This is a genomic window from Deltaproteobacteria bacterium (assembly GCA_016183235.1).
In the GTDB taxonomy this organism is placed as follows: Bacteria; UBA10199; UBA10199; order DSSB01; family JACPFA01; genus JACPFA01.
This window is the reverse complement of the sequence record JACPFA010000014.1, coordinates 1-57,671: the sequence shown is the minus strand read 5'-3', so window position 1 is coordinate 57,671 and position 57,671 is coordinate 1. Positions and strand designations below refer to the sequence as shown.

The window sequence follows — 57,671 nt, the reverse complement described above, 5'->3', positions numbered from 1 at the left end:
GGGTGGTGTGGCAGAAAAAGTTGTGAGGCATTCACCTTTTCCGATTTTAATTCCGAGAAAAGATTTTCATTGGCCGCCAGCTAAAGTCTTGGTGCCAGTTGATGTTTTAGATTATTCAACGGAAATTTTTGAGATTTTAACTCGTATGAGCAGCCAGCATTCTATTGAAATTCATTTGCTTCATGTGATGCCACTCTTTATTCCCGCCAATCCAACTTTTTTGGGTGATGATGGTTTGTTTTACGACCCCAAAGAACTTGAACATCAATCGTTAAGTCAAATGGATCAATTGCGAGCCTCTTATCCTAACTTAGAAATGAAAACTCATGTGGTCTTGGGGTCGCCGGCCCAAGAAATTTGTCGCTTTGCAGAAGAAAACCAAATCGATTTGGTAATCCTTTCAACTCACGGGCATGAAGGCTTAAGTCATTTATTGATTGGAAGTGTTGCCGAACAAGTGGTGCGTTATATTCCTTGTACGACATTGGTCTATCATCTCCCCTCAACGGTTGAAGCTCGTCAAAGGGTGCTATCCCGTTTAACCGAAACCGATGCCGAAACGGGTGTGGGCGATTGATTGGTTATATGGCTACTCATAAAAACAAAAACTATCTAACAACCTTGCAAAAAGGGTCGTTGGCCTTATGTATCCTTCTTTTACTGTTGGGTTTATGGCTTCTCTTAAGTGCTTATACCCACAGATATTTACAGCCCAATCCTTGGTTCCTAGGCGTGGTTCTTTTACTCAGTGGTTCTTTGTTTATGATGTTGATCGTGCTTCATCAACGATTGCTGAGCAAAGTCGACCGAGTTTACCTCGATATTATTCAAGAGCTGCAAGAACATGAAGAACAACTTAATTTAGCTCTTAAGTCGGCTGAACAGGCAAATCTTACCAAGAGTGAATTTTTGGCAACTATGTCCCATGAATTGCGCACGCCACTCAATGCCATCATTGGGTTTTCCGAAGTGTTGCTCAATATGAATTTTGGCCCATTGAATGAAAAGCAACGGGAATATGTTCACGATGTTTGGGAAAGCGGTAAACATTTGTTGCTACTGATTAATGATATTTTAGATCTTTCTAAAGTAGAAGCCGGCAAAATGGATCTTTACTTAAGCAAAATTGATTTAAATTGGGTGGTTAAGAATAGTTTACTCATGATTAAAGAGCGGGCCCTTAATCATAATTTAAAAATAGAAGTTCATATTGAAGAAGCGGCGAGCGAAATTCGAGGTGATGAGCGTAAAATTAAACAAATACTTTTTAATCTCTTGTCGAATGCTGCCAAATTTACCCCCGATGGTGGTTGTGTGGGTCTCACCGTAAAGCCTTATGATGGAGAGGCGGTATTATTAACGGTGTGGGATACAGGCATTGGGATCGACCCAAGAGACCAAGCCAAAGTTTTTCAAGAATTTGTTCGCATTGACAATGCCTATACCCGCAAAACCACAGGCACTGGGCTAGGGCTAGCCCTAACCAAAAAATTGGTAGAACTGCATGGGGGTAAGATCTGGTTTGATAGCCCAGGGGTTGATCAGGGGACGAGTTTTAATTTTACGTTGCTTCGTGATCCAGCCAAGCACCGTTTGAAAGTGAGTGTATGACAGAAGCTTCAGCTACCATCTTAGTTGTTGATGATGAGCCCAAGAATGTTAAATTATTGGAAGCTCATTTAATTCCACAAGGCTATCAGGTGGTTCGTGCATATTCAGGAAAAGAAGCCTTAGAGCAATTAGCCAAACAACCCATTGATCTAGTCTTGTTAGACGTGATGATGCCCGAGATGGATGGGTTTGCTGTCACCAAACAAATTCGCAAGCATCGAGGCACACGCCTCATTCCTATCATCTTGGTGACGGCATTGAGTAGCACTGAGGATAGAGTGCGAGGTATCGAAGCCGGTTGTGATGATTTTATTTCTAAACCTTTTGAAGCAAGTGAAGTTTTAGCTCGGGTCAAGACATTGTTGCGGATGAATTACTTTCGTAGCCTCTTAGATGAAAAAGAAAAATTCGAATATGTCATGGATCGTGCCCCCTTGGGGATTGTTTTGCTTTCTCCCAAGTTCCAACTCGAAAATTGTAATAAAAAAGCCATGGAGTTGTTAGGGCTCAACAAGCAAAACTTACCCAAAAATTTTACCGATTTTTTAACAAGCCAATTTCAAATTCCATCTGGGCAGAACTTACGCGGCATTCTTTTGTATGATTCGACTTTTGAATTAGAAAGGCCTGAGACAAAAGAGTTTAGGCCATTAATTCTTTCGCTCCATAGTTCGCCCATCCGAAACCCAGTGGGAGAATTGACAACCATTATTTTATTGTTGACCGATATTACTGAAAGTCGGCGTAAAGAATTTACTGAATTAAAATTTTTGGATCTTATCTCTCACAAATTAAGAACCCCCATGATGGTGATTGATGGCTATGCCAATTTATTAAAAGATGGTGTGTTAGGCCCACTATCAGAGAAACAACAAGAAGCCGTGCATTCCGTGTGGGATAAATCGAGCGAATTGATTCATACCTTTGAAAAACAATTAGGGATTTTGGGGATTCATGCGGGTAAAGCCCGTCAGCATGAGGCTACCTTAGGATTGAGCGCTTTTTTCCAGGAAAAAATAGGCATCCTAAAAAAATTATTCGAAAGGCAATTTCCTGATAAAAAGATTGAACTTAGCTATCCTTCCAACGAGGTATCCCTTACTCTAAGAGTGAATTCAGAATATTTTGAATTAATAATTAAAAGTCTTTTAGAAAATGCCCTGAAATTTAATGCTAATGTTCAAGCTCAGGTTCAAATAACGATGGAAAAGCGTGAAGGGGAATTAATCTTAGCCGTAACCGACAATGGCATGGGCATTCCACCTGAAGAACAAGAAAAGATTTTTGAATTATTTTATCAGATCGACAAATTCCGCACCGGTAATGTTAAAGGGCATGGGCTAGGTTTAACACTGGTTAGCGATTTTATGACAGCTTTGGGGGGTAAAACAGAAGTTAAATCTCAAATAGGGAAGGGGTCTACTTTTTCTTTACATTTTCCCATTTCAAGCCAATAAGTGGTCAAAGTCAGATTAGTTATGAAGAAATTTAGCTTGATCGTTTGGATCTTTGTTTTTCAGAGTGCTTGTTATCACCCTCATCCGGTTCATCAGCTGCCTAACATTGGTAAAGTTGAACCACGCACTTTATTTTTAGCCCTTGATGGGGTAGATTATTTTCTCATCGCAGAGCTCAAAAAAGAAGGGTATTTCAAAGATTTTTTTAACCCCGCTCCTTTCATTTCAACTTTTCCTTCGGTCACCGGCATTGGTTTTACAGGGATCTTTAAACCCCTCGGGGTAAAAAAGGTGCCAGGTTATGAACTAAAGTTTTATTCCCTAAAAGATAATAAAATGGAAGGCGGCAAATTAAGCGAGGTTTACAAAATAATTTTTGATTTTAAGTTATTTTTTGATCGATACCGTCATAAGGTAGAAGAGAAGGGCCTTATGTACGCCTTCCCCGGGCTGGCTGGCAAACAAGATCTCAAAAAAACAGAAGAATTACTCTATGAAAATGGTAAAAACGTGCTGCTCAGCTATGTAGGGGGGACTGATGGTTCTAGTCATTTGTTAGGTAGAGAACGTACTAAACGGTTTTTGATTTATCTCGATGGTTATTTGCATGAAATAAAACAGCGATACCATGAGCGTACGGGCAGAGACCTTCGAGTGGTGCTATTTTCCGACCACGGTTTTCTCCACAAAAAGGCCAAAAATATTAGGCTCGGCCTATTAAAACAACGTTTGAAAGAAAATGGGTTTCGTATCGCCAAATCGATTCAATCGCCTTACGATGTTGTGACAACCCGTTTTGGGCAACTTAACTCTGGGGTTTTTTTCACAACTCAGAGCGCCCAACGTGAGAAGGTAGCCAGAATACTCGCTCAAACAAAAGGGGTGGATTTAGTTTTTTGGTATAATGAGGATCCCAAAAAGATTTTTGTCTTAAATTCTAAAGGCGAAGAAGCAGGGTTTGAATTTAAGTCGGAGCAAATGTATCGTTATCAAATCATCACAGGCGATCCTTTGAATTATATTCCAGTACTCGAAAAAAATAATTTAAAGGTGGGGCAATGGATAGACGAAGATACATGGTTTCGAATGACCTATGATCATGAATACCCTGATGCAGGGTATCGCCTTTATGATGGCTTAACAAATTTAATTGAAAATCCGGGTTCTATTTTAATTAGTACTGAAAAGGAATATGAATATGGTTCATTGGCAGCCCTAGTTGGTACATGGACTCATTTCGGTCATCAAGGTACTCATGGGGGATTATTTAAAGAAAGCACTTGGGGTTTTATGATGACCGATTGGGGTACTAAAAGGGTGTTGCCCATTGCTTTACGCTATGATCAACTTTTTCCGTTCTTTATTCCAGAGGTGACAGGAGGGCTGTAGTATTGTAAATACTACAGCCCTCCTGTCATCCTGAGCCGTAGGCGAAGGATCTCATCCTGAAGCGAAGCTGAAGGATCTTATATGCAATGCCATCATTGCCAAAAGAATAGTGAAGTCGGCGACCGAGTAGGGCGGCGAGAAACTTGCGCCCATTGTGGATGGGACCTTCATGTTTGTTATAATTGCCAGCATTATGATAAATCTTCTTATAATGAATGCCGGGAAACTCAAGCTGATCGGGTATTAGAAAAAGAAAAATCTAATTTTTGCGATTATTTTTCGCCATCCCAAGGTGATAAAAAGCCAGGCAAAGATTCAACCCTTGATGCCAAAGCTAAATTAGCTGCATTGTTTAAGAAATAACTAAATTATTCTGAACCATGTCATCCCCGCGAAGGCGGGGACCCATGATGGTGAAGAATCTTCCATTTAATTTCTTTTTATTTTCCCATTGGCTGTTTTAGCTAAGCTTCCTACAAAAGCAATCTCATGCGGAATTTTGTATTTTGCAAGTCGTTCACCGCAAAAATCTAGAATAGATTTTTTTAATTGCAAATAATCATCCACCGATTTTTTATACACCACATAAGCCATCGTGATGGTTTTGCCGGGCTGCAGTTCTTTTCCTATCACCGCACTTTCTTGAACTTCAGGGTACTGATTCAGCACATTTTCAATTTCCAAGGGCGAAATTTTAAATCCACCGCTGTTAAAAATGTCGTCGCTTCTTCCCTGGTAAAAGATGTAACCCTCTTCGTCTTGATAAGCCAGGTCTCTGGTTAAAAACCAATCCCCCTGAAAAGGGTTTTCTAATTCGCCCTTTGGGTTCAAATAACCCAACATAAGCCCTGGATGATTGCGGTGAATAGCAATCTCTCCGTCTAAGATCTTGACCCATTCTGGAAAATAGGGCTTTCCACAACTACCGGGTCTGCTGATTTCACCATAACGTTCTGTAATATACACCGAGTTTTCGGTCATTCCCAGCCCTTCTAAAATCAGAATCCCTGTGAGGAGTAAAAACTTTTCTTTCAGTTCTGGGTTAAGACTTTCGCCGGCACTATTGGCCACTTTAAGATGAGGCAGCGAGATAGGCTTTTGCTCTAAATGGTTAATGAGTCGGCGAAAAATCCCCGGGACCGACATGAAAGTATGAACATGATAGCGCTTAATGAGCTCAATGATTTTTTCTGCTGTCAAGTTGCCATCACAGGTGAGGGTTGTGATGCCGTGGCGCCAAGCATCTAAGAAATTGCTGGTTAGGGCATAAGACCAATTGAGCGGGCTGGTGTTAAAAATGACTTGGCGTGATTTTAGACTGTGCCATTTTTCAATGCGTTCATCATGGGCAGGAATGCTGCGATGAGCATGCAAAACTCCCTTTGACTTTCCAGAAGCCCCCGAAGTGTAAAGAATAAATGCCGGGTCATTGGGGTGAGTAGGGGAGATATTAAAATTTTGGGAAGAATTTTTTAGTAAATCTTCGATACGATGGTATTGGGCAGAAGGAAAATCGGTATGGGGGGATTCTAGAACCAAGATGTGATCAAGATAGGGTTGTAGGGGAATAAATTTTTTTATTTGAGTTGCGTGGGTCAAAACAACTCTAGCTTTACTATCTTGAAGAATGGCCTCTAATTCAGGCTCGGTTAATTGAGTGCTTGTAGGGATAGGAAGAATTCTAGATTTTAAACAACCTAAGAATGCGATTTGAAAAAAGGGGATATTAGGCAAATGAAAAAGAATTCGAGTTTCTTTTTCTAACGTTAACGATGCTAACAAGTTGGCAAAGCGATTGCTGAGCCTAGCCACTTGTTCGAATTTTAATTGGATTTTTTTGCCGGCTTCATTTTCCCAATAAAGGGCAGCCCAATTTTTATGGTGATGGTGGTGGGCATGACGATCACAAATGTCGTAGGCAAGATTATACACAAGATTTAAAGGACTACGTTTTCCTGATAAAGCCCAAAGGTTTTGCGAAGTACGTCGCTGATTTCTCCTAAAGTTCCGTAACAACGCACGGCATTAAGGATCAACGGCATTAAATTTTCGCTAGCTCGGGCAGCCTTTTCTAATTGTAATAAAGCCTCATTAACTTTTTTCTGATCACGGTTTTGCTTCAACGATTTTAATCTGGCAATTTGCGAAGATTCTAATTTTGGATCAACTTTTAAAATCTCGGGTTGCGATTCTTCGTGATTTTGGAATTTATTTACCCCTACGATGATAATCTTTTCTTCTTCGATACCTTTTTGGTATTGGTATGCCGATTCTTGAATCTCTCTTTGTTGAAACCCTTGCTCAATAGCTGCAACCGCACCCCCTAGTGCATCAATTTTTTCGATATACTCATGCGCCTTTTTTTCGATTTCGTCGGTTAAGTGTTCAATGAAATAAGAGCCGCCCAAGGGATCGATGGTTTCAGTGATTCCGGTTTCATAGGCTAAGATTTGTTGGGTTCGCAAAGCGAGCATGGCTGAGGCTTCGGTGGGGAGGGCCAAAGCTTCATCACGTGAATTGGTATGTAAACTTTGCGTGCCACCCAATACAGCGGCCATAGCCTGATAGGCAACCCGTACAACATTGTTGTCAATTTGTTGGGCCTGTAGGGTAGAACCACCGGTTTGAGTATGAAAACGTAAGGCACAGCTACGCTCATTGGCATGAAAACGTTCTTTCATGAGTCTGGCCCATAGCCTTCGTGCGGCGCGGAATTTAGCAATTTCTTCTAAAAAATTATTATGGGCATTAAAAAAGAAAGAAAGCCGTTTAGCAAAGTCGTCGACTTTCAGGCCCGAATCGAGGGCGGCTTGAACATAGGCTAGGCCATTAGCTAAGGTAAAGGCCACTTCTTGTACCGCCGTCGAGCCAGCTTCACGAATATGATAACCCGAAATAGAAATGGTATTCCAATTGGGCACATGGTCTTTGCAATAGGCAAATACATCCGTAATGATACGCATTGAATGTTTGGGTGGGTAAATATAGGTGCCACGAGCGATGTATTCTTTCAGCAAATCATTTTGAATCGTGCCCGATAACTTTTCGCAAGGGACCCCTTGTTTTTCGGCCACTGCAATGTAGAGGGCAAGGAGAATGGCCGCTGTTGCGTTGATGGTCATTGAGGTGGAGACTTTATCAAGGGGAATATTTTTAAAAAGTACTTCCATGTCGGCCAGCGAATCAATGGCGACACCTGATTTACCCACTTCGCCACGCGAACGAGGGTGATCGGAATCGTAGCCCATCTGAGTTGGCAGATCAAAGGCCACCGAAAGCCCCGTGCCACCCTTTTCGATCAGGTAACGATAGCGTTGGTTAGATTCTTCGGCCGTGCCAAACCCAGCATACATGCGCATCGTCCAATGGCGCCCACGGTACATGGTGGGTTGTACCCCACGCGTGAAGGGGTAAGCGCCAGGAAAGCCAAGTTGCTCTAAATATTCATGGTCGGGGTCTTTGGGCAAATAGAGGTGATCATGGGCTTTTTTAAATTTTTCATCATGAGACATGAGGTTTTATATAGCGGGTTTTCCGATAAGCGCAATGCAAAAAAGTCTAGATTTAATGGTAAGATTCATGGCATGAGTGGATCCCGGATCGGGGTCCGGGATGACGTAATGCCGTCATGCCGGACTTGATCCGGCATCCATTCATTTTTAACCTTATGGCACACCAAATACGTAATTTTTATGTGGTAGGAGGGGGTTGCTTTGCCACCCAATATACCCAATGGTTGCTTCGTTCGGTAAAATTAAATTGGCTAACTTTTGAAAAAATTATTTGTGTGGATAAAAACCCCCAGTGCAAAGTTACAAAAGAAATTCAAGACCCTCGTGTGCAGTTAGAATGTGCAGAATGGTATGATTTTTTTCCACAGTTAATTATTAATCATTATCAAGATGCTAATGCCCAACAAGATCATTGGATCCCTTCGCACATGGCACCTCACATCCTCTTTCATAGTTTTATTAAGGCGATCAAACTTTTAGAAGCCATTGGTTCTCATCAAGATATCGTTTCGATTTCATTTCAAGAACCGTTCCATACACCGGTGCGCCTAGAACTGGCGAGTGGTGATATGGCGGTGAGTTTTGCAGAGTGGCGTTGCCCCATGAATTGCATTGAACCTACGCGGTGCCCCGCTATTCAAGATGCTCGCACTTGGGAAATGCGCGATACCATGCAAGCTCATTTGCAAAAAACCAGCTTTGATTCCTTTCATTATTTACAATGCCAACATCTCTGTCATGCCGTGGGTACAATTCCGATGATGCAGATTTATCAAGAGTTCGAAAAATTATTAAATAAAATTAAAAATCAAAAGATTGAATCTTTTGCCATTGCAACCATCTCCAGTTGCCACGGTTTAATTTCAGGTGCTAAAATTTTATAGTTGTCATATATGGATCCCGGGTCTAGCCCGGGATGACGCAATACCGTCATGCCGGACCTGATCCGGCATCCATTCATTCATTCATTCATTCATTCATTCATTCATTCATTCTGAGCCTTGGGCGAAGAATCTCTTACCTGATCCGAAGTGAAAAATTGGTAATCAAAATAATTCCAAGAATTAACGTAAGGCCGTTTAAAATCACAGCTTGTCGATGTAAACGGCGGAAGATGGCTTGTTTAGTTTGGGCTAACTCTGAAGGTTGTTCAGACATGGTCTTCAGTTCTTGTTTTATTTGATGGGTTTGGGGCAAAATTTTGACTCCCGCATAAAAAGAGCATCCCAACATAATGACAATAGCAATCATTCTAAACCAATGGGCCTCTCGATCGATCATGGTTTCGAGAACTGTGGCAATGAGCATGACCCCACCTAGGCCATACCCAATATGATAATAGGTTGGAAATAATACCCCAACAAATTCACCCGCAATTTCTTTAGCCAAATGGCGAAAGGCCATGGGGGCTAAAAAGGCACTGAAATAAACCATGCCCCCGGTCCATAAACTCAGAGCCAACAAATAAATAATCTGTAGAAATTTTATCATTTCACTATTTATAACGATTTGAAAGAGTAAGAACAACCTTTATTCGCACCAAAACCAATTTGCGCTTGACAGGTTGTGCTAGTTGTATTATTTTAGATAGGACTCTAAAAAAGTTCGATGTATTTTAGACCTCAAGCTAAAATAATGTGATTAACTTTTATGCTACCTCGCCAATTAGAACCCATTATTATTAATGATCTCAAAAAAAAGATGGTTTTTATTGCGGGTCCACGGCAATGTGGCAAGACTACCTTGGCTAAGGCCATCACAAAAAAGGTCAAAATTCCTTTTAGCTATTACAGCTGGGATATTGATGAACAAAGATTAGACCTGTTAAAAAATCGTCTGGATGTCCATTCGCAATTATGGATTTTTGATGAGTTGCACAAATATTCCAGGTGGCGAAATTGGCTTAAAGGGAAATACGATCAATTTCATGACGATCATCGTATTTTAGTGACGGGTAGTGCCAAATTAGATGCCTATAGTCGAGGCGGTGATTCTCTACAGGGCAGGTACTATTTTCACCGGCTTCATCCTTTTACTTTATCAGAACTTCATCAAAAAAAACTTCTCCCATTAGAAGAAATAGTTAAGTTTGAAATGAAAATTCCAACCTCCCTGCATCGGCAACTTAAGGATCTTTTGGTGCTAGGAGGGTTTCCAGAACCTTTATTTTCTGGGTCTGAGAAAGAAGCAGGTCGTTGGAGGCTGGCCTATGGAGCTAGATTAATTCGAGATGAAATTCGAACCCTCGAAAAGGTTGTGGATTTAGATAAAATGGAGCTACTTTTAGATCGATTGCCGGTTACAGTAGGTTCTGTTTTATCCATCAATAGTCTCAAAGAGGATCTAGAAGTTGCTTTCGAAACCGTTCGTCATTGGGTCGCCATTTTTGAAAAATTATATGCTATTTTTCGAGTCGCTCCTTTTGGAGCCCCTCGAATCAAGGCTGTTAAGAAAGAACAAAAACTTTATTTTTGGGACTGGAGCAAAGTAGAGAATGAAGCCAGTCGTTTTGAAAACCTGGTTGCTCTCCATTTGTTGCGATTTGTTCACTGGCGACAGGATGTAGAAGGCGAAAAATGGGAATTGCGATATTTTAGGGATGTGGTGGGGCATGAAGTAGACTTTATTTTGCTTAAACAAGGCAAACCATGGGCAGCTATTGAGGTGAAATTAAACGAACAAAACTTAGATTCTAATCTAAAATATTTATTAGAGAGAGTCTCATTTCCCTATGCCTTTCAAGTTAGTTTAATGGGAAATAAAGATTGGATGACTTCTCCTATCAACGGATGCACCGCGCGAATCATGCCCGCAACTCGATTTCTCGCCCATTTTTAATAAAGGTGACCTCTAAAAACGACCCATCTGCAGAGCCTGTCCAGAGCGCAAGCGAAGGATTGCCCGCAAAGCCGCGATCCTCACGTATTTCCATATATGCTCCGGTCGCGTCTTTGCGGGCGCCTTGCATCTGGGCCCTTTTTAGAGGTCCCCCCAAATCCAAGTTATTAGAGGTGCCCTAAAGACAAATAACCTGTAGAAATTTTATCATTTCATTGTCTATAACGACTTGGAAGAGTAAAAATAACCTTTATTCGCACTAAACAGTGAGGTGATTTATGAAAAAAATAGCTGTGGTTTTATCGGGTTGTGGAGTGATGGATGGTTCTGAGATTCATGAAGCGGTGATAACTTTATTAGCCTTAGATCGTGCGGGTGCTCAGGCTATTAAGATCGCTCCCAATATAGAATTAGAGGAGATTAACCACTTAACCAATCAACCCACAGGTAAAAAACGTAATGTGCTGCAAGAGTCGGCGCGCATAGCCCGTGGTGATATTAAAGACATCGCAGTGGTGAAAGCCAGTGATGTTGATGGATTAATTTTCCCGGGTGGCTATGGTGCAGCTAAAAACCTCTGTGACTTTGCAACAAAAGGGGCTGAAGCAAAACCTCACCCCGAGGTGGCTCGTTTGGTTAAAGAAGTCTATGCTGCTAAGAAACCCATTGGAGCTCTTTGCATTGCCCCAGCCTTGATGGCCTGCATCTTAGGTCGAGAACTTCATCCCGAACTAACGATTGGCAATGATGCCGGCACTGCTGCGGCTTTAGAAAAAATGGGGGCAAGACATGTTGCAGTGACGGCAAGTGAAATTGTGATTGATAAACAAAATAAAATTGTTTCAACCCCCGCTTACATGTGTGCCCGTAGCATCAAAGAAGCTGCCGATGGGATTGAGAAATTAGTTACCGCAGTTTTGAAGCTGGCTTAATAAGTGCCGTATACTATCTGTATACTCTTTGTGCATGATTAGAGAACTCAAATCTCCTTTTTGCCGAGAAAGAAAAAGAGCAGGCACCTAACTTACGGTTGAAAAGGAGATTGCCATGGGGGGAGTTGCTAGCGTCATTGCCAAATATCTAGGGCTGCCAGAGGGGAATGCAGAATTAGGTCGTGAAACTGGTTTGCCCGTGGGTGAGCATACTGACACCCCCCTCGAGTTAAGTAAATTAACTGTTGATCAAGAGCCGGTCTCTACATTTAAAGTGTTGCAATACTTCCTGGGTCCTTTGCCGAAGCTAGCTTCTCAAGGCCTGACTTTATTTGGAAAACTATCCGAAAAAGTTTCTTCGCTGAACTTGGAGGGCTTGGATAAAATGCTAGCAGAGGTTCCTCGAGCTGCTGGTGAAATGATACCGGAGTACGGATCGCTGGCCCAGATTCAAGAAGATCTGATTCGCTTGGCGGATGGAAGCCCTGATCCCATTGTTTTAGTGGAACCTAAAAGTAATACCATTTATCTCCTTGTGGATCCTCAAGCCAAGGGCTCGCGCCGGATGATTGTAGGCAAGCTAAGAGACTCAGATTCTAAAGACCGCTCGACTGAATTTCGGAGTGCCTTGGCTGAAGGAAAACCCTTTGCCTTTAGCATCCCCCGTGAAGAGTTTGCTCAAATGGAGATTATCGAAGAAGGCGCGATTACCCGGGTTGGAAGTCGAGAAAGCAGTATCGTAATGAAACTCCTGCTTGAAGATGGAATTCGCTTGGAAAGCTCTTTTGTCTGGCCCCAAGTAGAAGCTACTACCGACCTGGATTGGTGGAACGCTGGCTCGGCCTTGGGAGACGTTGCCTTGGCTGCGGGAGCTGCCAGAGTGGGGAAAATCAATGGAGCTAAGAAAGGTACCTTACCGGATGTGCCGGATGCCAGGATAAGCCCTAACCCTCGGGATAGAACATCCACAGAAGAGCGGCGAGATTACCGAGCTCAGAAACCAGAGCCCTCAGGAAGAGAGCCGAAGCCGGATTCGAAGTTTTCCAAAAAAGCCCGGCCGAAGACATCTCGCACACCACGGGCTTCCAGCCAGCTGGGTTACATTAGAAATCCACGAACTTCTATAGAAGAGCGCATCAACAGTATTTATTTCCAGCTTGGGCGAGGCAATTCTTCACGAAGATATCGGGCATACGCGGATGCCAAGCCATTTTCGTCTGGAATTCCTTGGAAGCGATCTCTAATTTCTCTGAATCAACCGACAGCCCCAACACCAGAACCGGCTAGGCCGGCACCTGTTGTGCCGCCCTCTGCTCCAGCGGCGCCTTGGGTTATCAATCAGGCAAGCGGGCCTAAGCCAACAAACCAAGCAGCTTATTTTCTAATTCAAACTAACCAAACTAACCCAGCTCCCGTAGGCATGACCTATTTGAACCCCCAAGCAAAGACTAGCTCAAGACCGGAAGCATCATCATCAAAGCCTGGGATTCCTACGCTTTGGAGAGGAAATGCTTTAACTGACAGTGAGCGCTTAGCTCAAGAACGCTTGACACAACGTCAAGCAGAAGACGCTAAAAGCAAAGAAGAGGAACGCCGACGGATGATTGGGTGGCTAGAAAGTGAGATCCAAAGGCACAAGTCTAATGGAAATGAAGATCTAGCAAGATTGCTGGGGTTTAGGTTGGGGCAATTGCGGGAGGATTCATCTTCACCCGATAACACGGAACCTTCGCTTAAAGGTCTTAAAATTGTTAATTCGGCTGACTCTGGAAGTCCAGCCAGTGCACCAGCGGATGGGGCGGATGGGGAAGCGAAGACAAACAAACCAGTGGCAACTTTGCCCAGGGACTATGCTTTTGATGGGAAGTTCTACATAGGTAGAAACCCAGGCGAAAATGGAATCATTGTCCATGATGCGAGGGCAAGAAGTTATCATGCTGTAGTCAAGATTGATACCGATGGCTCTTATTGGATAGCAAATAATTACCCTGATAGATCCACTATTGTAACTCGAGATAACAAGAGCTGGAGAATTGAAGAAGATGTTTGTACGGCCTTAGAACCGGGGGACATTATCTCGATTTATGATACCCATTTCAGGTTTGAAATAGAGGGGGGCAAAGGTCATTTTGAAACTACAACAGCGCCAAGAGAGATGAAGTCTCTAATAGGAGCAGCGAAGCTTCCTCCCCAAGTTAAAGTGGAGACTGATTTAAGTGGGGCATGGATTAGTCTAGGTGAGGTGGTCTTCGGGTATCCCAGAGCGCTTGTTGTTGAAAGAGATGGAGCTGAACTGCGTATTAGATCTTGGGGACAACTACTACAGGATGGTGATGTGATTAAAGACCATCTTAGTAAATTAGAAATTTTAGTAACCATTGATGAAACGAGCATACGATTTACCTCAACAGAGCAAAGTTCGCCGGAGATTGCGCCTTCCCCAAAATATCAAGCTCTAGTTGCAAGGAAAACTGCGGTATCAGTTGAAGAGATCGCCAAGAATATCTTAGCCCTTCCTCGAGAGGAAGCACTTGCAGCATTAGAAAGGGCCTATGCATCCGGTAATTTAGCTGATTTGGTTATTGCATGGGAAGAATTGCATCTCGATCGTGCTCATCAAGGTAATTTTTCTGAGGCCAGGGGCAGGCTTGCAGCGCTTGAAAGGGAGTTTTTTCATTATTATAAAGATCCATCCACCGTTACTATGCATGAAAAACTGACCCTTGTAGCGGATTACTTAAAACAAGAGGGCCTCGTTGGCGAATACATGCCTGAAGAATTTAAAGTTCTTTTAGAGACGGCTCAAACAAACTCAAGCTTACTCGACAACTTATTTGGTCTATACCAAGTGTCTAGATTTCTCAATTCTCGAAAATTAAACCGATATGTGGAGTCTGATGTTTCGTTTACAAATCTTATTTTGTCAGGCGAGGGAGTATGTGAAAACTTGACCATTTTATTTGCACATTTTGCATCACTCGCACATTTAGACATTGCCGTTAGAACTTATCAATCGCATGTTTTTCTCTACTACCAAGCCGCTGACCTTGTCGTTGAAACAACAAGATCTTATGCAGCTGCTTCAAGTGCTGAGCCTAACCTCCGTGTTTCTGGAGAAGAATGTCAAGCAAGGCCGGCTTATTTCTCCTTTGTGGGGAGGATAAATAATTTAGCAGCTTCTTTACTGCAGGGAAATCGCACAAGGGCCCGTGAATTATTTGAGAAAGCAATCGAGCTATTACCCTCTACTGCCGGTCTTTATGTAATTCTTGGAAAAATGTATGAAGGAGAACAGGATTTTACAAAAGCCGTTGAATACTATCAATACGCGCTCACAATCAATCCACGTAATAAAAAAGCTAGAGAAAAACTTGGAGCAATAGCCGAAAAGATTTCACCAGCTCAAGCTGGGGCGATAAAATCATTTTTAGATGGGATTTCCGATCCATCATTAGAAGGCGATATTCGCAGAGCAAAAAGCATTAAACTGGAGGCTCTTGGGTCTGGGGCTGAAGGCTTTGACCCATTTGACACCGATGATGACCTACTTGACACCGATGATATTGAGGAGGAGGACATTGTTAAAGGGCCTGAAGTCCGTGTGCTCGATGAGCTTTCAAAATTAATTCAAAGAGCTAAGACTGATCGAAGCGCTCGGATTACTGTTCTCGAGCACGTAAGATACCACGCCGATCAGGTAAAACCGGCACATATTTTAGCGTTAGCCGAACTTGCAAAGACAAGCGTCAAGGCAGCAAGAGCCTTGGTAGACCTTGCAGAAAGACGTTCTGATTTGCGAGAAGCTATAATTGTGGCATCCCGAGGCCTTGGTTTTGTCAGAAGTATTCGAGAGGCCCATCATAATTTTTCAAGATTGATTGAAACTGCCAAAACTAATCGAGGTGTCAGAGCTTCTGTGCGTCAGCACGTGATGGAGCACCCTGAAGAAATAACACAAAGACATGTCCGTGAACTTGCCGCGCTTTGCCATGCAAGTGCTAAGGCAGCAAATGCACTAGCATACCTTGTTGTGGCGCGCCCTGATTTAAGGAGCCTCATCATCGATCAACTGATTAGCCAAGAAACAGGTTTTTCCCTAAGAAGCTTAACTTCTATTTTAAAAGCCCACCCCGACTATTTTACCACCGGTCATATTGTGAGAATATTTTCAGAGCTACCCAAAAATAAACGGTGCAGTCAGGAACATGGCGATAAAGTACTAACTCTGCAACGCTGGGTAGCCTTGTACCTTCCAGAAAAACTAGTGGAATTAGGGGGTCGGTTAACAGATTTGGTCATCGGTAACTATTTTCACTTAGGTGAAAGAGCTTTGTTACCTCTAAGAAACCCTGATATGGCTGTGGCTAGACTCCTGCCTGAGCGTGCGCAGGATGGTCTTCGGAGGGTGGGCGAATGGATGGAACCTTTGCTGCGATCTTTGCAAGAGAGGGGACGTATAAGAAGAGCCCAGCCGGCACCAGCTCCCCAAGCTGCGCTTAGAAATCCCCAGCCTCAGAGAGAAGCAGCTTCCCCTCGTAAAGGTATTCGTCATGAAGATGGAGCCCCGGCTGGACGATTTACCATGTTGGCACATGAAGAAGGGTGGGTAGAAGACGGTGGTGCAGGCGTGGTGGCGCCAAAGGCCGACAAAAAAGTGGCCTCTCCGACTCCCAATCCCAATGAAGGAAAAGGAAAAGATCGTTTTGAATTGATTGATATTGATTGATAGGAAATAGGATATCATCAATTTTTTAGACTGATCAGGCAGGGCACAAAAATAGCACATGTATACTATCTGTATACTCTTTGTGCATGATTAGAGAACTCAAATCTCCTTTTTGCCGAGAACAAGAGCAGGAGCTTAACTTACGATTGAAAAGGAGATTGCTATGGGGGGAGTTGCTAGCGTCATTGCCAAATATCTAGGGCTGCCAGAGGGGAATTCAGAATTATATTATGACAGGGGCCGATTATCTTTAAGGGTTGATACTGAATTGCCCAAAATGAACCCTGAGGGGAAAAGCCATGACAAAATTAACGTGGCTGAAAATCCTAACTGTTTTGTTGAGGTCACGCTTGATTTGCAAGAGGAAGCAATTAAAGGAACCAGCACACAATCCGTTACTCATTGGGCCTTTGATCGTGAAGGGCAGCTTTATCCACGCTCTGATGCAGGGGTAGCTTGTGTGCCATCAGAATATTCAGATTCAGGTGAGTATGTAGGAAAATTTGAGGCAAGGCCGGTCCCTTCATTTGGTGCTCCTATACAGAACTATTATGGGGCTTATGAGTTTGCTCAACCCTTGGAGCCTGCCAAAATAGCTGCTGTTCGAGGCGCTTTGCAAACCTTAGGTTATCTCAGTTCATCTCATTCAGATTCACCGGTTGTTGATGATACATTGATCGTTGCATTAAAAGAAGCTGATCGCAAAACCCCGGAGGTTGGCGATCAAGTAAGCCTTAAACTAAATGATGAAGCGTTTGTTGGAACAATTATATGGACAGGGACTTTAAGTTTAATCATTCGCAACGAGCAAAATGAACTGTTGATCCTTCGGAAAAGGGGGGATGAATATCAAGCTATTTCAAAGGAGTCTGTTGCTTACAATTATGACAGGTCTGAATTCGTAAGAATTTTTGCTTCCGCAAAAAAAATCATTAATGATGAAGCCGCAACAACTCTCCTAATCGTGGAAGATTTCCAAGAAATTCCTAAAAAATAAATATGAAACCCATTCGTTCATTATCTCCAAATGAAGATGTGCAGAAACTCCTCGTTCAGCTAGATGCTAATGGGGATGGAAGCCTCGAGGTAAAAGAAATTGATCACAATGAAGATGGCTATATCGATGCTCAGTTGTTTCCGAAAGGCTGGGACGATCAACAACGAATTTCTGTAGAACACGCCTTATTTTCCCACCATCTTATTCAAAAAATCAGAGATTCATCCCAAACCGAAAGATTTTATCAGGATTTACTTCAAGATAAAGAATTAAACAATCCCACAAACTTTTTGGAAGATGGTAATTTTAACCGAATAGATCATGGCAAAAAAAGGTTAGATTTATTTTATAAGGGCGATGCAGCCATTTTGTTATCTAGAGATGTTAAGATCATAGATGGTCAGCCTTGTGTCTTAGTTCGAATTTTGGACCATGATCATCACCAATATCGCTCTGATTTAAATGCCAATATAGAAACCATGGAAGGATGGGTTCCTTATTGGGCATTGTTTGGTAACATTTTTCCAGTGCCTGATTCTAGTTCTGGGCGTCATTTATCTTTTGAAGATAAATTTGAAATTCAGAAAAATCGTTCTGAAGAAGTAGATCCAAGAATACCCCCTTTTCGAAAAGGCGACCGAATTCAAGGGATTTTTTTCATAGACTTTCGCAGGGAAGATCCCACTCAAATTATGGTCCGTCCCAATGATATTGATGGAAGACTTACGGATGAGTATTTAATTTCTGTGACCAAGGAAGAATATCAACGTTGGGGTGCCCTTCAAGGCATTCCTTTAAAGGGGGGGATTGAAATTACGGGTGATGGAAAATATGGTTATTCAAATGTGTTTATCTACCCGGCAAAAGTAATAACACTCACCCCAGCCTATGACACCAATCCCATGGGTATAGAAGCCCCTGGGGTTGTGGCCAATCTCCCCTATGGGAGCAAAATGGTTTTAGAGGGGACTATCCTTGATGAAACGACCGTGACTTGGTGGGATGGTGAAACACATAAGCCTAGAGACAAGAAAATTACTCTTCAATTATCCGATGGTCGAAAAATTTTCATCTATGTTCATGCTGACCAAACTTATGTTCCTTCTCCCTTGTCAGACAACGTCGATGATAAAAAGCCTGAGGTGGGAGATGTGATACGTCTTGAAACTTTGGTGACTGGGGCAAGCAAAATATTTGGGGATGCCCATGATTATTTTGACCCTCCACAAGGAGAAAAGATTTTACAAGGGGATTATGAAATTTATCTTTTGCAACGTGGCCCAACCCGCCAAAGAGCTTACGATCAGCTTCGACAGCAAGTTAAGGAGCAACAAACGGGCCTTGCCCATGCGATTGTTGATGGAAAGCCCGCAGAGGCTCGAAAGAGTTATGCCAAATTATTTGTGCAAGAATTAACCCCTGAAGAACGAACTCAACTTATCCATACAATCAATCAACTTTCTCCTGCCGAACGGCCGATTATAATTCCCAAAGAGGAACTTTTTATTGCCGATGATGTTAATAAACGGTTTGATGTTGATATTCATTCAATGACGCACCCAGAATTTTTAGATTTTGTTGATAGAGTAACACGACAAGCTTTTAGGGACAGCCAAAAGTTGCAAAACAAAAATAACTTAGATGAGTCTTATATTTTTAGGATTTTAAAAGGCATCCATGCGCCTAATGAAACCATTGAAAAATATTTAACTCAGGCGATTGATGCCCGTTTGAACCATTTTTTAAAGGGAGAGGGGCGTAATAACTATGACCATGATCGAGATTGGGATGACGCTTATATGATTATAAGCTCGTTGAGTCACCTTGCTTACCTGGGAACCCCAACAGCGGCGACTCAGCTCATCGATTATGCGAATGTAATCACCCTTTCAGAGCAGGAAAACCAAGAGGGGCAAGGAGAACTACTTTTTGAATCAATATCTAGGCTTACAAATTGCCTTGACCGTGCTTTTTACGAAAATAATCAAGCGGTCATTCAAGTCTTTAAGGAAAGAGCTCCTCATTTATGGACCATGGATTTACATCTTACAAAATTACAGATTAATAATCCCCGTACCCGCGGTTCTCATGTGACCTTTTTTAATACAAACACGGCGAACCCCTTAGCAGGTTTGACCACTGCTTTTCAATCTCCTGGCAGTGGAGGGGTGAGACATCTTTATTCATCTGAGCTTGAACAATTAAGGGGTGTATTAGAAGTGGTGGACCCTCAACTCCAACGTTATCAAGGGGAAGATCTACATAAAACCCTCTTGGCCGATCTCCAAAAACTAGCCAAAAAATACCCTGTGGTTCAAAAAATAATTAAAGCTGTCGAGGGAAAAGGATATCAGTTTATAACCTACGATGAAGATGATCCTCAAATTCCTCTCAGTGTTAGGTGGATTATGAATGGGCGGGTGGGTGCTGCAACCTATAAGGGTTCCCGTGTGGTTTATTTTAATATGAATGCCCTGGTTCGACATGCTCGCATGGAGGGCATTGATCCGGATATATTTGTTTTAGGAGTTCTTGTTCATGAAGGCATTCATATTTTGTCGGATGTATCCTATGACTCATTATCGGCGGAACAATCACAGTTGGAACTTGAAAAAATGGAGGTGCAGGAAGAGGCTACAGAAGTTGAAAAGAAAATGCAGATGGTTATTTTAGAAGAGATTTTTGGTAATGTAGTGCAAGATATTGTCATGGAACGTGAAGGGGGGAACCCTTACCAACTTTTAGCAGAAGATTTTAAGCCTCCATCCGGGAAATATGTTCGTCAACTGAACGAACTGAAGATAGAACAGACAACACTTGTATTAATAAATTTTTATAGACCATACCCAACGAATCAACTCAATGAAGCGGACTTTGCCTTAATTACTCGGCGGCTTACTAACTTTCTTAATTCTGGCAAGGTAGAAGCCTACTTGGTGAGTGAATTAAAGAAGCACGAGATATAAGGGTTACAAAAAAGGCCCCGATAAAAAATAATCAACCATGCTTGCCGAAGTATTGTTTGGAGTCTTTCACGTTAGGCTTAATCGTGTCAGCCCCGGGTTTCCAATTGGCTGGGCAAACTTCACCATGTTTTTCCACAAATTGTAAGGCATCTACCAGGCGCAAGGTTTCTTCGACGTTGCGGCCCAAAGGCAAATCGTTTACCGTTTGTTGGCGTAAAATGCCTTCTTTATCGATTAGGAAAAGACCGCGTAAGGCAATACCTGCGTCTTCTAATAGCACGCCGTATTTGCGGGAAATTTCCTTGTTGGTGTCGGCAATTAAGGGATAATTAATGGAACCAAGACCGCCGTCTTTACGAGCAGTATTTTTCCAGGCCAAGTGAGAAAAATGACTATCGATTGAAGCGCCCAGCACTTGTACGTTGCGCTTTTTGAATTCTTCAATGGCTTCACTAAAGGCGATAATTTCGGTTGGGCAAACAAAGGTGAAATCTAACGGATAAAAGAAAAGCACCACGTGTTTTCCGCGGTAATCGGCTAAGCTGATTTGTTTGAACTCGTTATTTTCCATGACCGCCGTGGCTTTAAAGTCAGGGGCCTTTTGTTGAACTTGTAACATAATTATTTTCCTTCCTTAAATGAGGTTCCTCTTTAGGATGGAAAATAAATCAAGCTTTTGAGGAGGCGTCAAGTCTTAATCTGTCGATTCGGCAATGTAGCGCAAGATATCCCAGATTGTCACGACGTAAACCGGTTTTTCGCCTTCTAACACGGGCACATTGCGAAACCCTCCCACCGACATAATATGCAGGGCGCAGGCGATAGAATCATCGCTGCAAATAGTTTCGGGGTCTTGAGTCATGATTTGTTTGACGGGAGTTTTGTCCATATCGAGGCCCTCACTCATGGCCTTGTAAAGGATATCGCGTTCGGTAACAATCCCAAGCAGTTTTTGGGCTTCAACCACCAAAACGCTGCTCTTATTAATGGTGATAGTGTGAGCCACATCGTAAATACTCGTTTCAGGAGTAGCCACTAACGCAGAACGAGGTTTTAATTTTGTAACCGGTTCTTGGATCAACGTTGCTTCGAGTTCTGATTTGGGCAAATAGATGTTAACCGAAGTTAATTCTTGCCCGCATTTTTCACAAGTATCAGCGCCAGCTAAATTGGTATGACGGCAAGAAGGACATTTCATCATGTTATTTAATCTCCCAAACATCACCACTATGGATGAGTTTTTTTAAGTCACCGCGGCCTAATTTTACACTTGCTTCTATTTGTTGTTGTAAGAGTTCATCATAAGTAGGGCGGTTCACCGATCGCAAAACACCAAAAGCTACTGGAAAGTTGGGCAAGGCAAAACGGGCCAGCATGTCGGCATAAGAAACCCCGGTTGCGTGTTGATCATGGGCAATCAAATCTTGGGGTGGATTTGCGGGGTCAAATTCTACCACCTCGGGTTGTACCCCATTCATGCGGATGCCTTTATTGACCGTTTTACCAAAAATGAGGGGTTTGCCATGTTCGAGTTTAAGAAAATGGTCGTCTTTTTTCTCTCGGTCTGAAACCTCAGCATGGGCACCATCGTTAAAAATAACACAATTTTGTAAAACCTCTACAAAGGCTGTGCCTTTATGCCGGCCAGCGGCCTCAAAAACTTGGCCCATATGTTTCACATCGGTATCAACCGTTCTAGCCACAAAGCTAGCCTCAGCCGCCAAGGCAATCGAGATGGGATTCATCGGATAATCAATAGAACCGTGTGGGGTAGATTTAGTTTTTAACCCAAACTCAGAAGTTGGGCTGTATTGCCCTTTGGTAAGGCCATAAATTTTGTTGTTAAACAAAATAATTTTAACATCTACGTTACGTCGCAAAATATGAATCAGGTGATTGCCGCCAATGCTTAATCCATCACCATCTCCTGTGATGACCCAAACCGACAGGTCAGGGTTTAAACATTTTAGCCCGGTGGCAACGGTTGGGGCACGCCCGTGGATACTATGAAAACCATAAGTGTTCATGTAGTAGGGGAAACGGCTCGAGCAGCCAATCCCCGAGACGAACACAAATTTTTCTTTAGGTATTCCTAAATTGGGCAGTGTGCTTTGCATCATGGCTAAGATGGCGTAATCACCACAGCCAGGGCACCAGCGCACATCATTGCTAGAAATAAAATCTTTACGAGTTAATTTTACGGCGGTTTCAGACATTGGCTACCTTCTTTTTTTTTGACAAATATTGGGCTACTCCATCGAGGATATCTTGAACCTTAAAAGGTTGACCTTGGACTTTATTAATGCCGATGGCATCGATTAAATATTTTGCCCGAAGCAATAAAGCTAATTGGCCTAAGTTAAGCTCAGCAACGATGACTTTGTTAAAATTATTTAAAATAGTACCGAGATTTTTCGGAAAAGGGTTGAGGTAATTTAAATGCAGGCTTGAAACCGCATGGCCTTCTTGTTGCAATTTTTCCACTGCGGTGAGGATGGCGCCATGGGTTCCACCCCATCCTACGATTAGCACATCACCTTTTTCTTCACCAAAGACTTTGGCATCGGGGATATAGTCGGCAACTTTGGCAACCTTTTCAGCTCGCATTTTTATCATGAATTCGTGATTCATGGAGTCATAACTTACATTGCCGGTGCGATGGGCCTTTTCTAAACCACCAATGCGATGTTCATAACCTGCGGTTCCAGGCAGAGCCCAGGGCCTTGCCAAGGTTTCAGCATTGCGTTCATAAGGCATAAAAGTTCCGTTAAGCGGGCCTTGGGGATGACTAATGTTAATTTTGGACAAGGATGCAATATCGGGCAAAAGCCACGGTTCTGAGCTATTGGCAATGTAACCATCCGAGAGTAAAATCACAGGGGTCATGTGGGTAATAGCAATGCGAACCGCTTCAATGGCCATGTAAAAACAATCGGCTGGCCCTGAGCAAGAAAGTACGACGAGTGGGCTTTCGCCATTTCGCCCATAAATAGCCTGTAATAGATCGGCCTGTTCGGTCTTGGTAGGTAAGCCGGTCGAGGGGCCGCCGCGTTGCACATTTAAAATAACCACGGGTAATTCGGTCATGATAGCCAAACCAATGGCTTCCGATTTTAAACATAAACCAGGGCCACTGGTGCCGGTGACACCGATTCCACCTCCAAAGGCAACCCCAATAGCAGCGCCCATGGCGGCAATTTCATCTTCACATTGAATGGTCTTAACCCCAAAATTTTTCAGTTTTGATAATTCGTGCAAAACATCAGAAGCGGGTGTGATGGGATAAGAACAATAAATTAAATTGTCGTTAGCAAGTTCTTTAGCCGCCGTGAGCCCACAAGCCAAAGCCTCATTCCCTGTGATATTGCGATAAATCCCCGGCGGAAGATCAGCCTTTTTTACCCTAAAGTGGGTAGGAATTTCTTCGGTGGTTTCTCCATAATAAAAGCCGGCTTTTAGGGCCTTGATGTTCGATTCTACAATAAGCGGATTTTTTTTAAATTTTTTCTCGATCCAATCGACCGTAAGCTCAAGCGGTCGGGAATACATCCAATACAATAGTCCCAATGCAAAGAAATTTTTACAACGGTCCTTATCCTTGCTAGATAAATCAATATCTTTGAGGCCGTTCATGTTGAGCGTGCTGATGGGAATTTGAATAACTTTAAAATCTTTTATACTTTCTTGGGTCAAGGGGTCTTGGGTAATGCCGGCGCGTTGAAAATTGCGCTCGTTAAAAGCGTCTTTGTTAACAATGATGGTGCCACCTTTAAGCACATCTTTTTGGTGAACGAGTAAAGCGGCTGGATTCATCGCCACTAACACATGAGGTTGATCGCCCGGGGTGCGAATGTTTCGTCTTGAAAAATTGAGTTGAAAGGAACTAACCCCAGCCAGCGAGCCAGCGGGTGCGCGTATTTCGGCAGGAAAGTCAGGCAAGGTGCTAACATCGTTTCCGATGTAAGCCGAGGTGGTGGTGAATTGGCTGCCTGTGAGTTGCATGCCATCACCGGAGTCGCCCGCAAAACGTATAATGACATCGGCTAATTCTTGAATGGTTTTGTTTTTATTAGGCGAAGAGTTAGGTTCCATTTTAAATTAGGCTCCTTCTTGGCTTGTGTTCACTTGTCGAAAGATAGGTGGCAAATTAAAAATTCCGTGAGGGAAATTTTCGGCTAAATAATCGATAACATCAATGACCGAGATATAACCAATGAGCTTGCCTTGTTCAACGATAGGCACATGACGATAACCCCCTTTGTGCATGAGCTGAATGATTTTCTCGATCGAGTCGGTGATGGTAAGGGTTTGAGGGTTAGGGGTCATGATCTCAGAAATTCGAGTGGAGTATAATCGATGAGGGTCTACTATTTTTTTCATCAAATCCCGTTCGGTGCAAATACCGACTAGTTTGTCTTGATCTACCACCAGCACACAGCCTTTTTTATAACGTTTTAAGAGAGAAAGACTGTCAGCGACGGTAGCATCGGGTTCAACAATAATCGGGGGCTTGGTTCCAATGCTTCTTAAAATATCTGTTCGGAGGGCTTCTTTAAAATCCATAAATCTCGTTTAAATTCAGAGGGTTAATAAGCACTCTTTTTATTGATGCAGAGCATCAATAAAACTTATGCCTTGAAAACAAGGTATTTTCAACCACTATCCTAGTCTTGAGAATCAGAAAGTTCAAATGATTATAATCATGTAGGAATATAATAGAAATTAGTTGCACTGCGTTGTTAAAAAAGAGAGAATAATAATTCTAATGGGGCATATAAGGTAGAGGGGGTTGTCATGAAAAAGTTGAAAGTTGTGGGGTTTTTGTCATTTTTTGTTTTAAATCTCGCCCTTTTTTCGAGTGGTTTTATTCAGTTAGGTTGTGGTGGGGGAACTACCAATAATACAAATTCTGGCTGGACGACCGTTTCAGAAACTTCGGTGGTGGGGAGTTTTTCCACCGTGATGACAGGTTTTTTTGACATTAGTTTTAGCCCTGCTGATAGCTCCATTGGGTTTTTTGTGGGTAATACGGGGACGGTGGATAAATCCGTGAATGGTGGGACTAGTTCTACTAGCATTGATGATCTAGGGACCAGCAGCACTTGTCGAGCTGTTGTTATGTCGTCAAGTAATCATGTTTGGGTGGCTTGCCAAGACAATGGGTCGGGGGCTTTAAATTATGGTAGTGGGGCTTCGATTTGGCATAGTAGCGATGGTGGAACTACCTGGGAGCTTCAGGTCAATACCGATGCCACCTGGTTAGCAAGAACAGGAGAAACCAGAACGGGTGCCACTCAAGATCGTATGAACATGTTTGCCTTTCAAACCGATAATGTAACTGGAGTAGCTGTGGGAGGTTATGGGAATAATTACAACTTGATTTGGACAACAACTGATGGTGGTGCAGGTACGGGTAGTGATTGGGTAGAATCTTATCTTGCTCAAACGACAGGTACCGATGATGAACTTCACGGGGTTGAACTTAAAGTTGCGGGTGACAATTCATTTCTGATCCTTGCGGTTGGGAATGGTGGTGTCATTCTTAGAAAAGTTGGCACGGTAAGTACGGATTTTACAACCACAGCAGGTTGGACCCAAATCACCAGTGGTACCACCCAAAATCTTTTAGATGTTAAATGCATCGACGATAGTATTTGCATGGCAGTAGGTGGTGCTGGGACTTGTTTGCGTAGTACGGATGCAGGAGCATCGTGGTCAACGGTGGATTGTGGAACCACGAATGAATTAGGTGCGTTGGATTATGTTACCGGAACGACTAAAATTTGGGCCGGTGGTGCTGCTGGTACGATCCTTTATTCTTCGGATGCAGGTGTAACCTGGACTGAGCAAACCACCGATATTTCAACTTATCCCGTGCAAGCCATTTACATGATCGATGAAAATACCGGGTATGCAGCTTGTGCTAATAGTTCCAGCAATACCGGTGCACTCATGAAAACCACGAGCGGGGGCACCTCTAATAACTTGGATTTGGGGGGACCTCTAAAAAGGGCCCAGATGCAAGGCGCCCGCAAAGACGCGACCGGAGCGTATATGGAAATACGTGAGGATCGCGGCTTTGCGGGCAACGCGGCAGATGGGTCGTTTTTAGAGGTCCCCTAAGAAAAATCTCTTGTCTTCGCCAGGGGGATGATTTATTCGTTTTTGCATGGTGGTAGTCAAACGTCCCCAATTAAATCTTTTTGATCGCATGTACGTAGGTGCTGTGTTGCGGGGCATGATGATTACCATCCGCCATGCCCTGTCTAATATTTTTTATCAACAAGGCATTATTACTTACGAATATCCCGAAGAAAAGAAACCCATCCCCGATCAATACCGCGCTGAGCATCGCCTGATGCAAAGGCCTGATGGGTCGGTCCGCTGCACCGCATGTATGTTATGTGCCACGGCTTGCCCTGCTCATTGTATTGAAATTGTAGCCAGTGAACACGAAGACCCCAAGGTTGAAAAATTTCCCACGATTTATAATATTAATCTTTTACGTTGTGTTTACTGTGGGCTGTGTGTCGAGGCCTGCCCCTGCGATGCCATTCGCATGGATACAAAAAAGATCGAAAATGCCGGCTACACTCGCCAAGGTTTCATTGCCGATAAAGATTACCTTCTGCAAAATCATCCCCAAGATAAATCACCTTTCTCCATCGCTTTGTATTAAAATTTTCCCCCCACAACCGGTAATACACAAATGAGCGCTATTACCGGTCAGAGGAGAAATTTTTACCTAGGGTTATTGTAGCGAAGAGGGTTTTTGTTTGCTTGGGTCCTGATTCGCTGGTTTTTGTTGTTGACTTGCCACCTGGAGTTGACTCTTTACCTTATCTTGTCCAGCGATGTTTTTGGCCTTGTTTTCAATGACCTCTTTTTCATGCTGGTTTTGCACAGCCCCACTTAAAGTAACAATGCCGTTGTTAGCATTTACCTTCACATCCTTGGCCATGTTCGAGAGTGTGATATCCGAATTAATCGATTGTCGGATATTCTGACTCAAGTCTTGATCGGATGCAGCACCCGGTTTTTGGTATTCGGTTTTTGGCCCAGGGGGAGGCATAGTTTTTTCAGTGGGCTTTGTTTCAGGGGTCTTTAGGACTTGCGCTAGGGTTGGGGCCGATGCAAGGCTTAACCCCAACAGGAATGATAGGGTTATTCCTCCAATCGCGCATTTTTTTAGCTTAGCTTTCATTAGTTCCTCCTTTTTCAGACAGCTTCCTACGCAAGCCAAAAAAGCTTATGAGGCTTCAGTGAGCTTAAGTATTAGGAAGAGTCAGTGTTATGGGAATGTAATTTTTAAGAATTGTAAAAGAAGTATTCTATTTTTTAAAAGATACGCTTTTTTAAAAAGATACGCTCCAGGGTAGACAAAAGGTCTAACAAGTCAACCCCTATTTTTAAAAAATTTTGCGCATTTTAGAAAAAGTATTGCAATATCGGTAAGTTTTCAAATTAGTTCACCCGACAAAAACCTTCGTAATCAATCAATTCTTTGATCGTAGGTTTGTCACCGCATACGGGGCAGTGCGGATCTTTTTTAATTTTTAAAATCCGAGTATTCATGCGTAGGGTGTCCATGATCAAAAGTTTTCCAACTAAGGGCTCGCCAATGCCAAGAATTAATTTTAAAGTTTCGACAGCTTGAATAGAACCCACAATGCCAGGCAATACACCAAATACGCCTGCTTCCTGGCAGCTAGGTGCCATTTCAGGGGGCGGAGGTTCAGGGTAAAGACAACGATAACAAGGGCCGATTCCTGGCAGGGTTATACTCACCTGGCCTTCAAAACGAAAAATACTGGCATCGACCAATGGTTTTTTTGCAAATACACAAGCATCGTTAATTAAATAACGAGTGGGAAAATTATCACAACCATTCACCACAATGTCGTAATCTTTAATAATACGTTGCACATTATCACGATTTAAACGTTCGCGATAGGTTACAATATTTAAATCGGAATTAATTCCCTTTAAAGTTTGTTTAGCCGATTCGACCTTAGGTTCGCCAATGCGTGCCTCCGAGTGTAAAATTTGGCGTTGCAAATTGGATTTATCAACTACGTCGTCATCAATAATGCCGAGGGTTCCAACCCCGGCTGCCCCTAAATAGAGAGCAGCTGGGCATCCTAGGCCGCCTGCACCAATCAATAGAACTTTGGCTTGTAATAGTTTGATTTGCCCAGCTTCGCCTACTTCGGGCATGAGGATATGGCGGTTGTAGCGTTCGAGCTGTTCTTTATTGAGAAATTTTTTTACCGCGGTTTTACGGCCTTCGCGGGCCCATTTGGTAAAACCACCGATGAGTGAGCTAACATTTTTATAACCTAAATCTTGCAAAGATTTTGCCGCTAAAGCAGAGCGATTGCCACCGGCACAATAAAGAATAATTTCGGCATTACGATCGGGGACGGCATCTTCGATTTTAAGCTCTAAAAAACCGCGAGGAATCAGTAATGCGCCGGGAATTACGCCTTTTTCTTGTTCATCTTTTTCACGGACATCTACGACCTGGATGGCAGGGTTGCTGTGCAGTTGCACCTCTGCATGTTCTGTAGAAATTTCGCGAATTCCTTTTTTAACATTGCTTAATAAATCTTGAACGGTGTTAGCCATTGAGAACTCCTTGGGGGGTTGTTGAAAAATGTATCTTCTGTCATCCCTGCGCAGGCAGGGATCCAGTGATTGCAGGCAGTTTTAGATTCCTGCCTTCGCAGGAATGACATTTCTCAACACACCCCTTAGCAGAACATGTATCAAGTAGACTCAGAAAGGTCAAGGCGAGGTCATTCGATTCGCTAGCTACGTGCGGGAGGCTTTTGTGTTCCTTGGTAGTGTTTTTGGTAAAAACGTAGAATGTCCTTTTCACGCAGATATCCGAGTAGTTTGTTTTTTTGCTCTTTGGGATCAATAACCGCCACTTTGTCGTATTCCATACTGGCTAATTTTTCCAAGGCTGTATAAAGGTTATCGTTGACGGTAACCCGGCCAACATTTTGGGTTAAAATATCTTCGGCCACAATTAAAGAACTTGCCTCGTCAAGTTCAGCGGTCATGCCAAGATCATGCAAACTGATAACCCCTCTTAACTCTCCCGATTCGTTTTCTACCATCAAATAGGGAGTATGTAGCGAAGTGGCCAAGGCCCGAATTTGAGTCATGGGAGTATGGCGAGGAATGATGGCTTCGCGATGGAAGCGATTGCCAAAGGCGGTTTCAATGGGGATTTTTTTTAAGAGGTTTGGATTTATTTCCCAATCGTGGGCTTTAGAATAGAATTTGTTGATCACCTGATTTTTGTAAATAGACCAGCGACGGGTAAAAATAAAGGCCATTGCTGCTACCAGCATGAGGGGGGGCAAGAGCTCATAACCGCCGGTCATTTCGCTCACCATAATGAGTGAGGCAAAGGGTGCATTAGCCACTCCTGCGAAGAATGCCCCCATTCCTACAACGACAAAAGGTGCCACGTTGGGAGCGAGGGCAGGAAAGAAGTGATGCGCAATGGTTCCAACGGCGCCGCCCAACATTCCACCAATAAATAACGAGGGGCCAAACACTCCTCCTGAGCCCCCCGAAGAAACGGTGAAAGAGGTGGCTAAAATTTGCATTAAAGCGAAGAGTCCAAAAATTCCCAAACCTGGCCACAATGCCAAAGTAACTTTTCCGTTGATGGCTTGTTGAATCATCCCCAAACTGCCGCCAGTTACCTCAGGGAAGAAATACCCCACGCAGCCAGTGAGTAATCCGCCTAAGGTTGGTATGAGATAAAGAGGGAGTTTTAATCGATCGAAAAAATATTTTTTTATGCCATGAAAAAATGAAACATAAATATAACCCACCGCTGCACATACTAATCCCAGTAAGGCGTAAAAAATTAACAAAGTAGGTTCGCGAAACATTTCTTGTTTCATTTGAAAAATGTGACCAAACCCTAGGAAGGATCCAAATATGGTATAGGCCATGATCGATGAGAGTAAGCAAGGAATGAGGGCGTCGGATTCAAGATCTTCTTTGTAGGGGATTTCAACCGCAGTCAAAGCGGCGCCCAGCGGTGCTTTGAAAATGGCTCCTAGCCCACCCGCAACACCAGCCAATAAAAAAGTGCGGCGTGCTCTTTCTCCTGCTTTGAACCACCAACCCATCAATCCGCCAAGACTAGCCCCCATTTGAGCCATGGGGCCTTCTTTCCCGGCACTTCCCCCACTGCCTAGTGTAATTAACGTTGCAAGCCCTTTTACAATCGAGATTCTCTTACGAACCAAACCACGTCGGTTATGGAAGGCTTCTAAAAATGCGTCGGTACCAGTGCCTTTGACCTCGGGTGCTAAAAAGAAGGTGAATAAGCCAACTAATAGGCCACCAGCGGTCGGTAAAATAAAGAATAGCCAACGCCTGGGTGTACCTATGGGTAGTTGAGGAAAAAAAATGGTTTCTCCAGTTGCGTGCAGGAAGGGTATGTGAAGCAGGTAGCCATAAGTCCAATGGGTGGCCAACGATAAAAGATAATAAAACAGGACCGCCATGAGGCCAGAGCCAAGCCCGATCAAGAGAGAGAGAATATAGATTTTCTTAGAATCCAGTTGGAATAGGTTTTGCCACGCAGAACGCACTCGATAGAATTCCTCTAAGAAGAAATCTCGTTTAATTTAGGTTCATTTGTCAAGTATTCAAAGTCAACGGCCCAACATAGGTTCGTTCGTTTTGAGTTCGCTAATCAGAGCGCTAACTACAGCCGGTAGTGATTGGGTTTGCTGAAAAACTTTGCGCTGGCGCAAGCTGCTGGAGCCAACGTGTAAAATGTCGGAGACCGATGCGAGTTCTTTTCCACAACCAAGCGATGCTGAGACAGGTTTTAAAAGTTCTAACAATTTTTCAATTTCTTCTTTAATCGTGCAGGTCTGCCAAGATTCAGGATTAATGATACGCCCTTCGATTCCATAGCGAGCAGCTTGCCATTTATTTTCGGGGGCCAGCCAATAACGAGGCATAACCACCTTTCTGGAGCGCTTGCCTTTTTCAAATTGATCATCAATCCAAACGATAAGGCATTGAATGAGTGCCGCAAGCGCGAGTGTTTCTTTAAGCGTGGGCACACCATCACAAATGCGTACTTCAACGGTACCAAAATCAAAGTGGGGGCGGATGTCCCAGTAGAGGTCTTTAATTCCACCAATGGCGCCAGTTTGCAAAAGAGTGTTGTAACATTTTTCAAACTCTTTCCAATCAAGCAGGAAGTAAGGCAAGCCTCCGGTAGGAAAAGATTCAAAAACAGCGGTTCGACAAGAGGCAAGCCCGGTGTCTCTTCCACCCCAGAAGGGAGAACTGGCAGACAGTGCTAGGAGATGAGGAATATAGTTAATCATGGAATTAATGATGTGAATGGCCCGATCACCATTACGTACGCCCACATGAACATGTAAACCAAATGTGGTGAGCCTGCGGGCCAGCCATTGAAATTTTTCGTAAATCCCCAAATGCCGCTGATCAGGAAAAATTTTTCGCTCCCACCAATGTTGAAAAGGATGAGTCCCTGCAATGGCGATTTCTACACCTCTCCGATCGGCAAGCGTTCGAATCAACGCCGATTGGTTTTGTAGTTTTTGACCTACTTCTTTTACGTTTTGACAAATATCGGTTTTGATTTCAATCATGCCTTGGGTCAATTCAGCCGTTGCGTTTAAATTAGGATTTTTTGCGGCGTCACTTAAAATAAGTGGGGCCATCGAGGCCAAATCTTTAGTGGTGCGGTCAATCAATTGGAGCTCAAGCTCAACCCCTAAAGTCGGATTTAGATTTTCTTTAAATTGAATTGGCATCTGCTGATTGTCCACTTTTTGTTTTAAAAGGGCAATAGTTAATGAAGTATAGACTTGACTCCACTTTAATAATGAGTAAAGTAGACATATGTCTACTTTATCAAGATACCTGCGAGGTAGTATCGCGAAGGATCTGGAGAATAAAATGGTTTTTTTGGGGGGGCCGCGGCAAGTTGGAAAAACCACCTTTGCCCAGGGGTTCATCGAAAATTTCTGCGATGGTCATCCTGCTTATCTCAATTGGGATGTCACCCAAGATCGCAAGTCCATTCGAGAGGCTGCATGGCCCCGAGCGGAACCCCTGATCGTTCTTGACGAAATTCACAAATTTGCCCGTTGGAGACAAATGATCAAGGGTCACTATGATAAGTTGAAAAATACCCACAAATTTTTTGTTACCGGTTCTGCCCGGTTGGATTACTATCGAAAAAGTGGTGACTCTCTTTTGGGGCGTTATTATTACTATCGATTGCATCCTTTGAGTTTGCCTGAGCTTCATTACGAAAATCTTGAAAGGCTCCTTCAGTTCGGAGGATTTCCTGAACCCTACCTGAAAAAAAATGAAATCGAATTAAGGAGGTGGCACAAGCAACGCAGTGAGCGCATCTTATATTCCGATGTGCGTGATCTGGAACGTGTAAAGGAAATCTCCTTGATACAATTATTAGCCGAAGCGCTTCCGGAAAGGGTTGGGTCTCCCCTCTCTCGGAAAAATTTGGCTCAAGATCTAGAGCTGGATTTCAAAACGATTGAAAGATGGATTGCGATTCTTGAAAACGTCTATTATTGTTTTCGTATTCCACCTTATGGCGCCCCCAAGATTCGTGCTGTTAAAAAAGAACAAAAGCTCTACCTTTGGGACTGGAGTGAAGTAGAAGAGACGGGTACTCGTTGGGAGAATCTTGTCGCTTCTCATCTCTTAAAATATTGTCACTATCGTGAGGATACGGAGGGTGTAAAAATGGAGCTACGGTTCTTACGGGATACGGACGGCCGCGAAGTGGACTTTGTTGTCTTGGAGAAGAAAAAACCACTCTTTGCAGTTGAGTGTAAAAGTGGAGAAAAAAAGGTATCACCCCATTTAAAGTACTTTCAGGAAAGAACAAACATTCCCAAATTTTATCAAGTACATCGGGGCCAAAAAGATTTTGCTGTCTCAGATACAATACATGTTCTACCATTTAAAAACTTTTGCAAAGAAGTGGGTTTGGTGTAGTCAACTCCCTATCCCTTTAGTGTAGTCAACTCCCTATCCCTTTATTTCGATAATACAATTGGCGGGGTGTAAAGGGTTTATTTTGAAAAGGGTGTTGTTTTTATTAGCCTTCATAATATTGTTCGTTAGCCCTGTGGGGGCTCAGCAAAAGACACATATAGGATGGTTAGGGTTTTCTTTTGCTAATTCTAATCTTTTGATCAATGATTTTATCAACGAATTAAGAAGGAACCTCCCCTTATCTTTGCACACGGAAGTGCCTGATTTGAGGGATAGTCTTGAGTGCCACGGGGACATTGTCCAGGATCGTTTGATTGACCGATATTTAATTTTTGCCCAGTCAGGTTCTTATCCTCAAGCCATAAAAATTCTAACTGAAATAGAGGGACAGTTTCAGTGCATGAGCGCTAGGCAGTTAAACCGTTTTCATCAAGCTTTTTTTTATACTTTAACGAGTTTTACCAATCGGCACTACAAGCAGTTTTCTGATGAGTCTTCTCAAAGCGCCTATTATTCATTTGAAGAAATCAATTTTAATCTTCTCCTGCGGCTTCATGAGTGGACGCAAAGTTATAGTGATTTGGCTAGAACGGCGATCAAGAGGCGAGAACGTTTGTACCTTGGAGCAGTTTCAAGACAAAATTCACCCTTTAACCAACTGGGGGTATGGATTCGTAATAATGAGGGCGAATTGGTCGCTATTTCTACTCAATGTAAGTCAGTACAAGAAGCGGGGGATTGTAACCCCATTCCAGCACTCCTGCGTTCTTTTGATAAGCATCTTTGGCTGACAGGCGTTTGTCAGACAAAGGATCTTGTGCCAGACCGAAGTCAGGGGCCCGATGTGCATCAATTTTATTGTGAAATGGCCTGTGACTTATTAAATGGCGAAAAACAAAGAAACCCGAACGTATCTGAGGCTCAACGGGTTTTATTACAACGGATTTGTCAAGCCAATCATTCGCTGGGAGGGACGGGGGATGCGAATGCCCTACTCGCAAAACATGCTGGGTGTACGGCAAATGTTATTTTACCTAGCTCAGAGGATACTATAGATGGCGGGTTGTCTTGTACCATGGGGTACCTGCAGGGAGAACTTGATCGAGATAATTTTACAATTGATCCCCTTGCTCGTATTCGAGAAGAGAGGGCGGTTCGAGACTGCCAAAGTGCAAATCCCTTAATGGAGGATGGTGATGATACGCCACCGCCCCCGGCCCCGTCGTCACCACCGCCACCACCGCCACCGCCACCACCGCCACCACCACCACCGCCACCACCGCCCAGTCCCAGCGAACAGATTGCAGAGAGACTTAGTAAAAACAGGCCACCAAGTGTAACGATAGGTCCTATTACATTTAACAGAGCTCATCCCGCAATGGTTGGGCCTGATGATAACACGAAGGAACAGAAACCTGGATTTGTTATAGGAGGCGTGTTTGATTGCGCTGAAGGAAGCAGAGCCTGTTCCTCGGCGTGTACGACAGATGACTTGCGCAAACAGACTTATCTTGATTGCATGAAGGATAATATACTTAAAGCAAAAGGCCCGGGTTTTCGCAGAGAGCCACTTCATGGTAGCGGGGGTGCTCCATATCCACTTGTTAGCCAACCTTTGCCCGATCAGGCCGGAGAACTCAATGCCTTGCAAGAATGCCTTATAGCAAATCTTCCATCTGCGCCGGCATCTCAAAATCAATGTGCTCATGTACAGTGTGCATTTCCCAACACACCGGTTGAGGGTCCCAATGGAACCTGTACGTGTCGCCAAGCACTTGGTAGTAAAGAAGACATCGATGTCTTATCAGCATCAGGTCAGTGTGGTCGTATGCAATGCCAAGAGGGGCAAATTCTAACAGATGAGGGATGTTGCGTCACTCCTAACGAGGAAGACAATCCCTTTGGTCCCGGAGGGGGCAGGGCACCTGTTCCGCCCATAGGTCCTGGTGGGGGAGATCCAAATCCAAGTTATTAGAGGTGCTCTAAATAATATCTTTTCCCAAATGAAACGATGGATATTTTAATTTTGGTAAAAGGTCTTCTTTCATGCGTTGGGTATTGCAGTAATAGGGAACCGAGCCAATTTTGATGAGATCCTTTGTAAAAGGGGTTTTTGTTGCAAAGAGTTGCGCAAATCGTTCGCATAACCATGCGACGGTATAAACGCTCCATAAGGGGACTCGCCATGGTTTTTTGCAACGCCATTTTTGGCAAGCCTCGTCAAGAAAATTTTGTAAAGTAATAGGTGCATCATCACCTAACGGATAAATTCCCGAAGCGTGGGGGTTTTCAATAGCCGATTTGCAACAGGCGAGAAAATCATCAATTGAAAGTAGGTGAATAGCGGTGGGTTTTCTCCATATCCCTAACAGCCAAATGAGGGCTAATTTTTTGGCAAAGGCTACCATCAAAATATCTTTGCCGTAAATCATGCCGGCCCGAAGGGAGATGGGTTGCATGGCACTTGATTGGCAAGCTTCAAATAAATATTTTTCAGCTTTTAGGCGTGTTGTGGCATGGGCACTGATGGGATTTTTGTCTTGTTGGTTGGTACAGGGATTTTTTTGTGAGGTTGGGCCTTCTACGTGCGGAAAGCTAATCAAGACAAATCTTTTTACTTTTGCAGTTATGGCTGCATCAATCAAATTTTTTGCATATTCAAAATTAGTTTTATGAAGAAATTTTTCAGGCTGAGGTGCAAAGAGCACACCCGCAAAATGCACGATGACGTCACTAGCTTCGCATACCTCTTGTAAGCTTGTGATGTTACCCAGGTCACATTGAAAAGTGTGGGTCCGCTCATCGTTCAGCAGATCTTGTGCAAGGGAGGCGGTATGATACATCAAATTCAAGGTGTGAGTAGATTCTTGGAGTAAAGATCGAGCCAACAGGGAACCTAAGTTCCCAGCTGCACCCGTGATTAGGATTTTCATATCAAGGATTTATTTTCTACTTTTTAATTCTTTAATCAACAGTTCGTCTTTGGGACGGCCAGTTTGTTTTGATTTAATGAGATCATGCTTTGAAACATAGTTAATTTTGATAGTTCCAATCTTTCTTTGGAGACGGTTTTTAAAGGCTTCTGCAAAATTAAGTTTGCCTGCTTGTAAAAGCAAATCAACTCTAGGGATATCCCCTATGATTGTTATAGGTTTGGCCAGCACCTCTTCAGGTGTGATCTCTTTACTTAGTCCTAATGCTAATTCTTCCAAGGCTTCTAGAATTTTCTTTGTGTTGTCAAAATCTTTAGGGATGAGAATGTCGATATCTTTGGTTCCTTCTGAATATCCGTGAAGATTAGCTGCAACGCCCCCTACAAGCACGTATTTTGCTTTGCTCTTGGCTAATAGCTTTAAGGCATGTAAAAATGATGGGAGGTTAACGATACCAAGGGTTTTTTTGCTTCTTTTTCCAGTGTTCATATTCTTTGAAAGAGTTAAAAGATTTTACTAAAGGTTTAAAAGGATAAGGGTTAAGCAACCAATAACGTTGATAGAGTTCTTCTAAAACATTCAGGCGTTTTTCAACAGACCACTTGAGACCTTCTAGAGAGTTATTACTTTCGAAGGTTGAAAATTTTGCCATAGGCCCATTATAAACAGCTTATCATGGATCATGCAATAAAACCTTACAAATGGATAAAGATGGCACCGGATATCGCTATGAACCAAAAGTTTTTAAACCGGCCCCGAAGATCATATTTAATCCTTCTTGCCAAGGAAACAAATGAATTTTACTATTACTCATGGCTTTTTTATTTTGAGATAACACGATTAGTTTCGAATTGGATATTTCTTTTGCCAAAGCATACTGCGAATTAAAATCGTTCAGGCTCTTCACCTCGCCAGATTTAATCTCAATACACACTTTTTTATTTGGGGATGATTCTATGATGAGATCAATCTCAACCCCATCCTTCGTTTTTAAAAATGACAATTTATGATCTTTTTCCAAATATTTATTGAGTTTATAAATTTCTCCAATCATGAAACTTTCAAAAATTTTTCCGTACTCATATGTTGATTCAGAAATTTTATGATCAGCCAACCCTCTTAGTGCCCTCAGTATTCCTGTGTCAAAATAATAAAACTTTGAACTACTAATCTGCTGTTTGCGAACTGACCTGTGGTAAGGTTTTAAATGAAACCCAAGCAAAGTATCTTCGAGAATAGAATAGTATCTTTCTATGGACTTATCATTCGTATTGGCCTCCCGTGCAATCTTCGAAAAATTAAGAATCTCACCATTCATTTGCGCCGAGACTTCCAGAAAAGAATGAAAAGGATCTATATTTCTGATCAGCTGTTCTATTAAAATTTCTTCTTTAAGATAAGTATGGATATACGATTTTAAAAATCTAACCTTGTCATCAACACGAATGTAATCATCTCCAAACAAAGCGGGCAGACTGCCCCAAGAAAGAATGGAATTTAAATCAAAATCAGATTTTAATTCTAAAAAACACAGGGGGAATAAATGATAAACAAAGGCCCTCCCAGCTAACAGATTGGCCCCCCCTCTTTTTAATTTTCGAGCGGAAGATCCCGTTAAGGCAAACTTGATTTTTTCTTTTTCGATTAAATGATGAACAACATCTAGTAAGGCTGGGACTTTTTGCACTTCGTCAATCACAACTCTGTCTGGTTTCTTCTTAGCATCGATCAAAGCTTGAATTTCTTGTTTCAATCGATCTGGATGACTTCGATACTTAGTCAACCTTTTAATTTACGGGCCCTACTGCCAAAGGTATACTTCCAACCTCAGGCGTATTATAATGACCCTTATCGTTCCATAGCACTATCACAAATGGATAAAAATGGTTGGACAAATGGATGATCATATCAAAAGTATGATAAAGGTTCAGTTTTCGGACAGTCATGTTCTTGGGAGTAGTAGCAAAATCGTAACTTCGTCATAGATCATTCTGGTTTGGGTCAACAGCCCACGACAACTTTGTTCCTTCCGGACAAAATTTATGCGCGCCCGGCGTGATTCGAACACGCGACCTACGGCTTAGAAGGCCGTTGCTCTATCCAACTGAGCTACGGGCGCAATTCATGATTGGCATTTTCTGTCACTACTTTCGGTTGATTTTCAAGATGTTATTACAAATTCTTGAGATAACGTTTGATTTCATCATGATTTCCCACTCGATGTAGAAAAATTTCGTTTTCTTTATAACCAAAGACAATCCTCAACCCTAAACCTACTCGGGCTTCATAAATTCCAGAAGCATGGATCTTTCTTAAACCCATTCCATCGTGCCGATGAATATCTTTAATAATAGTAGGTATTTTTAATAACACAGAAAACACACTATTGCTTTCTTGCTTTGGTAAAGCGGATAAATCTCGTTGAAACCTCTCGGATAGGGTGATTTTCATAGGGAAGTTAACGGTTTTTGAGCTGTTGAACTGCAGCCTTCATCGAACGAAATCTTTTGGGTTTCGCCATGGCAACTTCTTCCCAAAAATGTTCTGCTTGTTCGTCGGTTAGATGGGTGACAATTTCTAAATTTTTTTCAGATAGGGGAAGGATGGAAGCAATAATTTTTGATCCCTTTAATAGTACCACTTGTTCTCCTTCAATAGCCTTGCGAACCAAATAGTTTAATTTTGCTTTAGCTTGCTGTAAATTAATTGCGATCATGAGCAGATAATATCAATAAAATAGGTCTTAAATCAAGGTCCTTTTATAAAGACCTATATTTTTTCTTTTTAAGGGTCATTTTTTGATTTAATAACCAAATGACAATTCCAATGGCTAAAAATAGGAGGCTACGGGCGAAGGCCTGCCATGGGAATTGGGTTAGTAAGGCAATGCAACTTGCGGCTCCCAATAAAGGAAACAGAATGGGAAATTGAGTTGGAGCAGGGGGGGCTTTTTTTAGTTTTAGTTTGATGAGGCTTAAGTGAACCATTAAAAAAACCGTGGTGATCATGAGGCTAGTGGTTTGGGCAAGGATTTTAACGCCGCCTGTAAATACCAATAAAAGCACGAAACTATAAGTCAGGAGTATGGCTACCCATGGGGTTTGGCGGGCATGGTGTACTTTGCCGATCCAAGCAGGTAGTAAATTTTCTTCTGACATACCGTAGAGTAAACGTGAGGCCATGATAAGATTAATAAGCCCTGTGTTGCTAATGGCCAGCAGTGCCACCAGGCTAAAGTAGGTATTGATATTGGCAATGCCTGTTTGTTGAAAGACTAACAGGAGTGGGGTGGTAGATTGATGAATGAGTTGGGCAGGGACATTCAGCACTAAGCATAATGCAACCAGGGTATAGAGAACGGTTGAGACTCCAATAGAAATCAAAATGACGCGAGGGATGTCGCGAGAAGGGTTTTTGGCTTCTTCAGCTAAATTGCTTAAATCTTCGAATCCTATGTAAGCATAAAAAGCCAGTGCGATCCCAATACCTATCTGATTCAGTTGTAGGCCTTGTAGGGGGTTTTGTGAAAACTGTTCGAGGATGGCTGGGTTGATTAGTTTTACACCCACCACAATAACAGCGATTAATCCGCAGACTTCAATAAAAGTAAATAGAATATTCACCCGAGAAGATTCTTTAATGCCCCAAAAGCTCAAAAAACATAGGCTAGAGACTAAAATAATTTTTGCCAAGGCATCGTTAATGATGATTAACTTTTGTAAATAACCACTAAAGGCAACCGTGATGGTCGCAGCCGATGCTAAACCAGTTCCCAAGACGAATACACCGGTTAAGGTTGCTACCATGGGGCTTTGAAAGGCGCGTTTGACAAAGGCGACTGCCCCGGCGGCGACAGGGTAACGAGACGAAAGCTCAGCATAGCTGATGCCGGTGAGCAGGGCCATCAGGGCAGCCAATAAAAAAATGAGCCAAATACCATGAAAAGATACCTCAGCGACTTTGCCCACGAGCGCATAAATGCCTGCGCCCAGAATGTTGCCGATTCCATAAATTAAAAGCGAAACAAATCCTAAACGACGTGCTAGAGGCATAATTTAAACCACTCATTGAATTTTAATATATTTTATTTCAATCACTTCTACTTCGCGAGGGCCCTTAGGGGATTGAAAACTTACGATGTGGCCAACCTTGCTTTTTAATAAAGCCTTGGCCAACGGTGCATTCCAACTAATGTGCCCTTTGGATGGGTCAATTTCATCGGCTCCAACAATAGAATAAATTTTTTCTGCTCCTGCTTCATCACAAATGGTGACGGTGGCGCCAAAAAGCACTTGCTCAGATTGAACGGCCGTAGGGTCGATAATTTCAAAGGCCTCAATGCGTTGGGTGAGAAAGCGAATGCGGCGATCGATTTCGCGTAGGCGTCTTTTGCCATAAATGTAGTCGGCGTTTTCAGAACGATCGCCATTAGAGGCGGCCCATGCAACCGTGGCGGTCATTTCCGGGCGCTTGACATGAAGCAGATCGTGGAGTTCAGCTTGTAATTTTTTAGCCCCAGCTGGAGTGATGTAATTTTTCACAGCCATTTTTTTCGTCTGAAATAAATGAACATACCACCTGCCACCGCGAGGATAATTCCCCAAATTCCAAAATAACCCCAGGGCCAGTTTAATTCTGGCATGTTTTTAAAATTCATTCCATAAACCCCTACGATAAAGGTCAGTGGCATAAAAAGGGCTGTAAATAAGGTTAATATCTTGATAACTTCGTTCATCTTTCGATTCATGAATGAAAAATAGGTATCGATAATGGCAGTTAACATTTCGGCCATGGTTTCAATACCGTCTGAAATTTGCAGCAGATGGTCGTGAACATCACGCAGGTAAACTCGGGTTGGGGTGGCAATTAAAGTAGAATCGCTCTTTTGTAAGCGTTCAATCACCTGAAGTAAGGGCCACACCGCTCGACGAAAAGTAAAAATATCTTGGCGATATTCGTGAATGTCTTGCGAGAGCGTATCTTCGGGTTGAGTCAAAACCTCTTGTTGGATTTGGTCGATTTTTTCATGGAGGTCTTCTAACACAATGAAATATTGATCAACGATAGAATCCAATAAATTATAAAATAAATAATCAGCCTTTAATTTACGAATTTTGATATTATTTTTACGGATGCGATCTCGGATTCTATCAAACTCGTCACCGGCTTTTTCTTGGAAAGACAACACATATCCATTACCTAAGATGAGACTGATTTGTTCGGCTTCCAACACTTTGCCAATATCTTTGAAAGAACTTAACACCACGTAAATATAGTCCCCAAATTCTTCTATTTTAGGGCGTTGGTTGGTATGAAGAATATCTTCTAATAAGAGGGGATGCAGACCATAGGCCTCACCAATATTTTTGATAAAATCAACCTGATGAAGCCCATTCATGTTAACCCAGGTGATGTAGTTTTCTCGGGTGCTGGAGGGCAGGCCTTTGAGTTCTTTAAATTCTTGTTCATGTAATTCACCCTCATTGAACTGAAAAATTTGAAGAGATACTTCGTCGGTCTTTCTTTCTCCTACATGGATGAGGCTGCCAGGCGGCAGGCCGCTTTTTTGGGAATAGCGTTTCAATTTTAATGGCATGATTAACCTCGAAAGGAAGAGAAGATAGGGTTTTCGGCGACTTTAATTTGATGCGTTAAAAAGGCCTTTTGGAAAGACTCAATCAACTGGTTTTTTGCCTGAAGAAAGTTTTCTTTTTTAGTTGAGACCAAAAGATCAATTTCCAAAATTCCATTTTTTAGATCGGATAAAATAATCGTGGGTTTAGGTTCGGGTAAACAAAGGGAATTGTTTTGAATGATTTCTGAAATTAAATTCGAAATCTTTTCGATATTTTCTGAAAAGGAAAAACGTAGCTTAATTTCAATCGCACGAATTCGAAAATGAGTAAGATTAGCGATTTTTGATTTTAATAAAGTTTCATTTGGGATGCGTACAAAAAGATTCCCCCCCGTTTTTAATTTTACCGATAATAAATCAATCGATAAAACTTCACCGGTAACACCTTCAACCTCAATCACGTCTCCCACCGAAAAAGCGCGTTCACCAATGAGAAAAATACCACTGATAAAATGAGCCAGTGAAGTTTGGGCAGCAAGACTCAAAGCAAGAGTTAGAATGCCCGCGGTGCCCAGTAATACGGCGAGCGAAATGCCTAATTGGTTAAGCACCATGGCCAAGGTGATCAGCACAATGGTGTAGGTGATGGCACGGTTTAAGAGCATGCTTTGGTGGCGAGTTAAGTAAGGGTAAACCCATTTTAAACTGCGCCTTAATACAAATAATATGAGCAACCCTGCTAAAAGAATGGCTCCAACTCTTAATAGGTTGGCTAAATGAGGAGGATAGAGGTATTTGATGATTTCGCTGCCAATTCCTAACCACATCTTGGAATTATTAACTCAAAGCTTGCGGGATAACAAGAGTTTAGCCTAATCGTGAAATGAGTTCATCGAGAGAAGGGGCATTTTTGGCTTTAATCATTACCGAAAAACGTTGTTTAGGATCATTCAACCAACTTAAGGAAAATTGCCCTTCACCATAGAGAGGTGTTAACGCTTTTTTTAATTCAGATTGTAGGGCGGCCCAAGTTGATTCGTTGTTGGGGCTTAAAGCCCGATCATTAATCATGAAAAGTAATTCGTTGGTATTTAATTTTAAAGGGGGGTGAAATTCTGAGGATGAAATTAATTTTTTACAGGTTTGAAGAAATTCACGAAGAGTTTGTTGAATTTTAGTTGGGTTATTTTCAGTTAAGGGTTGTTTGCGATTAAATTGAAAACCCAAACGCCGGTGGGTATGATCGAGGGCATAATCGGTGTAGTGGCCAATGAGGATCGTCCAAGGGCCATCGTGCACATGTTGATAGTCGGCTACGTCAACAAAGATTTCAGGGCTGTTAGGAATCCACTGGTTGAAGACTTTAAAGAAAATATCAGGCGAGGCTACTTCTGGGTTTTCGAAATAAATTTTCCAGTTAATTTTTTGTATATCCACTTTTTGTCATTGCGAGCCATGTCATTACCCGACTTGATTCCCCGATCAAGTCGGGGGAGGTAACCAACGATAGCGCGACAATCTCACCTTAATTGTTCATACTCATTCGGGTGTAGCAATTGTAAGCAGCTTCAACAAACAACTGAGCTTCTTGAATTTTTTGTTTCATTTGATCTTGATTAAGTGTGGCTAGATCGGTTTCGTGAGTTTTGAAAAGATAATTAGCAAATTTATCCCCTGCAAAGGGATCGTAAAACTTTTCAGTGTCACAAAAACTTTTCTTAAATTCTTGTAAAATAAGTTCAGGGTCATTGGAAATATCGGGATTATAACCTTTAATAAGGCCTTGCGCGGCATGGATCATGGCACGATAAGCAGTATGCACGGCTTGCAAGGTTTGACCTTGTTCAAGTTGTACTTGAGCTTCAAAGACAATCCGATCGGCCTCTTTTAAACCAAAGTCGACTAAAGAGACTACTTCACCCGCACATTCACCGGTACCAATGTCACTTGTGGTGAATTCACGCACATCGCCCCAATCAACATAGTAGCTGGGTTCGGCTTCGTAGGGCGGAATCTCCATTAGTTTAACCAAACGGTTTTTGAGTTCAACTTTACCTAATCGGCCAATATAAGTTTTGAAAGGCTCGACTGGTTGTTTTTCCCGTAAATACATTTCAGTTAGAAGATCGACGGTTGCAGGTACTGCCTTCGAAGGGATCCCCCCCACGGCTAGCCCATAGCTGCCACCGTTTTCGGTCCATTGTCCGCCTAAAACCAATTGAAAGTGCGGTACAATCCGATTGCCCACTTTGCGGCTGATGCCGTAAAATCCGATGTCAGAGATGTGATGCTGCCCGCAAGAATTAAAACAACCGGAAACTTTAATTTTAAGATGACGGATGGCTTCATCCATCTGAACCATGCGGGTGGCCAGGTGATGCCTTAACTCACCAGCTAAGCCGCGGCTTGAGGCGTTACCTAATTTGCAAGTGTCGGTGCCAGGGCATGCAGTGATATCGATGATGGTATTGGCAACCGCATCGACGAGATCAATTTTTTTAAGTTCATCGTAGAGACTGGGTAAGTCGCCTTGGTTGATCCAGCGGAGTGCAATGTTTTGTTCAACAGTCGTTCGTACTCCATCTTTAACAAATTTTTGCACGAGGTCGGCTAAAACCCGCATTTGATTGCTGGTGATATCACCCAGTGGTAGGGCGATTGTGACAATATAGTAGCCTGGTTGTTTTTGGGGTTGCACGTTGGTGTTAAGCCAAGCCAGGTAGTCTTGGTTATTTTGGTGAGAAGTGGGTGCCGCACTTAAAGCTCGATGAGGCTTTTCTTGGAACTGATCGATGGTTGCCAAATAGTCTGTCCAGCGGAGATCTTCTTTTAATCGGGCACGCTCTTCAAAAACCATCTGGCGGAATTTTTCAATGCCCCAATCATTGACCAAAAACTTAATCCGAGCGCGCGAGCGTTTTTTCTTTTCGCCATAGCGTGCATAAACACGGCACACCGCTTGGGTGAGTGCCAACAATTCTTCTTCAGTGACAAATTCGTCTAAAAGTTTAGCTTGATAGGGAACTGCACCTAAGCCACCGCCCACATAAAATTCAAAACCCCGTTTAATTTTTCCGTTTACTTCTTGGGTTTTAGCGATCAACCCCATGTCGTGAATGTTCGTTAAACCGCAGGGGTTTTGTTTACAACCTGAGAAGGCAATTTTAAATTTGCGGCCAAAATCTTGCACATCGGGGTGGCCTAATAAAAATCGAAACATGGCATCGGCATAAGGTGTGACATCAAAGGCCTCAGTTTTGCATACTCCAACAATGGGGCAGGCGGTGATGTTGCGTATCGAATTGCCACAGGCCTCGCGAGTGGTAATGCCAACTGCGGCCAATCGGCGAAACATGCTGGGAGTATCTTCGATATGCACGTAGTGCAACTGAATGTCTTGGCGCGTGGTGACGTGACAAATACCGTCAGAATATTCCTCGGCTAAATCCGCGATCACGTCCATTTGTTCGGGATTCATTCCCCCGTAGGGGATCTTGATGCGTTCCATGCCAGGGGCGTCCCACATTGTATTGGGGCCCTTGGTTAGGGCATTGGGAAAGGGGATCTTGCGTTGTTCTTTGCCATCGTGGCGCGTGCCATTGTCGTAGCGTTGACCATAAGCCCCACGACGCAGCCGCGTTTCTGCAAAAATCCTATCTTCGATCTTGCCCTGCTTTTTTAAAAAAAGCTCGGTTTCAAATTCGTTAATTTCTGTTGCCCATTGCTCAGGCATTTTCCCAGAACACTTCTCTTTCCAGATTTCGTCGGATTCAGAACGATGCAAAATGGATATTGGATTTTTGGTCTCCATAGAAAAAGTAGTAACGCTAGAAGGCGCGGAGTGTCAAGAAGGGTTAAAGAATGTTGTTTTTACCTTTTCATCGACCGTGATTCCCGAAATTTGGGCAGTTTGCACAAGTTCCCAATAATAGCGATAAGTAGCGCGATCATGAAGGTCGCCTGCATATTGAATGGGGCCCCAATCCGCTTCGTAAGCGGCTAGCAAAATAGCCGCGGCTTTTTGTACTTGGGAATAATCCGGTGCCATGGCGTCAACAATAGAATCGACTTGTGTGGGATAAATCGACCACATTCTCAAAAACCCAAATTCGGTTTTGGCTCGCTTTGCATCTTCGTAGGTTTTGTATTTATCTTTCAAGTCAAGCGTTACATTGTGGGCGGGGATAATACCATAAGCCAGAGCAGCTGCTACCACGGTGGCCTTGGCACGTACCACCAAAGCATGTTCGAATTGCCCCGGAGATTTCATGCACGCATCGGGTATGGCGCCGTGATGGCCCGAGATAAAATCCATCAATCCAAAGTCAAGCACTTGCATCCAAGGTAGGCTGGCAATCTCAAAGGCATCCCGCAGGGCCCCATGGGTTTCGACTAATACATGAATAGGGATTTCCCTTTTAAGCCCGACTTCTTTGGTCTTATCTTGAATGTAACTGATCATCTCTTTAACTTGTTTTACCGAGGTTGGTTTGGGGATGGTGATGTAGGCCATCCGATCACCAATGGCTGGCACGACAATGTCGACATCTTGTTTCCAATGGCCATGCGTGTAATCGTGAATTCTTACTCCGCTCATTTTATGTTGGTTCAGTGCACTTTTTTGAATATCACAAATCATTTGAGCGTGTTCTTTTTCGCGGCCGGCGGGGGCACCATCTTCGCAGTCCATGGTGATATCAAAAACCCCACCTTTTTTATTCTGTAATTCAAGTGCCTTGGTGATGAGTTTTTCGCTGCCCGCGAAATGCTCACAGGTGGGAATAATCGGAAAGGGTTTTTCACCTTCAAACAGGGCCTTATTAGGATGAATATTTTTACTCATGAGTTCCTCACTTTGCGGCCCTATCTATCGAGCAATGCCCGGCAATACAAGTGAATTTTGAGTTTTCGTTGACTTATGGGATCTATCCATTTTATTGAAGCCCCCTGAATAGAGGAATTTATGGGTTTTAAAAAGATCGATCATTTGGGGATTGCGGTTCCCTCTTTAAAAGAGGCCTGTGCATTATATGATTCTTTACTGGGCAAAAAAGCGGATCATATTGAAGAAGTTGAAGATCAAAAAGTAAAAGCGGCCTTTTATGAAATAGGGGGTTCGAACTTAGAATTGTTAGAAGCCACCAGCCCCGAGAGCCCGATCGCCAAATTTTTAGCAAAAAACCGCCCCGGCATTCATCATTTATGTGTAGAAGTTGAAGATATTGACGCAGAATTGGCTAGGTTAAAAAAACAGGGTTTACAACTCATTGACGAAAAACCAAGAATTGGGGCGCATGGCAAAAAAGTGGCCTTTGTGCATCCCAAATCAACGGGTGGTATTTTGCTAGAGCTTTCACAAAAGATTTTAAAATAGGGTTGATGACTTATGGAATTTCAAAAAGAAAAAATTTTAGCCGATATTCAAAAGGCCGAAGCGGCTTTAGACTTGGCGATTAGTTATTTAGCTCGTGAGTGTGAAGAAAAGGGTGAGGTGAGTGTGCCCAAGCTCGATCGTCATCAGGTGCTGGCCTATGATGTGGCGTGGGTTAAAAGTGAATTGGTGGCAGCGAGCCAGATTGTGGAATGGGCTGAAAATAAAGGTGAGTTAGAAAAGGGTTTGGCGAGCATTTTTGTGGGTGAGGCCTTGGTCGATGCCAATAGTAAACTTACGCCTAAGGCCAAACAAATTGGAATGGGGCATTTTTTTTCACCAGAAATTGATTTGTCGGTTTATGAAAAAGTTACCCAACTCATTCATGATACCCAAAGTTTTGGAAATTACGGCTTAACTGAAGATCAACAAATGATCCGAGAAACTTTTAAAAAGTTTGCAGAAGATGTTGTTAAACCTTTAACTGAAAAAGTGCATCGTCAAGATCTGCTCATTCCCCAAGAAATCATTAATGGGTTAAAAGAATTGGGTTGCTTTGGGCTTTCGATCCCGCAGCGTTACGGCGGTTTTCAAGACGATGCCAAACCCGATCACATGGGTATGTTGATTGTGACCGAAGAATTATCGCGGGCTTCGTTGGGGATTGCTGGTAGTTTGATCACCCGCCCCGAAATTTTATCCAAGGCGATTTTAAAAGGTGGCACTGAGGAACAAAAACAAAAATGGTTGCCACTCTTGGCTAGTGGGGAGCGGATGGCTGCCGTGGCAGTGACCGAGCCTGATTTTGGCTCTGATGTGGCAGGCATGCGGGTAGCGGCCAATCCTACCGAGGGTGGGTATTTAATCAATGGGGTCAAGACTTGGTGCACCTTTGCGGGTTATGCCGATTCGCTCATGGTGCTAGCGCGCACCAATCCCGATTTGAGTGCGGGTCACCGTGGGCTTTCCATTCTCATTGCCGAAAAACCCAGATTTGATGGGCATGCTTTTAGTCATACTCAAGAGAGCGGTGGCAAGATTGAAGGCAGGGCCATTGCGACCATTGGCTATCGGGGCATGCATAGCTACGAAGTGGCTTTTGAAAATTATTTTGTGCCGGCAGAAAATTTAATTGGTGGTGAGGCGGGGTTGGGCAAAGGTTTTTATTTGCAAATGGAAGGCTTTGCTGGTGGTCGTATTCAAACTGCGGCTCGGGCCAATGGGGTCATGCAAGCTGCTTTAGAAGCTGCTTTGAATTACAGCAATGATCGCAAGGTATTTAAACAGCCGATTATTAATTACCAACTCACTCAATATAAAATTGCCAAAATGGCGGCGATTTTACAGGCCTGTCGACAATTGACCTATTATGCGGCTCAATTAATGGATGATGGCAAAGGCCAAATGGAAGCGAGTTTGGTTAAATTTTATGCTTCTAAAATGGCCGAATGGGTTACGCGCGAGGCCCTGCAACTCCACGGTGGTATGGGTTATGCCGAAGAATTCCCAGTCAGTCGTTATTTTGTCGATGCTCGCGTGTTCAGTATTTTTGAAGGTGCGGAGGATGTGTTGGCATTGCGAGTGATTGCGCGTACGTTGGTAGATCAGAAAATGAAAGGTTAAAATATGAATATGAAAATGAGAGCAGTTAGGATGGATCTGGATGGAAAAGCCCAATACCAAGTGTTTCATGATGATAAATTATTAATTGCTTTTGATGGAAATGGAAACGGAAAAATCGAAAAATTTGAGACGATCATGGAGTCTTTAGGAGCAGGGCAATTCCGCACTGCTAATCAATACCGAGAACAAATTAACAAATTTGTTGAAGATTATTCCAAGAAGAAGGTTTCAATTGTTGCAAAAAAAGTCTCTGATCAAATTAAGAAATCAAAGGCACAAGGTACCGAATTAGATGTCAATCATTGCGATCGATCTAATACAAGTAATTTTGGTATTCAGTATGTCGGAGAGAACTATGAGGTGTTAGAGCTTAACAACGATGCCAAAACAGATTATGCTATTTTTATGGTTGATGGGGTTAAGTATACAATTGGAGAGAGTGTCTTATACAGTGAACCCTATCATCAAAGAAAAGTATGTCATGATATTTTTCGTGATAAGAAGACAGATAAAGCAGTGGCAGGCATTTTAGCTAAGTTTGATATCCTCATGCATAAAGTTGAAGTGCCTAGTCGCACTCCGTAACAAAATGGAGAAATGATGACTCATATTTCGTATCCTATCTTTGATGAACAAGCTCCCCATCAAAAAATTGATTTAACCCAAACCAAATATCCCGAATATGGCCGGGTGCTAGAAGATTTTGAAGTCGGAGAGGTTTTTTGTCATCCCCGTGGCATTACGATCACTGAAAGTTTTGCTATTGAATTTGCCACTACCTTTATGGAAGCCAACCCGCTTTATCTCAACCGAGAATATGCCAAGGCTCATGGGTTTAAAGATTTAGTCGTTTCACCTCTATTGGTGATGAATGTTGCCTTGAGCTTGGGGGTGCAAAATGATTCTGAAAAGGCCATCGCTAATCTGGGTTATTACAATGTTTGTTTTGCTAAGCCGGTTTATCCTGGCGACACGTTGCATTCTAAAACCTTAGTTTTGGATCGAAAAGTTAAAGAGGGTAAGCCTGGGATCGTTACCATTCGTACCTTGGCGGTCAATCAACAAGGAGAAACGGTTTTACAATACGATCGCAAAATCATGGTAGCAGGGGTGGGTAAAAAGAGTGAAGCCTCAACGTTGGCTGGTGAGCCATTTCCAGAATTGAAACAATTATCGATCGAATTGCCTGAAGCTAAAAAAGCCTATCCCAAAAATCTCACGGGGGTGCGCAGTTATTTCGAAGATTTCAAAGTAGGGGATATTATTGTGCATGCCAATGGTCGCACCATCACCGATGAGCATTTTCCTTGGACCTATCGGGTGATGAATACCCATCCCTTGCATTATGATCGCCTTTATTCAACCGCCCGCACCGGTGCGATGAGCGGTGAACCTATTGTTTATGGTGGTTTGGTGTTTGCTTGGTTAGCTGGCCTGGCGAGTCGCGATATTTCAGAAAATTCATTAGTCGATTTTGGTTACACCGAAGGCTATCACACCCAGCCAGCGATTTCGGGCGATACGGTTTATGCTATCTCCCGAGTGCTTGCCAAAGACGCAGGCCCACAAGGCTATGAGGCTGGCATTGTGACCTTTCAACTCATTGGCGTTAAAAATATCCGTGCCAAACCGGCCTTAGAAAAATACGGTGCAGATCTTTTCATCAAAGAAAATAATAAAAAAGATCTGGGCAAAGAAAAAATCCCCGAAAAAATCTTCGAAATCGAACGCCGCCTTTTGATTAAAAAAAGGTAAATGCCTTTTGAAATTCAAAGACCTTCTGCCTGACATTATTTTTGAAACGGCGAGTTGCCAAGGTTATCAACCTACGGGTGCGTTGTTTCCTTTGAGCAGTTATGAGAATCGAGTTTACGAAATTGGGGTAGAAGAAGGGGAGCCCATCATTGCCAAGTATTATCGAACCGGGCGTTGGAGGGTTGGGGCCATCGCCGATGAGCATCATTTTATTGAGGCCTTGGCAGAAGCCGAGATTCCGGTTGTTTCGCCACTCGTTTTGAAAAAGCCTATTCCGGCCTTAAGCACCTTAGCCCAATATCAAGATCTCTATTATTCTTTTTATCCAAAGTTTAGAGGGCGCGAACGGGCAGAATATACTTTAGACGATCTGCGTTGGTTAGGCCGAAGTTTAGGCCGCTTGCATAATATCGGAGAAACATTTCCGGCTAAACATCGCTTGCATTTAAATCCACAAACTTTTGGTTACGATAGTCTAGAATTTATTCTCAATCATAACGATGTGCCCGATGAATTGAAATCAAAACTTGAGTTGCACTTAGAACAAGCCTTGGAATTGTGTGAACCGTATTTTGTTCCCCAACTTAAAATCATTACCGTGCATGGCGATTGTCACCCGGGTAATATCTTATGGAATCAAGTAGGGCCCTACTTACTGGATTTTGATGACATGGTCATAGCACCCCCGGTGCAAGACATATGGATGTTGTTTCACGGCACAGTCGACGAAAAACAAAAACAGCGTGAAGCCTTTTTTGAAGGTTACGAAGTATTTCGAGAATTTGATTATTCAACGCTTAGGTTAACCGAAGCCCTTCGTACTTTACGTATGATTCGGCATGCGGCTTGGATTGGCCAACGCTATGAAGAAAGCGCATTTAAGATCGCCTTCCCCTATTATAAGGAACGGCGCTACTGGGAAGCTTATTTGCAAGAGATTCGTGAACAAATTGCACTTTTGCAAGAGGCAACGTGGGGATGAACAGCGGTTAAATTATATTTCCCCTTTGCGGAATTTTTCTTGGATTTCTGCAATATCAGGATTGGATTTGGCTACAAGATTATTAAACTCACGCATGTCTTCAAGCCATGCTAATTTCTTTTTGGCAGGAACTTGCATGTACTCTAAGAGTTGTTCTCGGGTTCGATAATAATCAAACCCTTTTCTTTTTTTTAAGGGTTTTTGTTTTTTCATTCTGTTTTCGGATACGTAAAATTTCCTTTAGAGCCCTGATATCAGCTAAATCCTGTTGTCGGCTAGCTTCTGTTTTTAATTTTATCAAATCAGGGATGCTAATGACAGGAATATTTACCCGCCTATCTAAAGGGATCAACTCTTTCCGTTTATAGATTGATTCAAATGGTAGGGGGTGTTTGACAAATACGTCGACGACATTCATCAAATCTTGTTCATGGTAAAAAGAAAAAACAATCATGTTTTTGTTTTCGATCCAATCTTGTCTATTTTTAGCATCAGCAAAATCTTCTGCTTTTACAGGCACCTTTGGCTTATAACCGAGGCGGGTCATTAGGTGGCAAAATTTGAGTAAGTTTTTATTTTCAAGGTATACTACTAAATCAATGTCTTTGGTTGACCGAATGACCCCATACAAATTAACTGCAATTCCACCAACGAGTAAGTAGCGTATTTTTTCTCGGTTTAATTCTTTAAGAAGATCAACAAACTTCATAATAAACTCCCTTGACCCTACCCTTAAAACTCTTTAAAAGTCAAAGTCTATGGCAGTGAAACATGATGAAACATGGTTGATGCGTACCTATTCAGGGCACAGCAATGCCAAGGCAAGCAACGAACTTTATCGCACTAACTTAGTTCGTGGGCAAACGGGCTTGTCTGTTGCCTTTGATCTACCTACTCAAACCGGTTACGATAGCGATCACCCCTTAGCGATCGCTGAAGTGGGGAAGGTTGGTGTGCCTATTTGCCATATCGAAGACATGCGCGCACTCTTTAAAGAGATCCCCCTTGATAAAATGAATACCTCCATGACCATCAATGCTACAGCACCATGGTTATTGGCCCTTTACATTGCAGTGGCCGAACAGCAAGGCGTGGATCAGGCAACACTTTCCGGCACTACACAAAACGATATTTTAAAAGAATATCTTTCACGTGGCACTTTCATTTTTCCACCAGAACCTTCCATCAAACTCACCACCGATGTGATCAGTTATACGGTTAAAAATCTTCCCAAATGGAACCCCATGAATGTTTGCCCCTATCACTTACAAGAAGCGGGTGCCACACCGGTGCAAGAATTGGCCTATGGGTTGGCCAATGCCATTTGTTTTTTAGATGCTTTAAAAGCCAGCGGGCAAGTGGTGGGTGAAGATTTTGAAAAATCGGTGGGAAGAATTTCTTTTTTCATGGATTCTTCTATCCATTTTGTGGAGGAAATCTGCAAAATGCGAGCCTTTGTAAAAATGTGGGATAAGATTACTCAAGAACGCTACGGGGTCAAAAATCCAAAATATCGTTTGTTCCGTTATGGGGTGCAGGTGAATTCTTTGGGTCTTACGGAGCGTCAGCCCGAAAATAATGTGCAACGAATTATTTTAGAAATGTTGGGAGTGACCCTTTCCAAAACGGCTCGGGCCCGGGCCATTCAATTGCCTTGTTGGAATGAGGCGTTGGGTTTGCCGCGCCCCTGGGATCAGCAGTGGTCTTTACGCATGCAGCAAGTGTTGGCTTTAGAGACAGATCTTTTAGAATACGAAGATATTTTTGAAGGCTCAAAGGTGATTGAAGCTAAAACAAAAAGCTTGATGGCCGAAGCTCAAACCGAGCTGCAAAAAGTTTTGTCAGTGGGTGGTTCAGTTAAGGCGCTAGACTATATGAAACAACAATTGGTGAGTGCCAACGCCAGAAGGTTTGCGGCCATTGAAGAGGGGGTAACTAAAGTAGTGGGGATTAATTGTTACGAAGACACGGCACCTTCACCCCTTACGGCGGGTGGTGATGCGGGGATCTTGAAAATAAACGAACAAGCCGTCATGCAGCAAATTCAAGCTTTGCAAGCTTATCGCAGCAAAAGAAATGAAAAGACAGTCCGTGCAGCCTTAGTTGCTTTAAAAGATGCTGCTGAATCGGGTGCTAATATTATGCCGGCTTCTATTCAGGCCGCCAAAGCAGGTGTGACGACGGGTGAATGGGCCAATACCTTGCGAGAGATTTTTGGGGAATATCGAGCGCCAACCGGAGTGAATGCACAAAGTGCAATTCAAATTCATTCAGATTCATTTAAAAATTTGCGTGAAAAAGTTGAAGCTGCGAGTAAAAAATTAGGTGGGCGCATTCGAATCTTAGTAGGTAAGCCTGGGTTAGATGGCCATTCGAACGGGGCTGAACAAATTGCCGTGCGGGCGCGCGATGCAGGTTTTGAAGTTATTTATCAAGGTATTCGTTTAACCCCCGAACAAATTGTCAATGCTGCCCGCGACGAAGGTGTTCAGGTGATTGGTTTATCCATATTATCCGGTTCTCATCTCGACTTGTTAAAAGATATTATGGCTCGGCTCAAAAAAATAGGCCTGCAAAAGATTCCTGTGGTGGTGGGTGGTATCATTCCTGATGAAGATCGAGAATCTCTGCTTGAAATGGGTGTGGCAAGGGTTTATACCCCAAAAGATTTCGAAATAAATCGCATCATGAGCGAGATAATCGATGAAGTCCTGGAACAATTCTAAAGAGAGGAGAAAACAATGACTCAAGAATTATACAATCTAGGTGATATCCCCGAGGTGGGTAATGTCCCTAAAAAAATGGTTGCACAGGTTATTCGTGCAGAAAGATTTGGCGAACCGGTCAGTGCCTTTCAAGAAGAAGTTATTAATGTCCCAGAAATTGGGCCCAAAGAAGTTTTGGTTTATGTAATGGCGGCAGGGGTCAATTACAATAATGTTTGGGCAGCGATAGGGGTTCCCGTCAACGTGATTGCAGCTCGCAACAAAAAAGGTGAGCCGGAAAATTTTCATGTTGGGGGTAGTGATGCAAGTGGCATCGTTTACCAAGTTGGGAATCAAGTTACTAATGTTAAAGTAGGGGATGAAGTTGTGGTGCATTGTGGGTGGTGGGACCCGGAAGATCCTCACGTGAAGGCGGGCAAAGATCCCATGCTAGCATCCAGTCAGTTGATTTGGGGTTATGAAACGAACTACGGTAGTTTTGCCCAATTCACTCGTGTGCAAGATCATATGTGTTTGCCTAAGCCTAAAAACCTGAGTTGGGAAGAAGCCGCTTGTTACATGTTGGTGGGTGCGACCGCCTATCGTATGCTGCATGGTTGGCCACCCAATGTGGTGAAGCCAGGCGATGCAGTTTTGATTTGGGGAAGTGCGGGTGGCTTGGGTTCCATGGCGATTCAAATTGTCAAGGCAGCGGGGGGCAAGCCGGTGGCTGTGGTTTCAGGAGAAGATAAATTTGAATATTGCAAGAGATTAGGGGCAGTGGGGGTGATCAATCGTAAGAAATTTAACCATTGGGGTATGCTGCCCCATTGGAAAGATACCGAAGGTTATGCCACATGGCTCGAAGGCGCCAAGGCTTTTGGCAAGGCCTTTTGGGAGGCGTTGGGCGAAAAGAAAAACCCGGTTATTGTTTTTGAACACCCGGGTGAAGATACCGTTCCAACTTCTACCTTTATGTGTGAAAATGGTGGGATGGTTGTGATTTGTGCAGGCACAACTGGTTACAATGCAACCGTTGATTTGCGTTACTTATGGATGCGCCAAAAGCGATTTCAAGGTTCGCATTTTGCTAATGATAGCCAAGCCAAGGGAATCAACGACCTCGTGATTGCGGGCAAAGTTGACCCATGTCTTTCTTCGGTTTTTGAATTTAAAGAAACCGGCAAATGCCATCAACTCATGAAAGAAAATAAACATCCCAGTGGCAACATGGCCATTTTGGTCAATGCTAAAAAACGCGGTTTAAGAAATTTAAGTGAAAGTCGATGATCGATTGGATAAGTAATCCTGATGCATGGATTGCCTTAGGGACATTGACTGCCCTTGAGGTAGTGTTGGGGGTTGATAATATCATTTTTATTTCAATTTTATCGGGCAAATTGCCCACTGCCCAACGAGCGAAGGCCAGAGGCGTTGGTTTACTTTTGGCCATGTTCATGCGGATCCTGTTGTTGCTTTCTATTTCTTGGGTCATGCGTCTTCAAACCCCCTTGTTTTCGGTATTTGCAAAATCAATTTCGGGTAAAGATTTGATTTTAATCTTGGGGGGATTGTTTTTACTCGCCAAGAGCACCTTTGAAATTCACGATAAATTAGAAGGTGAGGAGGGGCACGCTTCAACAAAAGTGCAGGCTTCTTTCTTTGGGGTGGTTTTGCAGATTATTTTGCTCGATATTATTTTTTCGGTCGATTCTGTTGTAACCGCGGTGGGCATGGCAGAATCGGTTATTATTATGATTATCGCCGTTGTGATTGCAGTTGGCGTTATGATGTTATCGTCGACTAAAATTAGCGATTTTGTGCACCGGCATCCCACCCTAAAAATGTTAGCGTTAAGTTTTTTGCTGTTGATTGGTTTTTCCCTGATCGCCGATGGTTTTTCCATCCACGTGCCCAAAGGCTATCTTTATTTCGCCATGGGTTTTTCAGTATTCGTTGAAATGCTTAACATCCGCCTGCGCGCCAAAACCCGTGCCCCTATCAAACTCCGCGAATCTTATGTGGGAGAAAAATAGTTTATTCCATTTCCTTTAAAAAAGTGAGCCCTTTTGCGCTCAAATGGGGGAAAAGGTCTTCTGACAAAATAATGGGTCTAGCCTTAGGGAATTGTTTGCAGAAAAATTGAAGGCCTTTGGTCCCCTTTTTATGTCCTGATTTTACTTCAATGGCGTAAAGATGGTGATCGGTTTTAAGAATATAATCCACTTCTTGGTTGCCTTCTCGCCAATAGCTGAGTTCTCCAGGAAGACGGAGGAGTTCCAATCCCACCGCCATTTCGAATAGCCTTCCTGGATCAATATCACGGTAGTGATAGGTTACCAGGGCAGGGCTCAAGGGTAGGATTTTAGGGGAAGAGGCCTTTTTTAAATGCACTTTATTAGAAAATTTTGGAAGTTCGGTTAGAAGGAAGGCGTACTTATACAGTTCAATATAGTGTTTAATCAGTTCTACATTCCCACGTTCTTGAAGTTGCCCTAACAGTTTATGATAACTTATTTCCTGGGCAGGATAAGCGCACAGAATTTCAAAGGCTTGTCTAAATAGAATGGGATTACGAACACTACGTTGGGAAAGAATATCTTTGCCGATAACGGTTTCAATAATGGCCTCACGAAGGTAGCTTTTCCAACGAGCCGGATCTTTAAGTAAGGTGTAACTTCCCGGGTAGCCTCCATACTTATAATAATCCTGAAGGGTAAAAGGATAAAGTTTTTTGGATTCATTGAAATTCCAATGATAAAATCGAACCACCTCAAAACGACCTGTCAAACTTTCCGTGAGCCCTTGTTGTAGGTTGAAACTACTAGATCCCAGTAAAAAGAGAGAAAGATGTTTTTTAGTCAGGCGGTTTTGATCATCCCACAACTTTTTAATGGTTTCTGACCAGTTAGGAATCTTTTGAATTTCATCTAGTACCAAGATGCCATGGGTGCCAAGGGTTTTGGCAACTTGCCATTGTTCTAAGATCCAGTTTTGAGGGTTGCCCACCAGATCATCTGCAGTGGCATAATGAGTAGGGAGAGGGCATTTTTTTAAGGTTTGGAAAATGGCTGTGGTTTTGCCTACTTGTCTTGGGCCCAACAAGACTTGGATAGTAAGCGATCACCAAACCCACCCTACACCTTACCTTAAAATCTTGGAATCAATTTTGTGGGGCACGAGTTTTTCGATTTGATCGGCGGTTTGGCATCGGGGCAGTTCAGTCAGCAAGTGCCTCATGTAGGCATAGGG

At 42.9% G+C, this 57,671-nt stretch carries 50 protein-coding genes and 1 tRNA gene (1 of these 51 running past the window's edge); 23 read left to right on the top strand and 28 right to left on the bottom strand.

The annotated features are described in order from the left end of the window. The 5 genes from HYU97_02930 to HYU97_02910 form a co-directional block, all read left to right on the top strand. A protein-coding gene (locus HYU97_02930) for a universal stress protein (GenBank protein ID MBI2335701.1) crosses the window boundary here: on the top strand, window positions 1-577 show its 3' portion. The gene continues 365 nt to the left of window position 1, outside the view; 577 of the gene's 942 nt are visible here — the last part of the coding sequence; its start codon lies off the left edge, out of view; its stop codon occupies window positions 575-577. Between the two features lie 8 nt (window positions 578-585). Next, a complete protein-coding gene (locus HYU97_02925) occupies window positions 586-1,611 on the top strand; it encodes a HAMP domain-containing histidine kinase (protein MBI2335700.1) in 1,026 nt (341 codons plus the stop codon). Beyond that, complete coding sequence (locus tag HYU97_02920) at window positions 1,608-3,068, top strand: response regulator (protein ID MBI2335699.1); 1,461 nt, start codon at window positions 1,608-1,610, stop codon at window positions 3,066-3,068. The genes HYU97_02925 and HYU97_02920 overlap by 4 nt, the downstream gene beginning before the upstream one ends. A 21-nt stretch (window positions 3,069-3,089) precedes the next feature. After that, complete coding sequence (locus HYU97_02915; GenBank protein ID MBI2335698.1) at window positions 3,090-4,457, top strand: alkaline phosphatase family protein; 1,368 nt, start codon at window positions 3,090-3,092, stop codon at window positions 4,455-4,457. Window positions 4,458-4,538: 81 nt separating this feature from the next. Continuing rightward, window positions 4,539-4,820, top strand: coding sequence for a hypothetical protein (locus tag HYU97_02910; protein MBI2335697.1), 282 nt, complete (start codon window positions 4,539-4,541; stop codon window positions 4,818-4,820). A 66-nt stretch (window positions 4,821-4,886) separates the two neighbouring features. Here HYU97_02910 and HYU97_02905 read toward each other — a convergent pair whose 3' ends face one another. Further along, window positions 4,887-6,389, bottom strand: a complete 1,503-nt coding sequence (locus HYU97_02905) for an acyl-CoA synthetase (GenBank protein ID MBI2335696.1) — start codon at window positions 6,387-6,389, stop codon at window positions 4,887-4,889. Window positions 6,390-6,394: 5 nt separating this feature from the next. Beyond that, window positions 6,395-7,969 (bottom strand): methylmalonyl-CoA mutase family protein, encoded by a 1,575-nt coding sequence (locus HYU97_02900; GenBank protein MBI2335695.1) that lies wholly within the window; start codon window positions 7,967-7,969, stop codon window positions 6,395-6,397. 155 nt (window positions 7,970-8,124) lie between these two features. Here HYU97_02900 and HYU97_02895 point away from each other — a divergent pair, with 155 nt between their 5' ends. Further along, window positions 8,125-8,853, top strand: a complete 729-nt coding sequence (locus HYU97_02895) for a hypothetical protein (protein ID MBI2335694.1) — start codon at window positions 8,125-8,127, stop codon at window positions 8,851-8,853. Between the two features lie 133 nt (window positions 8,854-8,986). Here HYU97_02895 and HYU97_02890 read toward each other — a convergent pair whose 3' ends face one another. Next, complete coding sequence (locus HYU97_02890) at window positions 8,987-9,460, bottom strand: DUF4149 domain-containing protein (GenBank protein ID MBI2335693.1); 474 nt, start codon at window positions 9,458-9,460, stop codon at window positions 8,987-8,989. A 159-nt stretch (window positions 9,461-9,619) separates the two neighbouring features. On the opposite strand from HYU97_02890, the gene HYU97_02885 reads away from it, so the two are divergent. The 5 genes from HYU97_02885 to HYU97_02865 all read left to right on the top strand — a co-directional run bounded on the left by HYU97_02885 (window position 9,620) and on the right by HYU97_02865 (window position 20,428). After that, a complete protein-coding gene (locus HYU97_02885; GenBank protein ID MBI2335692.1) occupies window positions 9,620-10,807 on the top strand; it encodes an ATP-binding protein in 1,188 nt (395 codons plus the stop codon). 278 nt (window positions 10,808-11,085) lie between these two features. Next, entirely contained in the window at window positions 11,086-11,739 is a 654-nt protein-coding gene (gene elbB / locus HYU97_02880) for an isoprenoid biosynthesis glyoxalase ElbB (protein ID MBI2335691.1), read from the top strand. A 199-nt stretch (window positions 11,740-11,938) separates the two neighbouring features. After that, entirely contained in the window at window positions 11,939-16,465 is a 4,527-nt protein-coding gene (locus tag HYU97_02875) for a hypothetical protein (protein ID MBI2335690.1), read from the top strand. Window positions 16,466-16,778: 313 nt separating this feature from the next. Beyond that, the gene (locus HYU97_02870; protein ID MBI2335689.1) at window positions 16,779-17,462 is read left to right on the top strand and encodes a hypothetical protein; all 684 of its coding nucleotides are present in this window, start codon (window positions 16,779-16,781) and stop codon (window positions 17,460-17,462) included. 2 nt (window positions 17,463-17,464) lie between these two features. Then, on the top strand, window positions 17,465-20,428 hold the full coding sequence (locus HYU97_02865) for a hypothetical protein (GenBank protein ID MBI2335688.1): 2,964 nt from the start codon (window positions 17,465-17,467) through the stop codon (window positions 20,426-20,428). A 31-nt stretch (window positions 20,429-20,459) separates the two neighbouring features. Here HYU97_02865 and HYU97_02860 read toward each other — a convergent pair whose 3' ends face one another. From HYU97_02860 to HYU97_02840, 5 genes are all read right to left on the bottom strand, one after another. Further along, window positions 20,460-21,050 (bottom strand): peroxiredoxin, encoded by a 591-nt coding sequence (locus tag HYU97_02860; GenBank protein MBI2335687.1) that lies wholly within the window; start codon window positions 21,048-21,050, stop codon window positions 20,460-20,462. Window positions 21,051-21,122: 72 nt separating this feature from the next. After that, window positions 21,123-21,629: a CBS domain-containing protein gene (locus HYU97_02855; protein MBI2335686.1), complete on the bottom strand. Its 507-nt coding sequence runs from the start codon at window positions 21,627-21,629 to the stop codon at window positions 21,123-21,125. Window position 21,630: 1 nt separating this feature from the next. Then, window positions 21,631-22,644, bottom strand: coding sequence for a 2-oxoacid:ferredoxin oxidoreductase subunit beta (locus tag HYU97_02850; protein ID MBI2335685.1), 1,014 nt, complete (start codon window positions 22,642-22,644; stop codon window positions 21,631-21,633). Continuing rightward, on the bottom strand, window positions 22,637-24,520 hold the full coding sequence (locus HYU97_02845) for a 2-oxoacid:acceptor oxidoreductase subunit alpha (protein MBI2335684.1): 1,884 nt from the start codon (window positions 24,518-24,520) through the stop codon (window positions 22,637-22,639). Before HYU97_02845 ends, HYU97_02850 begins: the two co-directional genes overlap by 8 nt. A 6-nt stretch (window positions 24,521-24,526) precedes the next feature. Next, entirely contained in the window at window positions 24,527-24,991 is a 465-nt protein-coding gene (locus tag HYU97_02840; protein MBI2335683.1) for a CBS domain-containing protein, read from the bottom strand. 231 nt (window positions 24,992-25,222) lie between these two features. Here HYU97_02840 and HYU97_02835 point away from each other — a divergent pair, with 231 nt between their 5' ends. Together HYU97_02835 and HYU97_02830 are read left to right on the top strand one after the other, a co-directional pair. Further along, a complete protein-coding gene (locus HYU97_02835; GenBank protein ID MBI2335682.1) occupies window positions 25,223-26,551 on the top strand; it encodes a hypothetical protein in 1,329 nt (442 codons plus the stop codon). A gap of 46 nt (window positions 26,552-26,597) precedes the next feature. Beyond that, the gene (locus HYU97_02830) at window positions 26,598-27,107 is read left to right on the top strand and encodes an NADH-quinone oxidoreductase subunit I (protein MBI2335681.1); all 510 of its coding nucleotides are present in this window, start codon (window positions 26,598-26,600) and stop codon (window positions 27,105-27,107) included. A gap of 72 nt (window positions 27,108-27,179) precedes the next feature. Here the strand turns inward: HYU97_02830 and HYU97_02825 are convergent, their stop codons facing one another. The 4 genes from HYU97_02825 to HYU97_02810 form a co-directional block, all read right to left on the bottom strand. Further along, window positions 27,180-27,632: a BON domain-containing protein gene (locus tag HYU97_02825; protein MBI2335680.1), complete on the bottom strand. Its 453-nt coding sequence runs from the start codon at window positions 27,630-27,632 to the stop codon at window positions 27,180-27,182. Window positions 27,633-27,892: 260 nt separating this feature from the next. Beyond that, complete coding sequence (moeB, locus tag HYU97_02820; protein MBI2335679.1) at window positions 27,893-29,056, bottom strand: molybdopterin-synthase adenylyltransferase MoeB; 1,164 nt, start codon at window positions 29,054-29,056, stop codon at window positions 27,893-27,895. 182 nt (window positions 29,057-29,238) lie between these two features. Beyond that, on the bottom strand, window positions 29,239-31,053 hold the full coding sequence (locus tag HYU97_02815; protein MBI2335678.1) for a chloride channel protein: 1,815 nt from the start codon (window positions 31,051-31,053) through the stop codon (window positions 29,239-29,241). 63 nt (window positions 31,054-31,116) lie between these two features. Next, window positions 31,117-32,259 (bottom strand): glutamate--cysteine ligase, encoded by a 1,143-nt coding sequence (locus HYU97_02810; protein MBI2335677.1) that lies wholly within the window; start codon window positions 32,257-32,259, stop codon window positions 31,117-31,119. A gap of 145 nt (window positions 32,260-32,404) precedes the next feature. On the opposite strand from HYU97_02810, the gene HYU97_02805 reads away from it, so the two are divergent. After that, entirely contained in the window at window positions 32,405-33,475 is a 1,071-nt protein-coding gene (locus HYU97_02805; protein ID MBI2335676.1) for an ATP-binding protein, read from the top strand. Between the two features lie 118 nt (window positions 33,476-33,593). After that, complete coding sequence (locus HYU97_02800) at window positions 33,594-35,450, top strand: hypothetical protein (protein ID MBI2335675.1); 1,857 nt, start codon at window positions 33,594-33,596, stop codon at window positions 35,448-35,450. Window positions 35,451-35,457: 7 nt separating this feature from the next. Here the strand turns inward: HYU97_02800 and HYU97_02795 are convergent, their stop codons facing one another. The 14 genes from HYU97_02795 to HYU97_02730 form a co-directional block, all read right to left on the bottom strand. Further along, window positions 35,458-36,408, bottom strand: coding sequence for an NAD(P)-dependent oxidoreductase (locus HYU97_02795; GenBank protein ID MBI2335674.1), 951 nt, complete (start codon window positions 36,406-36,408; stop codon window positions 35,458-35,460). A 9-nt stretch (window positions 36,409-36,417) separates the two neighbouring features. Further along, the gene (locus HYU97_02790) at window positions 36,418-36,897 is read right to left on the bottom strand and encodes a hypothetical protein (protein ID MBI2335673.1); all 480 of its coding nucleotides are present in this window, start codon (window positions 36,895-36,897) and stop codon (window positions 36,418-36,420) included. Beyond that, window positions 36,854-37,060, bottom strand: a complete 207-nt coding sequence (locus HYU97_02785) for a hypothetical protein (GenBank protein MBI2335672.1) — start codon at window positions 37,058-37,060, stop codon at window positions 36,854-36,856. Before HYU97_02785 ends, HYU97_02790 begins: the two co-directional genes overlap by 44 nt. Before the next feature lie 75 nt (window positions 37,061-37,135). After that, window positions 37,136-38,161 (bottom strand): ATP-binding protein, encoded by a 1,026-nt coding sequence (locus tag HYU97_02780; protein MBI2335671.1) that lies wholly within the window; start codon window positions 38,159-38,161, stop codon window positions 37,136-37,138. 292 nt (window positions 38,162-38,453) lie between these two features. Next, window positions 38,454-38,527: transfer RNA gene (locus tag HYU97_02775), tRNA-Arg, on the bottom strand. 53 nt (window positions 38,528-38,580) lie between these two features. Beyond that, entirely contained in the window at window positions 38,581-38,859 is a 279-nt protein-coding gene (locus HYU97_02770; protein MBI2335670.1) for a hypothetical protein, read from the bottom strand. 7 nt (window positions 38,860-38,866) lie between these two features. Further along, window positions 38,867-39,124 (bottom strand): hypothetical protein, encoded by a 258-nt coding sequence (locus HYU97_02765; GenBank protein ID MBI2335669.1) that lies wholly within the window; start codon window positions 39,122-39,124, stop codon window positions 38,867-38,869. A gap of 43 nt (window positions 39,125-39,167) precedes the next feature. Beyond that, window positions 39,168-40,460: an amino acid permease gene (locus tag HYU97_02760; GenBank protein ID MBI2335668.1), complete on the bottom strand. Its 1,293-nt coding sequence runs from the start codon at window positions 40,458-40,460 to the stop codon at window positions 39,168-39,170. Between the two features lie 12 nt (window positions 40,461-40,472). Continuing rightward, complete coding sequence (gene greB, locus HYU97_02755; GenBank protein MBI2335667.1) at window positions 40,473-40,955, bottom strand: transcription elongation factor GreB; 483 nt, start codon at window positions 40,953-40,955, stop codon at window positions 40,473-40,475. Further along, entirely contained in the window at window positions 40,946-42,004 is a 1,059-nt protein-coding gene (gene corA / locus HYU97_02750; GenBank protein ID MBI2335666.1) for a magnesium/cobalt transporter CorA, read from the bottom strand. Before corA ends, greB begins: the two co-directional genes overlap by 10 nt. A gap of 2 nt (window positions 42,005-42,006) precedes the next feature. Next, the gene (locus HYU97_02745; protein ID MBI2335665.1) at window positions 42,007-42,810 is read right to left on the bottom strand and encodes a mechanosensitive ion channel family protein; all 804 of its coding nucleotides are present in this window, start codon (window positions 42,808-42,810) and stop codon (window positions 42,007-42,009) included. Between the two features lie 40 nt (window positions 42,811-42,850). Beyond that, a complete protein-coding gene (locus HYU97_02740) occupies window positions 42,851-43,420 on the bottom strand; it encodes a hypothetical protein (protein MBI2335664.1) in 570 nt (189 codons plus the stop codon). An 88-nt stretch (window positions 43,421-43,508) separates the two neighbouring features. Continuing rightward, a complete protein-coding gene (locus HYU97_02735) occupies window positions 43,509-45,794 on the bottom strand; it encodes a nitrite/sulfite reductase (protein MBI2335663.1) in 2,286 nt (761 codons plus the stop codon). 33 nt (window positions 45,795-45,827) lie between these two features. After that, window positions 45,828-46,826, bottom strand: a complete 999-nt coding sequence (locus HYU97_02730; protein ID MBI2335662.1) for a CoA ester lyase — start codon at window positions 46,824-46,826, stop codon at window positions 45,828-45,830. Window positions 46,827-46,946: 120 nt separating this feature from the next. On the opposite strand from HYU97_02730, the gene mce reads away from it, so the two are divergent. From mce to HYU97_02705, 5 genes are read left to right on the top strand one after another with little or no spacing between them, the layout of a single operon-like run. After that, window positions 46,947-47,357, top strand: a complete 411-nt coding sequence (mce, locus tag HYU97_02725) for a methylmalonyl-CoA epimerase (protein ID MBI2335661.1) — start codon at window positions 46,947-46,949, stop codon at window positions 47,355-47,357. Window positions 47,358-47,369: 12 nt separating this feature from the next. Beyond that, window positions 47,370-48,977: an acyl-CoA/acyl-ACP dehydrogenase gene (locus HYU97_02720; protein MBI2335660.1), complete on the top strand. Its 1,608-nt coding sequence runs from the start codon at window positions 47,370-47,372 to the stop codon at window positions 48,975-48,977. 9 nt (window positions 48,978-48,986) lie between these two features. Further along, the gene (locus tag HYU97_02715) at window positions 48,987-49,562 is read left to right on the top strand and encodes a hypothetical protein (protein MBI2335659.1); all 576 of its coding nucleotides are present in this window, start codon (window positions 48,987-48,989) and stop codon (window positions 49,560-49,562) included. Window positions 49,563-49,577: 15 nt separating this feature from the next. Continuing rightward, window positions 49,578-50,732, top strand: a complete 1,155-nt coding sequence (locus HYU97_02710; protein ID MBI2335658.1) for a MaoC family dehydratase — start codon at window positions 49,578-49,580, stop codon at window positions 50,730-50,732. Window positions 50,733-50,739: 7 nt separating this feature from the next. Next, window positions 50,740-51,714 (top strand): serine/threonine protein kinase, encoded by a 975-nt coding sequence (locus tag HYU97_02705; protein ID MBI2335657.1) that lies wholly within the window; start codon window positions 50,740-50,742, stop codon window positions 51,712-51,714. A gap of 172 nt (window positions 51,715-51,886) precedes the next feature. Here the strand turns inward: HYU97_02705 and HYU97_02700 are convergent, their stop codons facing one another. Beyond that, a complete protein-coding gene (locus tag HYU97_02700) occupies window positions 51,887-52,423 on the bottom strand; it encodes a hypothetical protein (protein MBI2335656.1) in 537 nt (178 codons plus the stop codon). Between the two features lie 49 nt (window positions 52,424-52,472). Here HYU97_02700 and HYU97_02695 point away from each other — a divergent pair, with 49 nt between their 5' ends. From HYU97_02695 to HYU97_02685, 3 genes are read left to right on the top strand one after another with little or no spacing between them, the layout of a single operon-like run. Beyond that, window positions 52,473-54,440, top strand: a complete 1,968-nt coding sequence (locus tag HYU97_02695) for a protein meaA (GenBank protein ID MBI2335655.1) — start codon at window positions 52,473-52,475, stop codon at window positions 54,438-54,440. 15 nt (window positions 54,441-54,455) lie between these two features. Further along, window positions 54,456-55,709 (top strand): crotonyl-CoA carboxylase/reductase, encoded by a 1,254-nt coding sequence (gene ccrA, locus HYU97_02690; GenBank protein ID MBI2335654.1) that lies wholly within the window; start codon window positions 54,456-54,458, stop codon window positions 55,707-55,709. After that, window positions 55,706-56,455: a TerC family protein gene (locus HYU97_02685; protein ID MBI2335653.1), complete on the top strand. Its 750-nt coding sequence runs from the start codon at window positions 55,706-55,708 to the stop codon at window positions 56,453-56,455. Before ccrA ends, HYU97_02685 begins: the two co-directional genes overlap by 4 nt. A gap of 1 nt (window position 56,456) precedes the next feature. Here HYU97_02685 and HYU97_02680 read toward each other — a convergent pair whose 3' ends face one another. After that, a complete protein-coding gene (locus tag HYU97_02680) occupies window positions 56,457-57,524 on the bottom strand; it encodes an ATP-binding protein (GenBank protein ID MBI2335652.1) in 1,068 nt (355 codons plus the stop codon). Window positions 57,525-57,671: the final 147 nt, after the last annotated feature.

Excerpts from the sequence above, each read along its gene's own strand:
- HYU97_02925 (MBI2335700.1), top strand. The coding sequence starts at position 586 with ATGGCTACTCATAAAAACAAAAACTATCTAACAACCTTGCAAAAAGGG.
- HYU97_02920 (MBI2335699.1), top strand. The coding sequence starts at position 1,608 with ATGACAGAAGCTTCAGCTACCATCTTAGTTGTTGATGATGAGCCCAAG.
- HYU97_02915 (MBI2335698.1), top strand. The coding sequence starts at position 3,090 with ATGAAGAAATTTAGCTTGATCGTTTGGATCTTTGTTTTTCAGAGTGCT.
- HYU97_02910 (MBI2335697.1), top strand. The coding sequence starts at position 4,539 with ATGCAATGCCATCATTGCCAAAAGAATAGTGAAGTCGGCGACCGAGTA.
- HYU97_02900 (MBI2335695.1), bottom strand. The coding sequence starts at position 7,969 with ATGTCTCATGATGAAAAATTTAAAAAAGCCCATGATCACCTCTATTTG.
- HYU97_02895 (MBI2335694.1), top strand. The coding sequence starts at position 8,125 with ATGGCACACCAAATACGTAATTTTTATGTGGTAGGAGGGGGTTGCTTT.
- HYU97_02890 (MBI2335693.1), bottom strand. The coding sequence starts at position 9,460 with ATGATAAAATTTCTACAGATTATTTATTTGTTGGCTCTGAGTTTATGG.
- HYU97_02885 (MBI2335692.1), top strand. The coding sequence starts at position 9,620 with ATGCTACCTCGCCAATTAGAACCCATTATTATTAATGATCTCAAAAAA.
- elbB (MBI2335691.1), top strand. The coding sequence starts at position 11,086 with ATGAAAAAAATAGCTGTGGTTTTATCGGGTTGTGGAGTGATGGATGGT.
- HYU97_02865 (MBI2335688.1), top strand. The coding sequence starts at position 17,465 with ATGAAACCCATTCGTTCATTATCTCCAAATGAAGATGTGCAGAAACTC.
- HYU97_02855 (MBI2335686.1), bottom strand. The coding sequence starts at position 21,629 with ATGATGAAATGTCCTTCTTGCCGTCATACCAATTTAGCTGGCGCTGAT.
- HYU97_02850 (MBI2335685.1), bottom strand. The coding sequence starts at position 22,644 with ATGTCTGAAACCGCCGTAAAATTAACTCGTAAAGATTTTATTTCTAGC.
- HYU97_02845 (MBI2335684.1), bottom strand. The coding sequence starts at position 24,520 with ATGGAACCTAACTCTTCGCCTAATAAAAACAAAACCATTCAAGAATTA.
- HYU97_02840 (MBI2335683.1), bottom strand. The coding sequence starts at position 24,991 with ATGGATTTTAAAGAAGCCCTCCGAACAGATATTTTAAGAAGCATTGGA.
- HYU97_02835 (MBI2335682.1), top strand. The coding sequence starts at position 25,223 with ATGAAAAAGTTGAAAGTTGTGGGGTTTTTGTCATTTTTTGTTTTAAAT.
- HYU97_02830 (MBI2335681.1), top strand. The coding sequence starts at position 26,598 with ATGGTGGTAGTCAAACGTCCCCAATTAAATCTTTTTGATCGCATGTAC.
- HYU97_02825 (MBI2335680.1), bottom strand. The coding sequence starts at position 27,632 with ATGAAAGCTAAGCTAAAAAAATGCGCGATTGGAGGAATAACCCTATCA.
- moeB (MBI2335679.1), bottom strand. The coding sequence starts at position 29,056 with ATGGCTAACACCGTTCAAGATTTATTAAGCAATGTTAAAAAAGGAATT.
- HYU97_02810 (MBI2335677.1), bottom strand. The coding sequence starts at position 32,259 with ATGCCAATTCAATTTAAAGAAAATCTAAATCCGACTTTAGGGGTTGAG.
- HYU97_02805 (MBI2335676.1), top strand. The coding sequence starts at position 32,405 with ATGGTTTTTTTGGGGGGGCCGCGGCAAGTTGGAAAAACCACCTTTGCC.
- HYU97_02795 (MBI2335674.1), bottom strand. The coding sequence starts at position 36,408 with ATGAAAATCCTAATCACGGGTGCAGCTGGGAACTTAGGTTCCCTGTTG.
- HYU97_02790 (MBI2335673.1), bottom strand. The coding sequence starts at position 36,897 with ATGAACACTGGAAAAAGAAGCAAAAAAACCCTTGGTATCGTTAACCTC.
- HYU97_02785 (MBI2335672.1), bottom strand. The coding sequence starts at position 37,060 with ATGGCAAAATTTTCAACCTTCGAAAGTAATAACTCTCTAGAAGGTCTC.
- HYU97_02770 (MBI2335670.1), bottom strand. The coding sequence starts at position 38,859 with ATGAAAATCACCCTATCCGAGAGGTTTCAACGAGATTTATCCGCTTTA.
- HYU97_02765 (MBI2335669.1), bottom strand. The coding sequence starts at position 39,124 with ATGATCGCAATTAATTTACAGCAAGCTAAAGCAAAATTAAACTATTTG.
- HYU97_02760 (MBI2335668.1), bottom strand. The coding sequence starts at position 40,460 with ATGCCTCTAGCACGTCGTTTAGGATTTGTTTCGCTTTTAATTTATGGA.
- greB (MBI2335667.1), bottom strand. The coding sequence starts at position 40,955 with ATGGCTGTGAAAAATTACATCACTCCAGCTGGGGCTAAAAAATTACAA.
- corA (MBI2335666.1), bottom strand. The coding sequence starts at position 42,004 with ATGCCATTAAAATTGAAACGCTATTCCCAAAAAAGCGGCCTGCCGCCT.
- HYU97_02745 (MBI2335665.1), bottom strand. The coding sequence starts at position 42,810 with ATGTGGTTAGGAATTGGCAGCGAAATCATCAAATACCTCTATCCTCCT.
- HYU97_02735 (MBI2335663.1), bottom strand. The coding sequence starts at position 45,794 with ATGGAGACCAAAAATCCAATATCCATTTTGCATCGTTCTGAATCCGAC.
- HYU97_02730 (MBI2335662.1), bottom strand. The coding sequence starts at position 46,826 with ATGAGTAAAAATATTCATCCTAATAAGGCCCTGTTTGAAGGTGAAAAA.
- mce (MBI2335661.1), top strand. The coding sequence starts at position 46,947 with ATGGGTTTTAAAAAGATCGATCATTTGGGGATTGCGGTTCCCTCTTTA.
- HYU97_02720 (MBI2335660.1), top strand. The coding sequence starts at position 47,370 with ATGGAATTTCAAAAAGAAAAAATTTTAGCCGATATTCAAAAGGCCGAA.
- HYU97_02715 (MBI2335659.1), top strand. The coding sequence starts at position 48,987 with ATGAAAATGAGAGCAGTTAGGATGGATCTGGATGGAAAAGCCCAATAC.
- HYU97_02710 (MBI2335658.1), top strand. The coding sequence starts at position 49,578 with ATGACTCATATTTCGTATCCTATCTTTGATGAACAAGCTCCCCATCAA.
- HYU97_02700 (MBI2335656.1), bottom strand. The coding sequence starts at position 52,423 with ATGAAGTTTGTTGATCTTCTTAAAGAATTAAACCGAGAAAAAATACGC.
- HYU97_02695 (MBI2335655.1), top strand. The coding sequence starts at position 52,473 with ATGGCAGTGAAACATGATGAAACATGGTTGATGCGTACCTATTCAGGG.
- ccrA (MBI2335654.1), top strand. The coding sequence starts at position 54,456 with ATGACTCAAGAATTATACAATCTAGGTGATATCCCCGAGGTGGGTAAT.
- HYU97_02685 (MBI2335653.1), top strand. The coding sequence starts at position 55,706 with ATGATCGATTGGATAAGTAATCCTGATGCATGGATTGCCTTAGGGACA.